We start from the raw sequence: 57671 nt of genomic DNA on the forward strand, positions 1-57671 counted from the left end.
TTGACCGCGGCATGGGCGGCCGCCCGGGCGGGGGCCCGAGTGCTGGTGGCGTGCAAGGGATTCGCAGGGGCTGATGGAGTCAGCCCCTTCGCTGGCGGGGTGGTGCTGTATCTGCTGCCGGAGGACGATGAAGAGGAGTTTCTTCGGGAACACGAATACCTTAACGAGGGGCTGATCCATGCCGAGGTTCTCCGGCGGGTGATCCGCCAGAATGCCTCCCTCTGGCAGGCGTGGGGACGGTGGGGGGCTCCGTTGGAGCGGGAGATGGATGGCTCTCCCCGCCGACGATGGCTGCGGATCGGTGGGCGCTCCCATGTTCCCCGGCTGGTTGTGGACAGCGTGGAGCTGATGCGGTTTCTCCGGCGACTGGCCTTGCGCTCGGGCGTTCGCCTGTTGGAGCAGACGTGCCTCACCGGCCTCTTAAAGGATCCGGCGGGAGCGCTGGCAGGGGCGGTCGGTTTCCGGCGACAGGATGGAGAGCTGGTGATCGTTCGCGCTCCTGCAGTGATTGTGGCCTCCGGTGGGTGCTCATGGCGGGGGGCCCATATGGGACAGCACAATGTGATGGGGGATGGCTACGCGATGGCGGCCCGCTTCGGAGCGGAGCTGGCTTCTATGGAGTTCTGCGCAAGCTATGTGGCTACCTGCTCCTTGTTCGACAGCCATGGTCAGTGTGTGCTGGCTGCTCTCGGAGGGAGGTTTCGAAACCGTCTGGGAGAGAACATCCTGATCCGCCATGGCCTGCCGGAGCCGGCCCCCACCCATCAGCTGGCGCTGGCCATGATCCTGGAACTCCTGGAAGGTCGAGGGCCCGTTCGATTCGATCTGCGGGGGATCTCCGAGGAGGAGCGTCGCGATTGGGAGGAACGGTTCCCCTTGGTAGCCCGCGGATTGCGGCGCACGGGTCGGGATGTATTCGCCGAACCGGTACCCTGGTTCCCAGGGTTCACCGGCTCGATCGGGGGAAGCGGCGGGATTCGCTGGCAGAGGCTCGGCGGGTGGACCAGCATCCCGGGTCTGTTTGTGGCGGGGGATGCGGCCATGCGCACGCCGATCACAGGGGCGGGCAGCGGCATTACTTTCTTGAATCTGGCGTGGGCAGGGGTCAGCGGTCTCTGGGCCGGCTTGTCGGCCGCCGGGTGGGTCCGAGGCCGCTCCGCGCCGGAACCTGAACGGACTGACAGGGCGATCGAGGAGGGTTTGAGGGAAACCGTAGAGCCTCTGGAGCGCCGAAAGGGACCCTCGCCCCGCTCGGTGCTCCGTCAGCTCCAACAGGTGGTGGTGGATCCCTGCGTCAGCTTTCTCCGGACCCGCGAGGGATTACAAGCGGCCCTGTCCCGGATTCGGGAGATCCGTCGGGAGGCCGAGGGGCTGCAGGCACGGGACTGGCACGATCTGGCCTGCTGTCATGAGGTTCGTCATGCCGCCCTGGTGGCGGAGGCGATGCTGGCCAGCGCTGTGGTTCGGGAGGAGAGCCGAGGCTGGCACCGCCGCCTGGATTTTCCGAACCCGGGAGGCCCCGTATGGGAGGTCTGGACAGCGGCGCGCCTGCAGGGAGAAGGAGCGGATGCGGATTTCGAGGTCTGGCTCTGGCCTCCCTCCTCGTTACGGGCGGAACCTCCGGAGGGCGCAGATGATCTGCTTCGTGGATGAGGAGCGGTGCGTGGGATGCGGCCTGTGTGTGCGGGTCTGCCCCTTGGATGTGTTCCGGATGACCCCGCGGGATGGGCGGGGGAAGCCGGTGGCCCGAGCCATCTATCCCGAGGATTGCATGAGCTGTTTCATCTGCGAGGAATACTGCCCGGTAGGCTGTCTGTATGTCAGCCCGGAGCGAAGCCCATTGCACGCGGTATGGCCTTTCCCCGCTGAGATCGAAGGGAGGGAAGAGAGATGAGCGAGATCGAGGCGCTCCTGCGTCACAATGAGGCCTACGCGGCCTCCTTCGACCAGGGTCATCTCCCCGCTGCTCCCTCCCGCCGGCTGGCCATCGTGACCTGCATGGACGCGCGCATCGATGTGCACCGGATCCTGGGCCTTCGGGAGGGCGAGGCCCACATCATCCGCAACGCCGGAGGGGTGGTCACGGAGGATGTGATCCGTTCCCTGACGATCTCCCAACGTCTGCTGGGCACGCGGGAGATTATGCTGATCCATCATACGGACTGCGGCATGCTGACGTTCCGGGATGATGATTTAAAGGATCGCATCCAGGCGGAGATCGGGATCCGGCCGCCCTTCGCCTTCGAGGCCTTCTCCGATCTGGAGGAGGATGTCCGACAATCCATCCGGCGGCTTCAGGCCAGCCCCTTTCTGCTCTATAAAGACGCCATCCGCGGCTTCATTTACGACGTGCGCACCGGCCGGCTCCGCGAAGTCCCCATGAATCCCTAACCCTTCCGGAGGTGAGTGATGGTGCTCTGGAAGCCCGACCCCAGCTTCTATCCGTCCCCTCGGCTCGCCATGCAGGCGCCCCCGGAGCGCCTGGCCTATGTGGCGACGGTGAACCCCCAGCCCGATGGGCGGCCCGATGCCCTGGCGGTGGTGGATGTGGACCCGCGTTCCCCCACCTACGGTCAGGTGATTGGAAAGGCGGAGCTGCCCTATGCTGGCGATGAGCTCCATCATTTCGGCTGGAACGCATGCAGCTCGGCGCTGTGCCCTTATGCGCCCCATCCCCACGTTCAGCGCCGATACTTGATTCTCCCTGGGTTGCGCTCGTCCCGGATCTACATTGTGGACACCCAGCCGGATCCCCGGAGCCCCCGTCTGGTGCGGGTGATCGAGCCGGAGGTGATCGCCTCCCGGACAGGCTACTCCCGCCCCCACACCGTGCATTGCGGGCCGGATGGGATCTACATCAGCGCCTTAGGGAGCCCGGAGGGGGATGGGCCAGGGGGGATCTTCGTGATCGATCATTACACCTTTGAGGTCCTGGGGCGCTGGGAGGTGGATCGAGGTCCGCAGTTCCTGGCTTACGATTTCTGGTGGCACCTGGGCTACGATGTGCTGATCACCAGCGAATGGGGAACCCCCCGCATGGTGGAGCAGGGAGTGGATGTCGAGGCTTTGCTGAACGGCCGCTATGGACATCGTTTGCACGTGTGGGATCTTCGGCGTCGTCGCCATATCCAGAGCCTGGATCTGGGGCCAGAACATCAGATGGTCCTGGAGCTGCGGCCAGCCCACGATCCGACGAAGGCCTATGGGTTTGCCGGGGTGGTTCTATCCTTAAAGGATCTGTCCGCTTCGGTATGGCTCTGGTATCGTGAGAACGGGTCCTGGGCTGTCCGCAAGGTCATCGAGATTCCAGCGGAACCGGCAGATCCGGATCTGCTCCCTCCCCTCCTCCGGGACTTCCGCGCCGTCCCGCCCCTGGTGACCGATATCAATCTCTCCCTGGACGATCGCTTTTTGTATGTTTCATGCTGGGGCACCGGGGAGTTGCGCCAATATGATGTCTCCGATCCCTTCCACCCCCGGTTGACCGGTGCCGTGCGCCTTGGGGGGATCGTGAGCCGTGCTCCTCATCCGAAAGATCCCGCGCGACCCTTGAACGGAGGCCCGCAGATGGTCGAGATCAGCCGGGATGGCCGCCGGGTCTACGTGACGAACTCCCTGTATATCCCATGGGATCCGATCTTCTACCCGGATGGCATTCGGGGATGGCTGGCGAAGCTGGATGTCGGTCCCGATGGGGGGGTGGCCGTGGATCCGGCGTTTTTCGTGGAATTTGGGGATTACCGGCCGCACCAGGTCCGGCTGGAAGGAGGGGATGCTTCCTCGGACTCCTTCTGCTATCCGTGAGGAGGCCTGGGGGAGGGAGGAGGGATGACGGACTGGATCCCGTGGGGCGGGGTGTTTCTGCTGGGAGCTTACCATGGCCTGAATCCCGCGATGGGGTGGCTGTTCGCTCTGGCTCTGGGCCTGCAGGAGCGACGGCGCCGGGCCCTCCTGCAGGCCCTGGTGCCGATCGGGATAGGTCACTTCCTGGCCGTTGGAGCGGTCGCCCTTTTGCTGACGGCCCTTCCTAACGTTCTGCCCCTTCGGTTCGTGCGCGGGGGGATCGCCCTGGTCCTGGCAGGTTTTGGGGTGTTCCGGCTGGTCCGCGCTCGCCATCCTCGATGGGTCGGTCTGCGGGTGGGATTCCGCGATCTGGTCCTGTGGTCAACGTTGATGGCCTCCAGCCATGGCGCAGGCCTCATGCTTTCTCCTTTCCTGCTCGGTCCATTCTGTGTGGTCCCCGGGCAGTATGGGAGCGGAGGGCTTGATCCTGCATGGCTGCTGAGCCTGCGACACAGCCTCCGCATGGTCGGCGCGCATACCCTGGGGTATCTGCTCACCATGGCCTTGGTCGCATGGATCGTATATGAAGGCGGCCGATGGGCTCTCCTACGACAGGCCTGGGTGAACCTGGATCTCCTCTGGGCCTTCGCCTTGATGGCTACTGCGCTTTTCTCCTTCCTTCTTTGAGAAGAAGTCCGCCCCATCCGCTCTCCATCCTGCCGCTTCCCGGGATGAGGTCCTCCATCCATCGGACGACCATCCGCGCTTTCGGAAAGGGGTGGCGGCTTCCCGGAATCCCTTTGGGGCGCGGCGTCCATCCCACGCTCCGTCGGGCTCAACCTCTCGCCCATTGACGCCCCCTCCCTTTGTGGTAAAATGAACAAAAGACCCGTGTGGGGGGAAGCATGGGGACGGGAACCCTCCTGGAGTATGTGCCGATCGGGCTGTTGCTTCTGATCGGCCTGGGGATCGGAGCGGCAGCCATGCTGGCACCGGCCCTTCTGGCCCCTCGACGGCCCAGCCGTCGCAAGCACCTTCCCTATGAGTCGGGCATGATCCCCATCGGTCCGGCGCAGCGGCGTTTTCCGGTCAAATTTTATCTTATCGCCCTTCTTTTTATTCTATTTGATATTGAAATTGTTTTCTTCTATCCATGGGCTCTGCAAGTTCGAGCCTTGAAGGTTATCGCTCTGATGGAGATGGCGATCTTTGTTCTGATCCTGCTGGTGGGATATGTCTACGCTTGGCGGAAAGGAGCCTTCGAATGGGAGCGGTGAAGGAGCCGGTGGCGGTGGTGGCGGGTCAGAAGACGGGGGAGGTGGGGGTGGCGCTCACCACGCTGGAGGAGGCGCTGGAATGGGTAGCCGCCTGGGGGCGGACCCGGGCCATGTGGCCGTTGCTGTTCGGCCTGGCGTGTTGTGCCATCGAGATGATGGCTACCCAGGCCAGCCATTACGATCTTTCCCGGTTCGGGATGGAGATCATGCGGGCCTCGCCGCGCCAGGCGGATCTGATGATCGTGGCCGGTCGGGTGAGCCGGAAGATGGCCCCAGTGGTCCGGCGGCTTTACGATCAGATGACCGAGCCGAAGTGGGTGATCGCCATGGGCGATTGTGCCTCCACCGGGGGGGTCTTCAACAATTACGCCATCGTCCAGGGAGTGGATGAGATCATCCCGGTGGATGTGTATGTCTCGGGTTGCCCGCCCCGTCCCGAGGGGTTGATCGAGGGCATCCTCTTGCTGCACGAGAAGATCCGGCGCGGTGGCCGGATCCGTTGATCGGGTAGGCTGGGATCTCGAGGATCCATCCGGTTTCCCCAGATCCTGGCCCCGGGGTTTCCTGCGGCAACAGCCGTCGCCCGAGTTGATTCTCGGAGCGGATCGGAAGGTGCCTGCCCTCCCTACGCCGCGGCGGGGGGAGGGAAGAAATCGATTCGTGGGGGGAAGGAGGAGAGCGTGTCGATTCAGGACGTGGTGGAAGCGATTCGGACCCGTTTCGGCGAGGCTCTTCAGGAGATCATTGAGTTCCGAGGGGAAACGACCCTGGTGGTCCGTCGGGAATCCCTGGTGGATCTCTGTCGTTTTCTCCGGGACGATCCTGCATGTCGATTTAATTTCCTATCTGATCTGTGCGCGGTGGATTACTGGCCGGATCGGCCCCGTTTTGCGGTCAACTATCATCTCTACTCCCTTCCCCACAACCTCCGGCTTCGAGTAAAGGTCTTTGTGGAGGAAGAGGACCCGGTGGTCCCCACGGTAACCGGGATCTGGCCCACGGCGAACTGGCACGAGCGGGAGGTTTACGATCTCTTCGGCATCCGCTTCGAAGGCCATCCGGATCTGCGCCGTATCCTGTTGCCGGAGGACTGGGAAGGGCATCCGTTGCGACGGGATCACCCCCTGGTGGTGGAGCCGGTCCAGTTCTCTTTTAACTGGCGGGAGATCGATTCCCGGAAGCCCTACGTGAAGGAATAACTTCCTTCTCTTCGGGGGCCGGCTCGGGACGCTCCCGGTGAGGGTCCGCAGCACGACTCTGAGCCCGTGAAGCTCCATTCCCCAAGGAAAGGTTAAGCGCTCATGGCGATCCGGGAAGGCGAGGTTCAGGAATTCACGCTGGAGCAGTTGAAGCATCTGGTCTCCGAACGAGCGCTTCGAGGGGAGACCATCCTTTTGAATGTCGGCCCGCAGCATCCGAGCACCCATGGCGTGTTACGCTTGCTGGTCGAGCTGGACGGCGAGACCATCGTCTCCGTCGTTCCCGATATCGGCTATCTGCACACGGGCATCGAGAAGCATTGCGAGTCGAAGACCTACACCAAGATCATCCCCCTGACGGATCGCATCGATTACCTCTCCCCGATGTCCAATAACCTGGCCTACGTGATGGCCGTGGAGAAGTTGCTGGGAGTGGAGGTTCCTCTGCGGGCCCAGTATATCCGGGTTATCCTCACGGAGCTCCAGCGCATTGCCAGCCATCTGGTCTGGCTGGGAACCCATGCCCTGGACATCGCAGCGATGAGCGTGTTTCTCTACTGTTTCCGGGAACGGGAGATGATCCTGGACATCTTCGAGATGGTCTCCGGCCAGCGGATGATGGTCTCCTATTTCCGCGTTGGCGGGCTGTGGCGCGATGTCCCCGAGGGGTTCGAGGATGCGGTGCGCGCTTTCCTGAAGCTCATGCCGTCCCGGATCAATGAATACGAGCGCCTGTTGAAGCGGAACCCACTCTGGCTTCGGCGGACGAAGGGGGTGGGGGTGATCTCGCCGGAGGAGGCCATCGCCTGGGGGATCACCGGCCCCTCCCTGCGGGGCTCCGGGGTGAACTACGATGTCCGCAAGGCCCAGCCGTATTCCTCCTATGATCACTTCGAGTTCGACATCCCGCTGGGGGAGAACGGCGACGTTTATGACCGTTTCATGGTGCGCATCGAGGAGATGCGCCAGAGCCTGCGCATCATCGACCAGGCCCTTCGACGCCTCCCGAAGGGGCCCTACATCACCCCGGATCGCAAGGTGACGCCGCCGCCGAAGGAGGAGCTGGCCTGGAGCATGGAGGCGCTGATCCATCACTTCAAGTTCTGGACGGAAGGGTTTAGCCCGCCGCCGGGCGAGGTCTATCACGCCGTGGAATCTCCGCGCGGGGAGTTCGGGGTCTACATCAACAGCGATGGCTCCCCGAAGCCCCGCCGGGTCCATTTCCGGGCGCCCTCCTTCGTCAATCTCCAGGCCCTCCCGATCATGGCGAAGGGATGCCTGGTGGCCGATCTCGTGGCCATCATCGGCAGTATCGACATCGTGCTGGGGGAAGTGGATCGCTGAGGGGGCAGGTTCGCCGGCCTATCCTCAAGTCAGGAGGTGAGGGATGCCAGAGGTGGTGATCCGCGGACGCCGCATGTTCTACGAGGAGCACGGGAGAGGGTTCCCGGTGCTGTTCGGGCACAGCTACCTGTGGGATGCCCGGATGTGGGAGCCCCAGGTGGCCGTCCTCTCGCGGGCCTACCGCTGCATCGTGCCGGAGATCTGGGCCCACGGCCGCTCAGACCCTCCGCCGCATTCGCCCTACTCGGTGGATGAGCTGGCGGAGGACATGTGGGCTTTCGCCCAGGCCCTGGGGCTCTCCCGGTTCGCGGTGGTCGGCCTCTCGGTGGGCGGGATGTGGGGGATGCGCCTGGCCCTGAACCACCCGGAGGCCGTCGCCGCCCTGGTGCTGATGGATACCGATGCAGGCGCGGAGCCGGAGGAATCCCGGCAACGGTATTTCGCCATGATGGCCGCCGTGGAGCAGGCGGGGGCGCTCCCCCCGCCCATCCTGGAGGCGCTGGTGCCCTTCTTTTTCTCGCCCGTCACGGTCCAGCGGGACCCGGAGCTCATCGCCCGGTTCAAGGCGGCCCTCGCCGCCGTCCCGCCCGAGCGCCTGCCGGGGATCCTGGCCATCGGGCGGGGGATCTTCAGCCGGACCTCGGTGCTGGAGCGGCTGGGGGAGATCCGGGCGCCGACCCTGGTGGTGGTGGGGGCCGATGATGTCTCGCGACCCCCTCATGAGGCGGAGCGGATGGCCCGGGCGATCCCCGGGGCGCGCCTGGAAGTCATCCCCGAGGCCGGGCACATCGTCAACCTGGAGCGCCCCGATGTGGTGACGCCCCTGCTGGAGGCGTTCCTGGCCCAGGCGCTGGGGGAGGGAGGGCGATGAGCGGGCAGCTCACCCATCGTTACGCCCGCCAGATCCTGGATGCGGCCCGATCCATCATCGGTCCAGAGGCATGGCGGGATGCGCTGCGGCGGGCCGGGCTGGAGCGTTATGAGGAGGCCTTACCACCCCTCAGCCCGGAGCCGGGGGTCACGTTCCAGGAGATCTCCGCGTTCTGCTACGCCATCCGGGAGCGGTTCGGCCCGGATGGGGGCTGGATGCTCCGCCGGATCGGGCATGAGGTCCTGCGTCGGGATCTCCAGGCCTATGGTTGGGTGGCGAACTTGATCCGCATGGTCTCCGGGTTCCTGCATGCACCCCGGGAGCGGGTTTACAACGCCTGGCAGCGGGCGGCCGCGGTGGTCCGCACGGAGACCGGCTCTTCGCCCCGCGTGTGGCGGGAGGGGGATCGGATTTACTGGGAGAACCCCTCCTGTCCTTACTGCGTGGATATCCGCTGTGCGGAGCCGTGCTGTGATCTCCCCGCCGGCGTGCTGGAGGCGCTGACAGCCTGGGTGCTGGAGCGGCCGACGGAGGCGGTCCACGTGATGGAGGAAGCCTGCCGCGGCCGGGGAGACCCCGCCTGCCGCTATCGGGTCGAGGTGTGAGGGGAACTCCGCGGGCGCTGGGCTCGCGCGTGCGGAAAGCAGGGTTTTCCATCCTGAATCGAGGCGGAGAGGATGCTCCGGGAGAAATACGCGCAGGAGATTGAGGCGATCCTGGCGAAATATCCGGTGAAGCGTTCGGCGATCCTCCCCCTGCTCTATCTGGTGCAGCAGGAATATGGCTACTGCACCGAGGAGGGCATCCGGGAGGTGGCGGAGATCACCGGCGTCAGCCCCACGGAGGTTCGGGAGGTGGTGGGCTTCTACACCCTTTTCTATGATCGCCCCATCGGCCGCCACCGGATCCAGATCTGTGATGATCTCCCCTGTGCGCTGCGAGGGGCGGACGAACTGGTGGCGTATGCCATCCGCCGCCTGGGGGTGCGCCCCGGCGAGACCACGCCGGATGGCCGGTTCACCCTGGAGACCGTGATGTGCATCGGAGCGTGCCATCGGGCGCCCGCCATGCAGGTGGATCTGGAGTTTGTGGAGCATGTGACCCCCGAGGTTTTCGATCGAGTGATTGAAGATCTCTCCCGGGATGGGATGTGATGGGACGCTATATCCTGTTGCGACATCGGGAGATCCCCGATCTCCATCGTCTGGAGGTCTACGTCCGCCACGGCGGCTATGAGGCGTGGCGGAAGGCCCTCACCGCTATGACCCCGGATCAGGTGATCGAGGAGGTGAAGGCCTCCGGCCTGCGGGGGCGAGGCGGGGCGGGCTTCCCCACCGGGATGAAGTGGTCCTTCGTGCCGAAAGATGTGTTCCCGAAATATGTGGTGGTCAACGCCGATGAATCCGAGCCGGGGACCTTCAAGGATCGCGAGATCATGGAGGGGAATCCCCACCAGCTGATCGAGGGGGCGCTTTTGGCTGCTTATGCGATCCAGGCGGAGCGTGTTTATATCTATATCCGTGGGGAGTACCGCTCGGTGGCCCGCCGCCTGGAAGCGGCCATCGCGGAGGCCTACGCGGCTGGCTTCATCGGCCGCAACGTCCTGGGCACGAGTTATTCCGTGGAGATGTTCGTTCACCTGGGGGCCGGGGCTTATATCTGTGGGGAGGAGACGGCGCTCCTGGAATCCCTCGAGGGGAAGATCGGCCATCCCCGGGTGCGTCCGCCGTTCCCGGCGACCTATGGCCTCTACGGCCAGCCGACGGTGGTCAACAACGTGGAGACTCTGGCCAATGTGCCTCCGATTATCCTCCACGGCGCGGCCTGGTATCGGACGATGGGAACGGAGAAAAGCCCGGGCCCCAAGATCTTCTGCCTGAGCGGCCGGGTGCGCCGGCCGGGCAACTATGAGGCGGAGCTGGGCAAGATCACCTTCCGGGATCTCATCTTTGGGGAAGAATACGGTCAGGGCCTGCTGGAGGATGGGCGGACGGTGAAGGCCATCCTCCCGGCGGGGGCCTCCGCCCCCATGCTGCCGGCCTCCGCCCTGGACACCCCCCTGGATTACGAATCCGTCCAGGCCGCTGGCTCCATGCTGGGTTCGGCTTCCATCATCGTCCTGGATGACACGGTGGACATCGTCTGGGCGGCTTACAAGATGGTGCGGTTCTTTCAGCATGAGTCCTGTGGCAAGTGCACGCCGTGCCGGGAGGGAACTTACTGGTTGCGCCGGGTCTATGAGCGGATCATCGCCGGTCGCGGACGCCCTCAGGATCCCGAGCTTCTGGAGAGCATCGCCCGTCAGATGGCGGGCAAGACCCTCTGCCCCCTGGGGGACTTCGCCACCAGCCCGGTGCTCTCCAGCCTGAAGTATTTCCGAAAGGAATACGAGGCCTATCTCCAGCGCGTGGCGAAGACACCCGCGGAGATGCCTGCCTGAGCGGCGGGAGGCCTGGAGACGCGCACGTCCAGGCCAACCCCAGCAAGGGTAAGGCGGTGGCTGGATTGCGTGGATGCCGATGGCGGGAGGGACGATGCCCCGTGCGCCTTTCTCGTGGAGCGGGGATTTAACCGAGGAGGAGATCCGGCGAATCCTCCGCGAGGGGGATCCGGAGGAGCGAGCTCGCCTGATCGGGCGGATCGTCTCGGAGGCCCCCTTCGAGGCCATCTGGCAGTATGTCACGCCGGCGGAGATCGCGGCGAACTGGCCGGTGGTCCGGCGCTACATCTGGCCGCCGGACCTGCGCGAGATCTGGGAGTGGGGTCTCCATGTCTGGGGATATGAGGTCGCTTCTGACGCCCCTCCAGAGGAGGGTGCTTAAAGCGTTCTTCGCCAGGCCCTTTGCTCACCAGTTCGTGCTCACTGGAGGGACCGCGCTGGCTGCCTTTTACCTGTTCCATCGAATCAGTGAGGATCTGGACCTGTTCACGCCGAACCCAGGGGACATGCAGGACGTGGAGCGTGGGATAAGCGACATCGCCCATCAGGAAGGGCTGGCGGTGGCGCTCGAACGACGCTCCCCTTTTTTCTGTCGTGTCTTCCTGTTCGAAGCGGAGGGCTCCTCACCCTTGAAGGTGGATCTCGCCTATGATCCTGGACCCTGGTTCGGCTCCCCGGTGGAGCGGGAAGGAATACAGGTGGATTCCCTGGAAAACATTGCGGCCAACAAGGTAACCGCTCTGATGAGCCGTGGCGAGCTGCGGGATTTCATCGATCTTTACTTCGTTTTGAAGGATACGGGTTGGACTTTCGATCATCTGCTGACCCTGGCGCGTCAGAAGGATCCGGGACTGAAGGAGTTCTATCTGGCGGGTTTCATTCATCAGCAGTTGAAGCGGATGCGGGCCCTTCCGCCTTTATACCGGCCTCTGGATCTGGAGGACTTCCGACGGTTCTATGCGGACCTGGCGGAGACATTGATGCGTCGCTCCAGGCCGGACGTCTATGGGGGCTGAGGGGAGGGGTTAGGGAGCGGCGACACCGCGTCTCTCCGCCCTGAACTCACGATGAGGAGTGAGGAATGGCAGGAACGGTGCGGATCCTGATCGATGATCGCTCCATCGAGGTGCCGGCCGGCATGCTGGTGGTGGACGCGGCCAAGCAGGCCGGGATCGATATCCCGGTGTTCTGTTACCATCCCAAGCTCGAGCCGGCCGGGATGTGCCGGATGTGTCTGGTGGAGGTGGGGACGATCCAGGTGGATCCGAACACCCGGCAGCCCCTCCGGGATGAGGAGGGACGGCCGGTGGTGCGCTGGATGCCCCGCCTTCAGACCGCCTGCACCACCCGGGTCGCCGAGGGCATGGTGGTGCGGACGAACACCCTCCAGGTTCGGGAGGCCCAGCGGGCGGTCCTGGAGTTCCTGCTGACCAGCCATCCTCTGGATTGCCCGATCTGCGACAAGGGCGGGGAATGCCCCCTCCAGAATCTCACGATGCGCTATGGCCCCGCCGAATCCCGCTTCGACTACTGGGATAAGATGCACCAGGAGAAGCGGGTCCCCCTGGGGGATCTCATCATCCTGGATCGGGAGCGGTGTATCCTCTGCGGCCGCTGTATCCGTTTCCAGGAGGAGATCGCTGATGATCCGGTGCTGGGGTTCTCCGATCGCGGGCGGGGCATGGAGATCATCACCTTCTCCGATCCGCCCTTCGCCAGTTACTTCTCCGGTAACACCACGGATATCTGTCCGGTGGGCGCCCTGACCACCACGGATTTCCGATTCCGGGCCCGGCCCTGGGAGATGACGCCGATCCCTAGCATCTGCCCCCACTGCCCGGTGGGCTGCAACATCACCCTGGACATACGGCCCTCGGCCCGCAAGGGTGGATGGGATATCCTGCGGGTGATGCCGCGCCAGCATGAGGAGGTCAATGAGATCTGGATCTGCGATAAGGGGCGCTTTGTGCATCACTTCGCCACGGCGGAAGATCGCCTCCGGCAGCCCCTGATCCGGCGGGACGGTGAGCTGGTCCCGGTTTCCTGGGAGGAGGCGCTGGATCGCGTGGCGGAGGCCATGCGGCAGGCCGGATCTCGGGCCGCCGGCATCATCGGGGATCGTCTTCCCAACGAGGATCTTTACTTGTTTCGCAAATTGTTCGAGGAGGCCCTGGGATCCCCCTGGGTGACTATGGATCCCCCGGTCTTCGGAGGGGAGTGGGTCGCCCGTTACGGGGTGGGGGTCGGCACGGACTTCGGACGGATGGGGCCGGGGAGCCTGATCGTGGTGATGGCGGGCGATCTGGAGGAGGAGGCTCCGGTCTGGTTCCTGCGCGTCCGGGGGGCGGTGCGCCGGGGCGCCCGGCTGATCGTGGCGGGGGGCAAGCCCCAGAAGGCCGAACGTTATGCGGATCCGATCCTCCGATACCGCTTCGGGACGGAAGTCCTGGTCCTGGTCGGGGTGTTGCAGGTGTTGCTGGAGGAGAACCGGGTGGCCCCTGAGGCTCTTCCCCGATTGGAGGGCCTGGAGGCCCTAAGGAAGGCCGTAGCGGATTACCCGCTGGACGAGATCAGCGATCGGACGGGGGTCCCGGTGGAGCCGCTGAAGGCGTTCGCCCGGGCGATCGCCGAGGCCCGGGAGGTGGTTTTCATATTCGGCCGGGAAGGCGTGATGGATGGCGAGGCGTTCGCGGGAATGGCAGCGAACGTGCTCGCCCTCACCGGCCATGTGGGCCGTCCGAACAACGGCCTGCTTCCCCTCTGGCCCCACGCCAACACGCAGGGAGCCCTCGATTTCATCGGCGTCCGCCCGCTCCCGGAGGAGGTCCCGGCCCTTTATGTGGTCGGGGCGGATCCGGTGGGGGATGGACGAGTGATGCCGCGGACGGGTTTCCTGGTGGTCCAGGATCTCTTCCTCACAGAAACCGCCCGGATGGCCGACGTGGTGTTGCCGGCCCAGTCATGGGCGGAGCGGGACGGCACGTTCACCAGTGGGGACCGTCGGGTGCAGCGGTTCTATAAGGCGATCCCAGCGGTTGGCGAGGCCCGGGGGGACTGGGAGATCTTCGTCGCCCTGGCCCTCCGCCTGGGCCAGCGATGGCGGTATCTCTCCCCCGAAGCGGTCATGGATGAGATCGCGCGGACGATCCCGCGCTATGCCGGGATGGATTATGGGGCGCTGGCCTGGACCCGGCCGCAGTGGCCGCCGGTAGGCACCGCGCGGGATCTCTACTTCGGTGGAACGGCCCGGCCGAACACGGCCGGGCTGGGCCGTGCCTGGGCGTCGGAAGCGGAGGACCCCGAGGCCCGATGGCCGCTGTTCTGGAAGGCCCTTGAGGTCCCCTCTGAAGAGGTGATGCTGGCGGTTCCGACCCGCCGGCTCTATCACGAGGGAACGCTGATCGCCCGCACGCCCCATTTGCGGAGCTGGGTGGTTCCGTGGATGGCGCGCATGCATCCGGAGACCGCCCGGCGGTTACAGCTGGAGGCGGGCCGGATGGCCATAATCCAGGCGAACAGCCGGATGCTCCGTCTGCCGGTGGAGGTGGACCCGGCTGTTCCGCCCCAGGTCATCCTGCTTCCGGCGAGCCTGGCCCCTCGCGCCGGCGCCGTGCAGGCCCTTCCGGTGGAGTTCCGGGTGGAGGTTGGGGATGGTGCCCTTCCTCGTTGAGGCGGTCATCAAGAGCACGATCCTGGTTCTGCTGCTGCTGACCGGCTTCGCCTATCTCACCCTGGCGGAGCGCAAGCTGGTGGCCGATTTCCAGGCCCGGATCGGGCCGAACCGGGCGGGCCCTTACGGGTTGCTCCAGCCGCTGGCCGATGCGGTGAAGCTGTGCTTCAAAGAGGATTTCATCCCGGCATATGCTGATCGCATCCTCTTTGTGCTGGCGCCGCTGATCACCCTGATCCCCGCCATCCTGATTTTCGCCGTGATCCCCTTCGGCCCGGAGCTGACCCTGTTGGGGCATCGGACCCGTCTCCAGTTGACGGATGTTAACGTGGGGGTTCTCTATATTGTAGCCGTCACGTCGATCAGCGTGTATGGGATCACCCTGGCCGGATGGGCCTCGAACAATAAATACGCGCTGCTGGGAGGCATCCGGGCCTCGGCCCAGATGATCAGCTACGAGCTGGCGATGGGGCTGGCGATCGTGAGCGTGGTGCTGACCACGGGGACTCTCCAGGTGAGCGGGATCGTGGAAGCGCAGCGCAACGGGTGGTTGCTCTTCCTCCAGCCGCTGGCGGCGATCATCTTCTTCATCACCGGGCTGGCTGAGATCAAACGGGCGCCCTTCGATCTGGTGGAAGCGGAACAGGAGCTGACAGCCGGGTATCTGACAGAATACAGCAGCATGAAGTTCGCCCTCTTCTTCATGGCCGAATACGTGAAAATGATCGGCTTCAGTGCCCTGATGACCACCTTCTTTCTGGGCGGATACCTGGGCCCCTTTGTGGACCAGTATCCCGCCCTGGGGGTGGTTTACTTCACCCTGAAGGTCGCCCTTCTCATCTTCTTGATGATCTGGATCCGGGCCACGCTCCCCCGGATCCGGTATGATCAGCTGATGGCCCTGGGATGGAAGGTGCTGTTGCCGCTCTCTCTGGCGAATGTGATGGGGACCGCGGTGGTGGTGGCCTTAACGGCCTGAGATCGCTGAGGTCGGGACAGGCCCCTGCGGCTTGCTCACCGAGGGGGGTGCCGATCGGTTCGCGGAGAGAGGCGATTCCGCCTCCCGGGTAGGAGCTGAACAGCGTAAATCCTTTTCCAAAACCTCTCGCGCTGGGAGCGAGGTGATCCGATGGTCACGGAATTGTTCCGGGGATTGTGGACGACCTTTCAGGAATTCATCCAGACCAACCTGCGAGGCCCGGTGACGTATCCCTACCCGGAAGTGAAGCGGCCCCTGCGGGTGCGCTTCAAGGGGGTGCACGAGCTGCGTCGCTACAGCAATGGGCTGGAACGCTGCATCGGGTGCGCCCTGTGCGCCGCCGCCTGCCCGGCGGACGCCATTTACGTGGAGGCGGGGGAGAACACGGATGAGGAACGTTACTCCCCGGGCGAGCGGTACGCGAAGGTCTACGAGATCAACCTGTTGCGTTGCATCTTCTGCGGCTACTGTGAGGACGCCTGTCCGACCAACGCGATCGTCCTGACCGATAAGATCCCGCCGGCAGGCTATACGCGGGAGTCCTTTATCGTCACCAAGGCGCAGCTGCTGGTGCCGCCCCCGCCGGGCGTGCCGGGCACCCCCCAGCGGACCACGGATCCGGCCCTGCGCACCCGCTCCATCTGGGAGGAGGGGCTGGTGAACGAGCCGGTTTAGGGTCAGCAGCTGCCTGCAAACTCCAGATCGGAGGTCCTCTTGGGCGAGCTGGTCATATTTTATCTGCTGGCCGGGATCGCCATCGCCACGGCCCTGGCGATGGTGATCACCCGGAACGCGGTGCACAGCGCGCTGTTCCTGGTGCTGAACCTGGTGGTGGTGGCGGTTTTCTATCTTCTGCTGGGCGCCCCCTTTGTGGCGATGGTTCAGATCGCCGTTTACGCCGGGGCGGTGATGGTGCTTTTCCTGTTCGTAATCATGATGCTGGGGGCGGAGCGGGTGGGGGGGACGACCGGCCTCCGCTGGCAGGCCCCGCTGGCGGGGGGTCTGGGAGCCGCGCTGATCGGAGGGGCGCTGTTCGCTTTTCTCCAGACGCCGGCAGGCCTGGCGCCCGCTGGGAGCCTTCCGGCCCCCTTGGGGGATCCCGCAACCATCGGCGAGCGGCTGCTCACGACCTATGTGCTTCCTTTCGAAATCACGTCGATCCTCCTGCTCATCGCCATGGTAGGCGTAGTGGTGCTGGCCCGGGATTCCCGATCGGAGGGGAAATGATGGTCACATTGACCCATTATCTGGCCCTCAGCGCCATCCTCTTCGGGATCGGCGCTGTCGGTTTTCTAATTCGCCGGAACGCGTTGATCGTTTTTATGTGCGTGGAGCTGATGTTGAACGCGGCGGGCCTGGCCTTCGTGGCCGCCTCCCGCTACCGTGGCCTCCTGGAAGGACAGCTCACGGTCTTTTTTGTATTAACCGTGGCCGCCGCGGAAGTGGCGGTGGGCCTCGCCCTGATGGTCGCCATCTTCCGCACCAAGAAGACCACGAACGTGGATGAGCTCAGCAGCTTGCGAGGCTGAGACGGCCTGAGCCTGGAGGATATTTCCTGGAAAGTTTGGGCAGGACGCCGGCGGTGCCCTGCTTGACTCTTTGGAGATCGAACCAGCCGTGAGGAGCCCGGAATGGAAGCCCTGTTCGCATGGTCCTGGCTGATCATCGCTTTTCCATTGCTCGGATTTCTGATCAACCTGGTTTCCACGGGTCAGACCCGGGAGCGGACGGTGGGGGTGGTGGCCTCGATGGCCGCGGCGGCGTCCTTCGGGATGTCGGTTCTGGTCTTCGCGGCCCTGCTGGCCCGTCCGCCGGAGGCCCGGCTGGTGGAAGTCCGCCTCTACCGCTGGGCGATCGTTCCCCCACTGACGGCGGAGGTGGGATTACGGATCGATCCCCTCTCCACGGCCATGGCGCTGATCGTCACCCTGGTGGGGACGCTGATCCACGTTTACTCCATCGGCTACATGGCGGGCGATCCCCATATCCGTCGCTTCTTCATGTTCCTGAACCTGTTCCTGGCCTCCATGCTCCTCCTGGTCCTGGCCGACAACTTCCTCGTTCTTTTCGTGGGCTGGGAGCTGGTGGGGCTCTGCTCCTATCTCCTGATCGGCTTCTGGTTCGAGGTCCCCTATAACGCCTGGGCAGGCCGCAAAGCCTTCATTGTGAACCGCATCGGGGATTTCGGCTTCACCCTGGGCCTGTTGCTGCTCTTCTGGACCTTCGGCACGTTCCGCTATGGGCCGATTTTTGAGGCGGCGGAACATGGGGCGGTGGAGAAGGGGGTGATCGCTCTCATCGCCCTGCTTCTGTTTGCGGGGGTGACGGGCAAAAGCGCCCAGATCCCGCTCTACGTCTGGCTGCCTGATGCGATGGCCGGCCCCACGCCGGTCTCCGCGCTGATCCATGCAGCGACCATGGTCACGGCAGGGGTTTACCTGATCGCCCGTGCCCATCCCCTTTTCGCGGCGGCACCCCTCATCCAGGGGGTGGTGACGTTGATGGGTGCGGTGACGGCGTTGTGGGCCGCCCTGATCGCCATCGGCCAGTTCGACATCAAGCGGGTGCTGGCCTTCTCCACGATCTCCCAGCTGGGCTACATGGTGGCGGCCGCCGGAGCCGGAGCCGTCGGGGCCGCGATCTTCCATCTGGGCACTCACGCCTTCTTTAAAGCCCTGCTCTTCCTGGGGGCAGGCTCCGTCATCCATGCCCTGGAGCATGCTCATCGCCATCATGGCGGGTCCTCGCCCTTTGATCCCAATGACATGCGCCGGATGGGGGGATTGGCCCGACGGATGCCCCTCACCTTCTGGACGTATGGGATCGGGGCGGCGGCGCTGGCGGGGCTCCCTCCGCTGGCCGGGTTCTGGAGCAAGGATGAGATCCTGGTCTCCCTGAGGGGCATAGGGGGATGGGCGACGTTCGCCTATGGGCTGCTGCTGGCGGCTGCTTTCCTTACGGCGTTCTATATGACCCGCCAGGTGGCCATGGTTTTCGCGGGCGCCCCCCGAAGCCATGCGGCCGCTCATGCCCACGAGAGCCCGTCGGTGATGACCGTGCCCCTGGCGATTTTCGCTTTCTTCTCCGTGGTGGCTGGCTGGATCAATGCCCCGGGGTTCGGGGCCCTCAGCGCCTGGCTGGAGCCTGAGCATCCACCGGTTTTCCATCCGGAACCGGCGCTGTTGGGCACCCTGATCGCCCTGGCCGGGATCGGAGCGGCGTGGGCGATTTACCGTCCTCCGGCATGGCCGGAGGGAGTGGAGGACCCATTGCGCCCTGTGCTTCGGGGTTTCTTCCCGGCGTTGAACCGGAAGCTCTATGTCGATGAGCTCTATGATTTCCTCTTCGTTCGTTCTTTCGAAAGGGTGGCGAGGTGGGTAGCGGAGGTGGTGGAGCCGCGTGGGATCGACGGGGCGGTCAACGGCCTGGCCCGCCTGGTGCAATCGGCGGCCGGAAGGGTGCGCCGCTGGAGCAGCGGCTACGTGCGCCAGTATGGCCTATCGGTGCTGATCGGCGCGGTTCTTCTGGTGTTCTACATTCTCTGGGCGTTGCGATAAGGAGCCGGAACCGATGGCGAGCTTCCCCATCTTGACGTGGATGCTGCTCCTGCCCCTCATCGGGGCCTTCGTGATCCTGGGAGTCCCTCGGGAGCGTGTGGGGACCATCCGCTGGGTTGCCCTGGGAACCAGCCTGGGAGTCCTGGCCCTGGGGCTGGGGCTTCTATCCGGGTTCGACCCGGCCCAACCTGGCCCCCAGTTCGTTCATCACTGGGACTGGGCGCCATCCATCGGGGCGGCTTATCGGGTGGGGGTGGATGGGATCAGCCTGTGGCTGGTGCTGCTCACCGCGCTGATCTTCCCCCTTGCCCTGATGGCCTCGTGGGCCATCGAGGAGCGGGTGAAGGAATACATGGCGCTGATGCTGTTGCTGGAGACGGGGGTGCTGGGGGTGTTCCTCGCCCTGGATCTCCTGCTGTTTTATATCTTCTGGGAATTCACCCTGGTCCCCATGACCCTGCTGATTGGGATCTGGGGCGGCCCACGACGGATCTACGCGGCGATCAAGTTCTTCCTGTATACGATGGCCGGGTCTGTGTTCATGTTGGTGGCGATTGTGGCCATGTGGCTCCTCTCGCGCCCGCTCACAGGGACAGGGACCTTCGATCCGGTGTGGATGGCCTCGCATTTGAGCCCGCTGCTCTCCCCGGCCGCCCAGCGCTGGTTGTTTCTGGCCTTCGGGCTGGCCTTCGCCATCAAGGTGCCGATGTGGCCTTTCCATTCATGGCTGCCGGATGCCCACGTGGAGGCCCCGACGGCGGGCTCCGTGATCCTGGCCGCCCTCCTGTTGAAGATGGGAGCTTATGGGTTCCTGCGGTTCAACTTCTCGCTGTTCCCGGTGGCCGCTCAGGAGCTGGCTGTCCCTGTGGCTCTCCTCGCCGTGGTGGCGATCCTGTATGGGGCGCTGGCTTCTTATGCCCAGGACGATTTCAAGCGCCTGGTGGCCTTCTCCAGCGTCTCTCATATGGGATTTGTCATGCTGGGGCTCTCGGCGCTGAACCCGCTCGGTGTGCAGGCGGCGCTCCTCCAGATGGTCAACCACGGCCTGAGCACCGGTGGGTTGTTCCTGCTGGTAGGGATGCTGTATGAGCGGACCCACACCCGGGATTTCCGGGAGCTGGGCGGGTTGTGGAAGGTCCTCCCGATATATGGAGGCATCCTCATCGTGGTAGGGCTCTCCTCAATGGGATTGCCCGGGTTGAACGGCTTCGTGGGGGAGTTCCTGATCCTGCTGGGGGCCTTTGGATCCGGAGCGCTGGGCCCGGCTGCCCGCGGGTTGACGGCGGCAGCGGCCCTGGGGGTCGTGCTGGCGGCGATTTACATTCTGACGATGCTGATGCGCGTGCTCCATGGCCCGTTGCCGGACCGGTGGCGGGGATTGCCGGATCTGAGCGGCCGGGAGCTGGCGATCATGGCGCCGTTGCTGGCCCTGATCTTGCTGATCGGCCTCTATCCCATGCCGTTCTTCGCCGCGATGCAGGCTTCGATCCGGCAGGGCATGGAGGCCTTTGCCCAGGCGGCGCTCGCCGCGCGTTAACCCTGCAACGATCCCGCTTTCGTGTTGGGTGCACCCTAAAATCAATCGGGAGAACATGAGCGGATGACAGGATGGCCGTTGCTGCCGACGCTGGTTTTGACTGCAGGCGCGCTGGGATTGTTGCTCGTCGAGGCGTTCCGGCGTCCGGGATCGGCCGCTGGAATGGCCTGGGGGGCGCTGGGGATCACCGCGCTAACGCTGGGGGTTGTCGCCGCGCTGGCCGGCCGCGGGGAGGTTGAGGGCCTGTATCGGATGGTGCACTGGGATCCCAAGGCCTTCTGGTTGAGCCTGACCATCCTGATCGGCACCGGGCTTGCCATCCTGCTCTCGCGGCATTATCTGGCGGATCGGGGGATCGAGCGGGGAGAGTATTATGTGTTTCTCCTGCTGGCCGCTGCCGGGATGCTGCTGATGGCTGTGGCTGCGGATCTGCTGATCATATTCCTCGCTCTGGAGTGGCTCTCCTTCCCCTTGTATGTGCTGGCCGGCTTCGCCCGCCCCCAGCTGGAATCCGAGGAGGCGGCCCTCAAGTATTTTCTGCTGGGCGCCTTTGCCTCGGCGTTCCTGGTGTTCGGAATCGCGTTGATCTTCGCCGGGACGGGCCTGACCAATCTGAGGGACCTGGCGGCCTGGTGGAAGCGCCCGGATCCGGGGGCGCAACCGCTGGTCTGGATCGGCGGCGCCATGTTGCTGGTGGCCCTGGGATTCAAGGTGGCCGCGGTGCCCTTCCATCTCTGGACCCCGGATGTCTATGAGGGGGCCCCGACGCCGGTCACCGGCTTTATGGCAGCGGCCACCAAGACCGCCGCTGTGGCGGCCCTGATCCGGGTGTTCCTGGTCGGGCTGGGGCCTGCCGTGGCCCTGTGGAGTGGCCCGGTGGCCCTGATGGCTGCAGCGACCATGCTGGTGGGCAACGGGGTCGCTCTGATGCAGTCGAACTTCAAGCGGATGATGGCATACTCCAGCATCGCTCATGCGGGCTATCTGCTCATGGGGTTATTGGGAGATCCGGGCCTGGCCGTGCCTGGCGTGATGTTCTATCTTCTGGCTTACACCCTGGCCACCATGGGGGCCTTCGCGGTGGCGGTGGGAATGGTCGGCCCCGAAGGGGAAGATCAATCCTTCCGAGCCTATGCAGGGGTCGCCCGGAGGTCGCCGGGGATGGGAACGGCGATGGCCCTCTTCATGCTGTCCCTCATCGGGGTGCCTCCCACTGCGGGTTTCTTCGCCAAGCTCCTGCTGTTCGCGGCGGCCTGGCAGGCCGGATGGATCGCCCTGGTGATCGTGGGCGTTGTCACAACCGTGATCTCCGCGTATTTCTATCTGCGCGTGGTGGTCGCGATGTGGATGGGTCCAGAGGAGCCGGCGTGCCTTCCGAGGCCCTATCCCTGGGTCCGCCTCTCCGTTTCCCTCGCCGGGGTAGGAACCCTTCTGCTGGGCGTTCTGTGGCTGATGCTCGGCGGGCTTTCGTTATGAAAACGCGCGCTGCCGCTGCAGATCCCTCCCGGAGGACCAGGAAGGAGATCATCTGGATCAGGGGCAACGGGACACCCTCTGGTCTTACGTCGGCCACCAGGGTGAAAAAAGGCGACTCCGAAGCCGAGGAAAAGGGAACGTTCTGGCGGGCGACGATGATCGAGCCGAGGATGCGCCTGCGCGTTGCCCGCGGGATGGGCAAGAGGGAAACCGAGGCCGCCATTGAGGTGTTTCGAACGCTGAAACGGCGCAGACCTTCACTCCGTCCCCTATCATCACCACAACGTGGGACATCCTCGCCTTCGACACCCACGCGGCCCCCAACCAGCCGGTCCCTGGCCTTCAGGGCACGTTCTGGAGCGCCCGCTTCACCGGCTGGCTTCTCCTCCCCTCTCCGGACGCCTATCGCTCTGAACTGGGGGGTCCGGGGTGGACGCCGGAGCCCCTTGGGGGAATTCGCCTGGGAGGAGGCGGGGATGACTCCTGTGCCCACGCCGGGAGGGTTTGATGATCGGATTCGGCCCGGGGGCGCCGGCCCGTTCACCCCTTCGCCTCTGCCCACAGGCACGCCCCCCTATTGACAAGTTGGAGGGAAAGGCCTATAGTTATACGCAAAATGGACGGTTTCGAAAGACGGTGAACGGGAGGAGTAGGCCTCGGGCCGGCGCCCAGAGAGGCGGGGGAAGGTGGGAGCCCGCTGCGCACGCCGGGGCTGAATGGGCCCGGGAGTCGCCGGACGAACCGGGCGGACCCCGCCCGCAGTAGTCCTGGCCGGAGTCGCCACCGTTATCTGGGCGGAGGGGATCGGATGGGAAGCCATCCTGTCCCCGCGAAAGAGTGAGGCTGGCCAGCGTCTGCACCCTCGTCTCACGGACGGGGGTGTTCTGTTTCCAGAATCGGGACGTTGACCCGCCTCATGAGGGTGGCACCACGGGGCCACAACGGCGCCCGTCCCTCCGTGAGGGACGGGCGCTTTTTTTATAGGTCCGGTGGGGAGAAGGAGACGGATCGATCGGCTTTGCCTTCTCAGGGGGGTCGCATGTCGAAAGAAGGCGCTTTCAGGGGCTCCATGCGGGTGATCCGCTGGACGATGCCTGCCGATCTGTGGACGCCCATCCGCCTGTATCAGGCGCTTCGTCCGCAGGGGCCATCTTTTCTGTTCGAGAGCGTGGAGGGCGGCGCTTACCTGGCCCGATATTCGTTCATCGGCCTCATGCCCCGAGTGATCTATCGGGTGGATGGGGATCGGATGGAGGAGATCGGGACGCAGGGGGCTCGCGTCTATGATCTGCGCCGGATCCATCCCTTCGCTGTCTGGCGGGAGGCCCTGGCCGATATGGCCCCGGAGCGCGACGCACAACCATGGCCCCGCTTCATCGGCGGGCTGGCCGGTTACCTGGGGTATGAGATGGCCGCCTTCTTCGATCGAGCGCCCCGGACGCCCCGCATGGACCTGGCCTTCCCGGACGCCGTCCTGATGCAGGTGGAAACCTTGCTGGTCTTCGACCACGTGACCCAGACCCTCTCGCTCTTCAGCCTGGTGAAGCCCGGGGAGGAGCGACAGGCCGAAGATCGCCTGACAGAGCTTCAGCGACGCCTGGAGGATCCTCCCCAGCCGGATTCCGCGCGCCCTCGTTCAGGGAACGAGGTGGCTTCCTGGCAGGCGCACACGGACGCGGAGCGCTTCGGCGCGATGGTGCGGGCAGCGAAGGAATACATCGCTGCGGGAGATGCCTTTCAGATCGTCCTGGCCCGGCGCTGGAGTCGGCCGATCGGGGTCTCGCCCTTCGCCATCTACCGGGCGTTGCGCCGCCTGAACCCTTCCCCTTACTTGTTTTTCCTCCACCTTCCGGGCCTGGGACGGAACGGCGAGGATCTGACGTTGATCGGCGCATCGCCGGAGATGCTCGTGCGGGTGGAGGAGGGCGAGGCGACGATCCGCCCGATCGCCGGAACGCGCCCCCGGGGTCGAACCGTGGAGGAGGATCAGCGACTGGAAGCTGAGCTCCGGGCGGACCCCAAGGAGCAGGCGGAGCACGTGATGCTGGTGGATCTCGGCCGCAACGATCTCGGGCGGGTCTGCGCTTACGGAACGGTGCGGGTGGAGGAGTTCATGGCCGTGGAGCGCTATTCCCACGTGATGCACCTGGTGTCCACGGTCCGCGGGCGGTTGCGCTCCGATTGCGATGCCTTCGATGCCCTGGCCGCCGCCTTCCCTGCGGGAACCGTCTCGGGGGCTCCCAAGGTGCGGGCGATGGAGATCATCGCGGAGCTGGAGGGAGCCGCGCGAGGGCCTTACGCCGGCGGCGTGGGGTATTTCGACCCCCGGGGGAACGCCGACTGGTGCATCACCATCCGCACCGTGATGGTGCAGGGGGACACGGCGATCGTGCAGGCGGGGGCCGGGATCGTGGCCGATTCGATCCCCGAACGGGAGGAGGAGGAAACCCGAAACAAGGCGCGGGCGATGCAACGAGCTGTCGACGAGGCCCATGAGCCAAAGGACGGGAGGACGGAGCGATCCTCCGTCGAGGAACTGTGAACAGGTGGATCGGCAGAGAAAGGAGGAGGAAATGCTCCTGGTCATCGATAACTATGATTCGTTCACCTATAACCTGGTTCAGATCCTGGGCCAGTTGCTTCTGGAAATCGGGCGTGCGGACATGCCGCTCCGGGTGATCCGGAACGATGCGATGGATGTCGAGGAGGTGGCCGAGCTGCGCCCTTCTGCGATCGTGATCTCACCGGGTCCGGGGCGCCCGGAGGATGCGGGCGTGACGATACCGGTGATCCGCGCCCTGAGCGGCCGGGTCCCCATCCTGGGGGTTTGTCTGGGACATCAAGCGATCGCCGTTGCCTTTGGCGGACAGGTGGTCCGCGCCGGGAGGTTGATGCACGGCAAGGCTTCGCCGATCCTGCACGATGGGCGGGATCTCTTCGCCGGGCTCCCGAACCCCTTTATGGCCGGCCGTTATCATTCCTTGCTGGTCGCAGAGCCGCTCCCCGAGGCCCTGGAGGTGGCCGCTCGCACGCCGGAGGGGGAGATCATGGCTCTCCGGCATCGCACGCATCCCACATTCGGTGTGCAGTTCCATCCGGAGTCCGTCCTCATGCCCGAGGGATTGCGCCTGTTACGGAATTTCCTCGCCATTGGGGGATACGGCGATGTCCCTTACAGGGATCGCAGGGATGGTGCGGCCTGATCCGACAACCGTAGGGGGGATTGGGCCGTGAGCGATCCGACGAAGCCCCGAAGCGGCCGGATGCCGATCGCAGTTCCGCCAAACATCGGGTTCGCTGGGGAGGTGGAAGATGATCCGGGAGGCGATTGCCAAGCTGGTCAAACAGGAGAACCTGACGGCGGAGGAAGCCCAGGCGGCGATGGAAGCGATCATGACTGGGGAAGCCACCCCGGCCCAGATCGGCGCGTTCCTGATCGCCTTGCGGATGAAGGGAGAGACGATCCCCGAGATCGTCGGATGCGCCCAGGCGATGCGCCGGGCGATGCAGCGGGTGCCCTATGAAGGCCTTGCGGTCGATACGTGTGGCACAGGGGGAGATGGCGCCCGGACTTTCAACCTCTCCACCGCCGCCGCTTTTGTGGTGGCGGGGGCCGGTGTGCCGGTGGCCAAACACGGTAATCGCGCGGTCTCCAGCCCCAGCGGCAGCGCGGATCTCCTGGCGGCTCTGGGCGCCGAGCTGACCCTGACCCCGCAGCATGCGGCCCGGGCGTTGCAGGAAATCGGATTCGCCTTCCTGTTTGCTCCCGCCTTTCACCCGGCGATGAAGCACGCCATCGGCCCCCGTCGGGAGATCGGCGTCCGAACCATCTTCAACATCCTGGGGCCGCTGTGCAATCCGGCGGAGGTGCCTTACCAGGTGATGGGCGTGTTCGATCCTCACCTGCTGGAGCCCCTGGCGGAGGTGCTGGGCGCCCTGGGGAGCCGGCATGCCTTGGTGATCTGCGGCGTGGGCAACGTCGATGAGGTGACGCCCTCCGGCCCCACCCGGGTGGCAGAATATGCCAACGGGCAGGTCCGCACCTGGATCTTCGATCCCGCGGATTATGGGATCCCTCGAGCGCCTCTGGAGGCCCTCCGCGGGGCCACTCCGGAGGAGAACGCCCGGCGGTTGCGGGCCCTGTTCCAGGGCCAGGAGAACGGGCCGCTCCGCATCGCGGTCCTGCTCAACGCTGCCTTCGCCTTGCGGGCCGCGGATCAGGTCGAGGATATCCGCGAAGGCCTGGCGCGGGCGGAGCAGGCGCTGGTGAGCGGAAGGGCTCTGGCGGTTCTGGAGGAATATGTCGCATATACGCGAAGGCTCGCATTGGAGCATTGAGATGTCCGAGCTGGAAAGGATCCTGGCCTGGAAGCGAGAGGAACTGGCCGAGCGGATGCGGAGGCGGCCGCTGGCGACCGTGCGGGCGGAGGCGGAAGCGGCCCCGCCCGCCCGGGATTTCGCCGCGGTCCTCCTCCGGCGCGGGGATCGACCGGCGCTGATCGCGGAGATCAAGCGGGCCTCTCCCTCGCGGGGACCTATTGCCCCCACCGTTGATCCGGTGGCCCTGGCCCGGGTTTACATCCAGGCCGGGGCTTCGGCCCTCTCGGTGCTCACGGACCCGCGGTTCTTCCACGGGGAACTGGCCCACCTGCAGGCGATCCGTCGGGCGTTCTCTGAAGTTCCCATTCTGCGCAAGGACTTCACCCTGGACCCCTATCACGTGTATGAGGCCCGGGCAGCGGGGGCGGATGCGGTGCTCCTGATCGTGGCCGCACTGGAGCCTGCGCAGCTGATCGATCTGATCGCGCTGTCGGCGTCCCTGGGGATGACGGCCCTCGTGGAAGTCCATCGGGAGGAGGAGCTGGAACAGGCTCTGAAAGCCGGGGCCCGGGTGGTCGGGATCAATCATCGCGATCTGCGCACCCTTCAGGTGGATCGAACCGTATCCGCCCGGTTGCGCCCCCGGATCCCCTCCGAGGTCCGGACCGTTGCCGAGAGCGGGCTGCGGTCCCCGGAGGATGTGCGGGAGATGGCTGCCCTGGGCTACGATGCCGTGCTGATCGGGGAAGCGCTGGTGGAGGCGGGCGTGAGTCCGAACGGTTTCGATTTCGAAGCGGTGGCCCGGCGTGTTCGATGGCTGATCGAAGGGGGAAGCGCGCCCTTGCCTTCCTCCGCAAGCCGTTGTCCTGCGAACCGAGGGAGCCACGGATGGGGTTTGTGAAGATCTGCGGGATCACCGGTCTGGAGGATGCGCGGATGGCGATCGAGGCGGGGGCGGATGCCCTGGGCTTCGTGCTGTATCCGAAAAGCCCCCGCTTCATCCCTCCCGAGCGGGCGGCTGCGATCGCCGCGGTTGTCCGCCGCGAAGCTCCCCATATCCGGCTGGTGGGGGTGTTCGTCAACGAACCGATCTCCCGGGTGCGATGGCTGATGGCGCGCATCGGTCTGGATTGGGCCCAGCTCCATGGGGAGGAGACCCCGGAGATCGTGGCCGCCCTGGCCGATCGCGCGTATAAGGTCCTGCGCCTGCGGATCCGATCTTCCGATGGGATCCCGATGGATCTCCCGGATCCGGAACGTTACCGGAGCCGGCTGCCCGACGGGCCGACGCTGGGGGTGGACGCCTGGCATCCGACCGCGTATGGGGGAACCGGTCAGCGGGCGGACTGGGCGGTCGCGGCGGCATGGGCGCGGACCCATCGGTTGCTCCTCAGCGGGGGGCTGACCCCCGAGAATGTCGTGGACGCGATTGTCCAGGTCCGCCCGTGGGGAGTGGATGTATCATCCGGCGTGGAACGGGAACCCGGGCGGAAGGATCCGGAGAAAGTGGGAGCCTTTGTCGCCCGCGCCCGCAAGGCCTTTCAGGAGGTGCTCCCCGATGGCGGATCACGCTTTGCGGAATGAGGCGGCGGACTGCCCGATCGGGACGTGGGGGAGCGATCCGACCTCCTCCGGTCCAGACCGCGCAGATCCAAGCCGGGTTCCTTACTTAACTTAACTTAATCCAGCGCGGAGGTGAGGGCGGATGGCTGTCGCAGCAAGCGTGCGGATTCCATGGGTTCCTCCCCCTGTTCAGGAGCGCCGGGGTTATTTCGGGCCTTACGGCGGACGATATGTTCCGGAGACTCTGATTCCTGCCCTTGAGGAACTGGAGTTGGCATTCCGCGAGGCCGTGGAGGATCCGGAGTTCCAGAGGGAGTTTGAAGGCCTTCTGCGCACCTATGTCGGCCGGCCCACGCCCCTGACGGAGGCCCGACGGCTCGGCGAGGCCGTGGGCGCGCGGATCTTCCTCAAACGGGAGGATCTGGCGCACACAGGGGCTCATAAGATCAACAACGCCCTGGGCCAGGCCCTGCTGGCGAAGCGCCTGGGCAAGCGGCGGGTGGTGGCGGAGACCGGGGCAGGCCAGCACGGAGTGGCCACAGCCACGGCCTGTGCCCTCCTCGGCCTGGAGTGCGTGATCTACATGGGAACAGCCGATATGGCCCGCCAGCGGCCGAACGTGTTCCGGATGCAATTGCTCGGCGCGGAGGTGCGCCCGGTGGATGTCGGTTCGCGGACGCTGAAGGATGCCATCAACGAAGCCATCCGGGACTGGGTGACCAACGTGCACATCACCCATTATCTGCTGGGCTCCGCCACGGGGCCCCATCCGTATCCCCTGATCGTCCGCACCTTTCAATCGGTGATCGGCGTCGAAGCCCGTGCGCAGATGCTGAATCAGTTCGGGCGGCTGCCCGATGTGGCGGTGGCATGCGTGGGCGGGGGGAGCAACGCCATCGGCCTCTTCGCCGCTTTCCTCGAGGATCCGGTGGAGCTGGTGGGGGTGGAAGCGGGCGGCGAGGGGATCCCCACGGGCCGCCATGCCGCCCGCTTCGCCGACGGCGACCGGGGCCGCGTGGGGGTTCTCCACGGAGCTCGCACCTACGTGTTGCAGGATCCGTGGGGGCAGATCCTGGATACCCACTCGATCTCCGCCGGCCTGGATTACCCGGCGGTCGGCCCAGAGCATGCCTGGTTGCGGGATCGAAATCGGGTCCGTTACACGGCGGTCACCGATGCGGAGGCGCTGGACGCCTTTCAGGCGCTGGCGCGGCTGGAGGGGATCCTCCCCGCCCTGGAATCCGCCCACGCGGTGGCGGAGGCCATGCGCCTCGCCCGGGCGCGGCCGGGCCGCTGGATCCTGGTGAACCTCTCCGGGCGGGGGGATAAGGACCTGGAGACGGTGGCGGGGGCGCTGGGAAATGGGGAGGTGATGGGGAAGCCCGGACGCTCGGGGTGAAGCCCGCAAAGGGGAGGGACGGACATGAACGGAATCGAAGCGGTGCGGGAAGCGTTCCGCCGGGCCCGGGCGCAGGGACGTCCGGCGCTGATCTTTTACTGGCCGGTGGGCTACCCGGACCTTGAGGCCTCGATTCGGATCGTGGCTGCTCTGGCGGACGCCGGTGCCGATCTCATCGAGCTGGGCCTGCCGTTCTCCGACCCCCTGGCCGATGGCCCGGTGATCCAGCGGGCCACACAGCGCGCCCTGGAGCGCGGGGTGCGCACCCCTCACATCCTGGAGGCGGCCGCCCGGCTGCGGGCCATGGGAGTCCAGCGGCCCCTGTGCCTGATGACCTATATCAACCCGGTCATGGCTTGGGGGATCCCACGTTTCCTGACGGAGGCGGCTCAGGCGGGGATCCACGGGCTGATCGTGCCGGATCTCCCCCTTGAGGAGGCGGAGGAGCTCCAGGTCGCGGCCGGCGCGGCGGGTCTGGCCTGGGTGCCCCTGGCGGCGCCCACCACGCCGGATGAGCGGCTGGCCCGGATCGCGGCGACCGCCACGGGCTTCCTCTATCTGGTTTCCGTGACGGGGATCACGGGGGCGCGGGATCGTTTGCCGGTCGATGTGGTCGCTCATCTGCGACGGGCTCGCCGGGCTGCGGACGGCGTGCCGGTCGCCCTGGGCTTCGGGATCTCCCGACCGGAGCATGTCCGGGCGCTGGCCCCGGAGGCCGATGGGTTGGTTGTCGGCAGTGCGCTCATCCAGCATGCGGAGGCTTCCGGCTTCGCTCCGGAAGCCCTCCGAACTTTCGCACGGGCGCTCCGGGAAGCCGCCGGGCCTCTCTGAACTTTTTGGAGTGCGGCACCTCGGTGCCGCTTTCCATCTCACAGCCATCCCCGCCGCCGGAAAAAGAAGGCCAGCCCTGCGCTGACCCCGGCCATCATGAGGAGCGCCATCGGATATCCCCATGGCCATTCCAGCTCCGGCATATACCGGAAGTTCATCCCGTAGATCCCGGCGATCAGGGCGTTCGCCATCAGGATGATCGAGGCGATGGTCAGGACTTTCACGATCTCGTTCAGCCGGTTGGACTGAATGGAGAGATAGCTCTCCAGAGCGCCGGAGAGCATATCCCGATACAGATCGATGCTCTCCGTCAATCGCACCAGACGGTCATATAGATCCTGAAAATAGGCCATGTCCTCCGGCCGGAAGATCGGTCGCTCCTGTCGGAGCAGGAGGTTGATCACCTCCCGTTCCGGGGCCACCACGCGGCGTAACTCCAGCAGCGCTTTCCGCATCTGGAAAACCGCCTCGACCAGGCGCCTATCGGATCCCGCGAACAATCGCTCCTCAATCGCCTCCACTTCCTCCGCGATCCGATCCAGGACCGGGAAGTAGCGATCCACGATGGCGTCCAGGAGATCGTAAACGAGGCTCCCAGAGGCGATGGGGTGGGGGAATTCTGGATCACCCCAGCGGGCCATAATCGCCTCTACCTCGGGGATCCGTTGCGGGCGCACCGTGACCAGGTAGCGGGGGCCGATGAAGAGATGAACCGGCCGGAGCATCAGCCCCTTGTTCGGATCGTAGTCCACCGCATAGAAGACCACGAAATAATGATCCGGGTAAACATCCAGCTTTGGCCGCTCCCGGGCCCGGAAGGCATCCTCCAGCGCCAGCGGATGGAAACCCAGCGCCTCCCGGAGCAGCTGCCGATCGGTCTCCGCCGGCGGGCAGAGATCGAGCCACAGGAATCCATCAGCCCGCGCGATGGCTCCCCGGAGCGATTCCAGCGTCACCGGATCCATTCGCTGGGGACCTGGCCAGAGGAAGGCGATCGCCATGGGGGTGCCGCTACACCGATATACGCCGGGATGCGTTGCCGATCACTTCCGCGATAGCCTGCAGCGCACGACCGATATCGGTGTCGTCGATCCAGTAATGGGTCACCGCCCGGAAGCGCCGGGGGCCCCAGCGCAGGATCCGAACCCGATGGTCCGCCAGCGCGCTCAGGAACGCCTCATCCGCCAGCGGAAGACGGGGGTCCAGCTCGAAGATCACGATGTTGGTTTGCACCCGATGGGCCTCGATCCGGATCCCGGGGATCTCCGCCAGTCCCTCGGCGAACCATCGGGCCCGCCGGTGGTCCTCGGCCAGCCGATCCACCATCGTCTCCAGGGCCACCAGCCCGGCGGCGGCGAGCACGCCGGCCTGTCGCATCCCTCCTCCAACCATTTTGCGGATCCGACGGGCTTCCCGGATGAAATCCCGGGGGCCGCAGATCAGGGAGCCCACAGGGGCGCACAGCCCCTTGCTGAGGCAAAACGTCACGGTGTCCGCATGGCGGGCCAGTTCCACCGCGGGGACGCCCAGGGCGACAGCGGCGTTGAAGATCCGCGCGCCATCCACGTGCACCGTCAGGCCGTGGCGATCGGCCAGGGCGCGGACCCGGGCCATATATTCCGGCGTCAGCGCGGCGCCCATGCATCGGTTGTGGGTGTTCTCCAGGGCGATCAGCCGCGTGCGGGGATGATGCACATCCTCTGTCCGGATGGCCGCCTCGATGTCTTCCAGGCGCAGGGTGCCGTCGGGCTGGTTGGGGATCGGGCGGGGATGAATGCCCCCCAGGGCGGCCATCCCCCCGACCTCGGAGAGGAAAGTGTGGGCCTGGTCGCCCACGATCACCTCATCCCCCCGGCCGCAGTGGGTGAGGAGGGAGACCAGGTTGGCCATGGTGCCGCTGGCCACAAAGAGAGCGGCCTCCTTCCCCATCCGTTCGGCGGCGGCTTCCTCCAGGCGCCGCACCGTGGGATCCTCCTCGAACACATCATCCCCCACCTCCGCCCGGGCCATGGCCTCCCGCATGGCCGGTGTGGGATGGGTGACGGTATCGCTGCGTAAATCGATCCAACCGTTCAGCATCGCAGGGCTCCGGGAACGGATCGCCTCATCCGGATGCAGAGGGCCGGGCAGCCCTCGAAGATGGCCTCCGACTCCCAACCTCGTTGATCCTTCCCCTGCCGATGGCATGGATTTTACAGAGATTCACCACAATTCACCTCCCGCAGCTGCAGATAGCTGCCGATCCCTCGATCGGTCGGCGCCCGCACCGGCTCATCCCAGCAGGGGGCCTCGAGGATTGCGCCTGGCGTGATTTCCATAGCCGCTCTCCGGTCGCGCGATCGAGCAGGCTGGAGAACGACAGACGTGCGTCGGCCACCCGGTTAAAAGGCATGAGGCCGCGAGGCTGCCCCCTTGCCGCCTCTGTTCCCAGTTTATGGCGGAGGGCCGTCGCAGGAAAAGAGGGCTAATCGGGAGGGGGGGTGGCGGAAAGACGCAGCCGGCTCTTTCGGATCCACGGATAGCGATCGATGATGTGCTGGCGCATATAGCGCCCCTTCGAGTCCGCCCGCAGGAGTTCCTCGAAGACCTCCCGAGGGACCCCGAAATAGAGATACACGCCTTTGTTGAAGGCGACCTCCAGGATGCCCCGCTCCGCGTCGTAACGAACCGCGCTGATCATACTGGAATCCACGCCGATCCATCCCGAGGGGAGATGCTTCGCCTCCGGGGAGAGCCCTATAGCTTCCAGAAGCGGACGCCATTTCCGCAGCGGGGCGATGGTGAGCACTCCTTCCTCCCCCCGGATCTCCATTCGGATGGATCCCTCAGGCATCCCCTTCCAGCGCAAGCGCAGGGCATCGGTTTCCGGATCGTATTCCACCCATCCCCAGGTTTCCATCCAACCCTCCTGCCTTTTCATGGTTCAGGAGCTACACGGCCGGTCTCTTTCGAAGGCTGGCCTGGCCGCTTTTCTTGAAAGCGCTCACACGCCCCTGATCCCGCGTCGCACCTTCTCCTGCACTTCCCGGTAAAAATCCACCACCCGGCGGGCGATCTCATCCCAGTCATACTGTTGGGCCCGACGGCGGCCCGCTTCCCCCATCGATACGCGAAGGGCTGGATCCCGCAGCACCTGTAAGAGGGCGTCCGCCAGCGCCTCCGGATCCTCCGGGGGGACCAGAAAGCCCTGGACGCCGTTTTCGACCACCTCGTTGTAGCCCGGGATGTCGGTGGCCACAACCGGGACGCCGGCAGCCATCGCCTCCAGGAGCACGATGCCGAAGCTCTCCATGCCGATGGAGGGCGCGCAGAACACCGTGGCCGCTCGATAATAACGGGGCAGCTCCTCATCGGGGACATAGCCGATGAAGCGGACGTTGCGCAGACGCAGGGCCCAGGCCTGGGCGACGTAAGGGGCCTTCTCCGCCCGTCCGAAGGCCCCCACCACCAGCAGGCGGGCCTCCGGGCACCGGGCCTGCACCCGGGCGAAGGCCTCTAGAAGATACCGCAACCCCTTGCGCCGCTCCAGCCGACCCACGAAGAGGATCGTCGGACGGCCGTCCGCGAACGGTTCCGGGGGGCGGAGCGCCGGGTCTGCAAAGCGCGCATAATCGATGCCATTAGGGATCACCACATAGTCCGCTGGGAAGTAGCGCATATGGTATTGCCGGGCGGCCTCGGAGACAGCGATGCATCCATCCAGCCGTTTGAAAAACCGTCGCAGCAGCGGTTTCCCGTAGTAATAAGTCCGGCTGACCTCCCGATAGGCATGAAAGGTGCCCACCGCGATGGCCTCCGGCACCAGATCCCGGTGCCGCAGCACGGCGAGAGGGAGCGCCGGGGCCAGGGGTTCGTGGAGGTGAAGCACATCGTAGGCGCCGGATTGAAGGATCGCTTTGATCCGGCGGTAGAGGCGTGGGGAGAGGGTGATCCGGGCGATGGAGCCGGCGAAAGGAAAAGCAATCACGGAGGCCGAGGCGTTGATGAATCCGTCCCCACTGATTCGCCCGTCCGAGGCGGGGGCAATGATATGGGCCTCATGGCCCAGGCGCTGCAGGCTCTGGGCCAGATGGGCGATGTGATTGTTCACCCCACCGGGCACCGCGAAATCGTAAGGGGATACCAGGGCGATGCGCATCGGTGAGAAGCCCTCGCCGGACCTTAAGGTTTTGAGGCTCGGGGGTTACGCCCCTGGCCTCCTCCTGAAGGCTTCTAAGGCCATCCTGTCTCCCGGAATGGGAGCGCCACTGCTCATGAGCGCCCGAAGGCGATCCTCCAGATCGGCGTGGTCAGCACCCACTGGTCCGGGGCCTCCCGAAGGACCCGGGCGAAGATGTCCAGGACCTGAGCGACCAGCTCCTCCCGGTCCTGCGCGGACTTCCCGGCTGGGTGAAGGGGGGGCCAGATCTGCAGGCGAACCCCCGCTCCCTCCCGCCGGGCGAAGGCGGGGAGCACCGGGACCCCCCGGCGGATGGCCAGTTCGGCGTATCCGTCGGGCAGCCACGCGGGTTCCCCTAAAAAAGAATACACCCGACCGCTCCCCGTGGTATCCCGATCTATCGCCAGCGCGATGATCCCCCCCTGCTGCAGGGTTCGGAATACTTCCCGCAACGCTCCATCGGCGGGGATCAGTCGGAGCCCATAGGCGCTGCGCAGGCGGCAGAGATACCGGAACATGGCCGGAGGACGCACCGGCTCCGCAACCGCCAGGGCCGGGAGCCCGCTGGCCCCCAGGAATTGCAGGCCCCATTCCACGTGGCCGTAATGAGCGCTGACGGCGATCGCTCCTCTTCCGGCTTTCTGGATCTCTTCCAGGTATTCCCATCCTTCAATCTGGATGTGGGGGAACCACCGGGAGGGATGGCGGCGAGGGGCTTGAAAGAGGTCCACATAATTTTGCCAGAGCAGCCGGAAGGCCTTCCGGGCCGCCTGGTGGGCCGTGGGATCCTCCGGTGAAGCCCCCAGGACATGGGCCAGGTTGTCCCGCAGCCCGGCGGCGGAGGGAAGGCGGGGATACCAGAAGTCCGCCAGGCGGATCGCCAGATCATGAGCGGTTCGGGGCGGCAGCGCCTGGGCCACCGCCCCGAGACCCCGGAAAAGTCCATAAACCATCCAGGCGAGGGCTTCAGACCCCACGTCCGGCAATGAAATCCTCCACCATCTGCCGCGCGATGTGATCCGGGAATTGCCGGGGCGGCGACTTCATAAAGTAGGCGGAGGGGCCGATCAGGGCGCCCTTCAGCCCCCGGTCCAGAGCGATCTTCGCGCAGCGCACCGCATCGATCACCACCCCGGCCGAATTCGGGCTGTCCCACACCTCCAGCTTCGCCTCCAGGTGGATCGGCGCCCCGCCGAAGGTGGTCCCCTCGATTCGAATGTAGCACCACTTGCGGTCCTGAAGCCAGGGCACATAGTCGCTGGGGCCGATATGGATGTTCTCCGGCGGCAGCTCGTAAGGGATCAGGCTGGTCACCGCGCTGGTCTTGGAGATCTTCTTGGATTCCAGGCGCTCCCGCTCGAGCATGTTTAGGAAATCTGTGTTCCCCCCGAAGTTCAACTGATAGGTCCGCTCGACTTTCACGCCCCGCTCAATGAACAACTGCATGAGCACCCGGTGCAGGATCGTGGCGCCCACCTGGGATTTCACATCGTCCCCGATGACGGGGAGGCCGGCCTCCTCGAACCGTTGCTGCCAGTAGGGCTCTCGGGCGATGAAGACCGGGATCCCGTTCACGAAAGCGCAACCGGCATCCAGCACCTGTTCCACATACCATTTGGTGGCCTCTTCGCTGCCCACGGGGAGGAAATTCACCACCACATCGGTGCCCGTATCCCTCAGGATCCGCACGATGTTGTCCGTAGGGCCGGGGGCCTTGCGGATGATGCCTGAGAGATACCGGCCGATCCCATCATGGGTCATGCCCCGGTAAACCTTCACCCCCAGTTTCGGGACATCGGCGAACTTCAGGGTGTTGTTGGGCGGGGTGAAGATGGCCTCGGCCAGGTCCTTGCCGACCTTGTTTACGTCGATATCAAAGGCGGCCGTGAACTCGATGTCCCGCACGTGATAGGGGCCCAGCCGCACGTGCATCAGGCCAGGGACAACGGCGTCGTCGGGGACATCGCGGTAATACCACACGCCCTGCACCAGGGCGGAAGCGCAGTTCCCCACGCCGATGATGGCGACACGGACTTTGCGGTCGGCCACGGTTGAACCTCCTGTCCGAATGGTTTTTCCTTCCCTCCGGGACCTCGGGGGTCGCAGAGGGGGGATGTCTGTCCCGCCTTCGCGATCCATGCCCGATGGCGCCAGCCGGGCTCATCCCCTGGGTGTTTCGGGCTTTGATTCATTATTATGGATAGGGTTGCCTGCCCCGGTCCGTGGGCCGCCGGCCATCCGGATCCCTGGCGGGGCTTTCTCCCTCTCCTCCCGGCGGCCCTTCGGGCCATGGGGATCCAGAGAGAGGATGACCTCGATCTCGTCGACGGGAATGCGAGTGAGCATCGGCGGCGGTGCGGCCACAGCCGGTGAGGCGTTCGCCCGGGTTCGCCTCAGAGCGGATGGTTAAGGCCGGATCCTGCGGATCGCCCAGCGGATCCAGGAAACGCCCACACATTGAAGGGCCAGCCCATAGATCCCGGCGCCGAGCAGAACGGCCAGCAACAGCCCGGGCCACCCGTGATCGGTCGCCCACGGCACCATCGGCCCCAGGGCCAGACTCATGGCCAGCGTGGCCACGCCAGCCTGCCCCACCGTCCGTCCCCATTGTCCAGCGTCCAATCCCTCCAGCCGCCGGGCCAGCAACCCCAGCAGGAGGATCCCTTCCAGGGTGGTCGCCACCGTGTTGGCCAGGGCGACCCCGCCGTGACCCAGGGGGCCGATCCAGGCCAGGCTGAGGGCGATGTTCAGCGCCATCGCGCCCACCCCCACCCCTACCGGAGTGCGGGTGTCATGGAGCGCATAGAATGCCCGGGCCAGCAACTCCACGCCGGCGTGGGCCGGCAGGCCCATCGCATAAAACTGGAGGGCCTGGGCAGTCCATTCCGTGGAGGTCCCGCTGAAGGCCCCCCGCTGGAAGAGGACCGCAATCAGGGGCCGGCGCAACAGGATCATCCCCGCGGCGATCGGGAAAGTGATCCCCAGCAGGACCGCCAGGGTCTCCCCCAGGGTCCGGCGGAGCGCTCCGCGCTCTTCCCGAGCGGCCAGCGTGGAGAGCGTCGGGAAGGCGGCGGTGGCCATCGCCTGCGCCAGCACGATCTGGGGTTGCAACATCAGCTGCCAGGCGAGATTCAGAGCCGCCAGATATCCAGGGCCCAGGCCGGAGACCAGGCGGGTGTTGACCAGGAAGTTGACCTGGATCGCGGCCAGGCCCAGCATCCGGGGGATCATCAGGGCGATCACCTCCCGGACATCCGGGTCGCGCCATCCCAGGCGAGGCTGGTAACGTCCATGGACCTGCCACCAGCCCGGCGCCTGGATGAGGAGGTGGAAAAAAGCCCCCAGGACAACCCCCCAGGCCAGCCCGTGCACGCCTCCCCGGGGCGCCAGACACAGGACACCCGCGATGATCCCCAGGTTATACATGATCGGGGCCAGGGCGGTCCAGAGGAACCGCTGATGGGCCTGGAGGATCCCCATCAGGATCCCGCTGATGCCAAACACGGTGGGCGTGATCAGCATAATCCGCATCAGGGAGGCCGTGAGCTGTTGCTGGGGAGGGGGAACCTGGGGGGCCAGAAGAAGCTTCACCAGCCAGGGAGCGGCCAGGCTGGCCAGGATGGAGGATCCTCCCACCCCGAGGGCCACCGTGGTCAGGACTGCGCTGGCGAGCCGCCAGGCGGGTGTTTCCTCCCCTCGAGCCAGATGCGTGGCGAAGACCGGCAGGAAGGCGGAGATCAACGCGCCCCCGGCCATTAAGGTGAACAACAGGTCGGGGATCCGAAAAGCAGCCCAATACGCATCCAGCTCCGGGCTGGTGCCGAAAGCCCCGTAGATCAGGATCTGGCGGAGCAGGCCGAGCAGGCCGTTGACCAGATACGCGGCCATCAACAATGTGGCAGCTCGGGCGATCGTGCGAAGCGGGCTCACCGATGTCTTCCCCCCGCCTTGCGGCTGGCATTCCGGGGGATGGGACGGGCGGTGAAGCCCCTCGTCCTGCCCCCGAACGGGTTCATCCCGGATGGCTGCCCGCGGAGCGTTCCAGCCAGATGGTGACCGGTCCGTCATTGTGGATCTCCACCAGCATATGGGCCCCGAAAACTCCCATCTGGACCGGGATGCCTTCCGCCCGCAGGGACTCGGCGAAGCGTTCAATGAGAGGCCGGGCGTGCTCGGGCGGGGCGGCATGGATCAAGCTGGGGCGCCGCCCCTCGTAAGGATCCGCATACAGCGTGAACTGAGAGACCACCAGGGCTTCTCCTCCCACCTCTTTTAATGAGCGGTTCATCTTTCCGGCTTCATCCTCGAAGATCCGAAGGTGGGCCACTTTCTTCGCCAGCCAGTCCGCCTCCACCGGGGTGTCCGTATGGGTAACCCCCACCAGCAACACCACCCCGGGCCCGATGCGGGCCACGGTTTCTCCCCCCACGTGAACGGCCCCATAGCGAACCCGCTGGATCAGGACGCGCATCGTGTCCTTCTCTCCGGCTAACGTCGTCCGAAGGGAAAGGCCCCCACGCTGGCCAGGGCGATCAGGATCAGGGCCAGGGAGAGGGTGTAAGCGATCAGCATCCCGCGGGCGCGGATCGGATTCTCCCGTTCCCGGAAGGCGGCCGCCGCATGGGCGGCCCCGGCCGCCAGCAGGCCCCAGACCGGATGGATCACCTGGATCGGGGTCAGCGGCCCGCCCCCGAGACGCTGGGCCAGCCAGAGCAGAATTCCCAGAGCGACCTGGACGTCCAGGATCACTGGATAAAACCGAATGGATCGCTTCCACAGAGCAGAAGGGTCAATCCCTCGAGCTTCCTGAATTAATCCATAGAGCGCGCCCAGGACAGCCAGAAGAACAGCCCAGCGCCAAAGGCTGTGAAGGATAAGCAGCCCGCTCATGGCCATTCCTCCAGGATTCGCGGAATCCTTTCCCTTTCACCTTATCATCACTTCTCCGATGATGGGCCTGACCTCTCCCCCGTCCCGGATAAACAAGGGAGGAGGGACCCCTTCGGCTGTCCCTCCTCCCTGGGGCGATCCTTCCCCATCGGCTTACATCACCTCGACGGTCATCTCCTCGTGGACGATCTCGGCGAAACGGTCCAGGTCCAGGATATTCAGGCGCATCTGCTCCGGGCCTTCCCCTTCATCCGGGGGCTCCAGGATGATGTCCGCCACGTCCTCCAGCAGAGCCCGTTTGGTGGCGATCCCCAGACGCCCGCGCAGCTGTTCTGGCGTGAGCTCTGGATAGTAGGCGGCCAGGGTGTCGAAATCGATCGCCGCCACGGCCAGATCTTCCAGGAAAAGCTGCTTGGCGATGACATCGGCCGCGTAGCGCTCCAGCGGGTTGGTCCGCCGACGTCCCCGGCGTCCTTTCTGGAGAGATTCTTCAGCCATTGCGGTTTTCCTCACGGGGAATCCTGCTACCGAGTATATGCGATCCACGGCGGTCCGACAAATCCACCCCTCCGCACGCCGGATTCTCCTCCCTGCCAGCAGTGTGGAGGATGCCAGGGGTTCCGGGATGCCCTCTTCCCACACATTGCTCCCCACCGGAAACCCTGCCTTCCCAACCCATCTTTGAAGACCCCTCTTGACAGATCCGCTTGACCTCGATAAAATAAAAGCGCTTTACAAAAGCGCTTCATCGAACATGTGGGAAGAGCCCCCCGTTGGGAGTCAGCGATCTATCGGGTGATCCTCAGCGAGCGCGAAGGCGGGTGTTCCGGCCGGGAGTCTCCTGCAGGCGGGGAAGGGCATGCCCACGATTTATGACATCGCGCGGGAAGCGGGCGTTTCCATCACCACGGTCTCCAACATCCTGAACAATAAAGGCCGGTTCAAGCCGGAGACCGTGGCGCGGGTGTTGGAGGCGGTCGAGCGCCTCAAATACCGCCCGAATTTCGCCGCCAAGAGCCTGGCGGCCCGTCGGACGAACACGGTGGCCCTTTCCGCCCTGCTCACCTCGGAGTCCTTCGATCCCCTGAACCTCCAGTATTTCGGCGCCATCGCCCAGGCCGTTAGCCGCTCCGGCTTTAATTTCCTCCTTCAGATCAGTCAAGATCTGGAGTCCTTCGAGCGTTTTGCCGCCACCGGGATCTGCGACGGCTGGCTGCTGATGATGGTCCGCCGTCAGGATGAGCGCGTCGCCCTTTTGAAGGAGCTGGGCGTTCCCTTCGTCTCGATCGGGCGGCCCGATGAGATAGAAGGGGTGGATGTGGTGGATACGGATTTTGTCCAGACGGCGCGGCTGGCGCTGGAGCATTTGCTTGCCCTGGGGCACCGGCGGATCGCCTATCTGGCGGAGCCGCTGGAGTTCGGCTATTCGGCGATCCGTCTGCGGGCGTATCTGGCTTATCTCAAGGAATATGGCCTGGAGGGGAACGCCGACCTGGTGGTGGAGACCGATGGGACCGAGGCCGGGACGGTGCGGGCGTTGGAGGCGCTCTGGTCCAAAGGGCGTGCCATCACGGCGATCATCACCCATGATATCCCGGCGCTCACGGTGCTGCGCACGCTCCGGGAGTGGGGGCTTCGGGTCCCGGCGGACATCTCGGTGATCGGATGTTCGGACTCCCCGCTGGCCGCGCTGGCGGATCCTCCGTTAACGACGATCAATCTGTATGTAGACCGGATCGCGGAGGCGGCGGCGGAGGCCCTGGCCCGTCGGCTGCAGGAGCCAGAGGCGCCGCCGGCTCATATCCTGATCCCCGCGCAGCTCATCGTGCGGGAGTCCACCGGCCCGGCGCCGGGTTGAGCCATCGGCGAACACCCAATCGATAACTCAGTGAGGAAGGAGCCATGGATCAACGGCAGCGCATCGCCGTATGGGCATTGGTTTTGATTCTGAGCTTGGCCCTCCCCCTCCGCGGGCAACGGGCGCGAGCGGCCACCAACGACAACAATGTAGAATGGCTCGGTCTGGGCCACAATAGCCGTAGCTCCTTCTATCGCAACCCGGTGGGGGCGATCCCGACGGGCCAGCGGGTTCATCTGCGCCTCCGTGTGTATCGCTACGATATTACAGGGGCGGTGGTCCGCATCTGGAACAGCGCGGCAGGCCGGGAGGAGCTTTACCCTATGGCATGGGAGACCAATGACGCGACCTATGATTACTGGGGTGTGGATCTACCGGCCTATACCGCTCCGACGGTCCTCTGGTACCACTTCCGGATCTACGATGGCTCTGCGGTGGCGTATTACGCCGACGATGGCGCGCGGGATGGCGGCTGGGGAGCGGCTTACGGTAATGAGGCCGACGCCCAGGCCAATGATTACAACATCACGATTTATGACCCCAATTTCACGACTCCGGACTGGTTGAAGAACGCAGTAATTTACCAGATCTTTCCGGATCGGTTCTACAATGGTGATTCATCGAACGATCCCAAGACCACGGAAAAAGTCTATGGGGATTCGGTGCTCTTCCACACGAACTGGTTTGATCTTCCGGAGAATCCGCCCCGGGGCCGGGACTTCTATGGGGGAGATTTGGCGGGGATCCTGGCCAAAGTGGATCAGTTGCGGGATCTCGGGGTCACTGCCATCTATCTGAACCCGATCTTTACGTCGCCCTCGAACCACAAATACGATATTACAAATTACTTCCAAATTGATCCTCACTTTGGAACGCTAACCACTTTTCAGAATCTGGTCAGCGCTTTACATAATCGAGGGATACGTTTAATTCTGGATGGGGTGTTCAATCACACCAGCGTGGCTCATCCCTTCTTCCAGGATGTTGTGCAACGGGGATCGGCTTCTCCCTACTGGTCGTGGTATACCGTTTATCGTTATCCGATCCGGTGGTTTGATGACCGGAACCGAAACCACCTCTGGGATCCTGGGGAGCCGCAGGTGAACTGGGACAGCCCGCTGCAGGGCATCCTGGGTTCTCCCGATTATGCCAGCTGGTGGGGCTTCGCCACACTCCCGGAATGGACGGAGGTTCAGGCGGTTCGAGATTACGTGTATGGATCGTCGGGGGCCGTGGCGCGCTATTGGCTCCAACAGGGGGCTGATGGATGGCGGCTGGACGTGGCGGATGAAGTCAGCCACTCCTTCTGGCAGGGCTTCCGGACGGCCGTGAAGGCAACCCGAGCCGATGCCCCGGTGATCGGGGAAGTTTGGGGGGATGCCAGCGAGTATCTCACGGGCCGGGAGATGGACAGTGTGATGAACTATCGGCTGAAGTTCGCGGTGACGGATTTCATTGCCCGGCGCTCCATTGGACCTACTGCCTTCCATCAGCGGCTCCTGGCTATCTGGGAGGATTATCCGCCCCAGGCATGGTATGCTCTCATGAACCTGCTGGATTCCCATGACACCGCTCGCTTTCTGTATGATGCGGGCGGCGACAAGGCGCGCCTACGGCTGGCCTATCTCTTCTTGATGACCTATCCGGGCGCCCCCACCATCTACTATGGAGACGAGGTGGGCCTGACAGGAGCCAATGATCCGGATAACCGGCGCACGTATCCGTGGGGTCAGGAGGATCAAGCGCTCCGCGCCGATGTGAAGCGGTTGATTCGCATCCGATCCCTTTATGCGGCGTTGCGGACCGGTGGGATCGCCCATGGGGCGATCCTGGATGAGGCGAGCGGCACGTATGGTTATCGCCGCTGGGATAGCTCCTTCAAGCTCCTGGTTGGCCTTAACAATAGCGACTCCAGTCGAATCCTTTCCTTCCCCGTCTCCGGGTATCTGGCCGATGGAACGCGGGTCACTGATCTCTGGAACGGGGGGCAGTATGCAGTCAGCGGAGGACGGGTGGGGGTCTCTGTCCCTCCGAAGGGTGGAGCGATCCTGGTCGCCGGCGCCTCGAGCGATGTGAAGGTGACGTTCACCGTTCAGGGCTATGTGACCTACTATGGCCAGAACATCTTTGTGGTCGGTGATGCGCCGGAGCTTGGGTTCTGGGATCCGGCCAAAGCGCGGCCGCTCTCATGGGTGAACTCGAACACATGGTCTGGGGATGTCTATTTCACCAATTACAGCAAGTGCGGGACGCTCCAATACAAATACATTGTCAAGAACCCGAATGGCTCCGTAATCTGGGAAGGCGGTACGAACCATATCCGCACGTTGCCATGCTCCGGTTCTGCGGCCTTTACCGATCAATGGCAACCGTAGCCGATCCCAGGGGCGCTATACAGAGCCCCTGAGACGGGAAGATCTTAAAAAGGAGGTGCAAGATGGTTCCGCGGCGTTGGTTTCTCTGGATCATCAGTCTGCTGGTGATCGGGTCGCTGCTGGGGGCCTGTGCGACGCCTACGCCAGTGCCTCCGACCGCGACCCAGGCCGCTCCGGCGGCTTCTCCCACCGCTCCGGCAGCCGCCACGCCCACGACGGCTCCCTCTCCGACACCTGCTCCCAAGACCAAGCTGACGATCTGGCACGCCTATCACACGGGAGGATCGGAGGAGCAGGCCCTGACGCAGATCCTGAAGAACTATCAGCAGAAGAACCCGAACGTGGAGGTGCAGGTTCTGGCCATCCCCTTCGATCAGATTTTCACCAAGTGGGAGACCGAGGTCGCGGCCGGGGGTGGCCCAGACATGTTCACAGCACCCAACGACCAGCTGGGTAAAGAGGTGCGGGCGGGCCTCATTGCTCCCCTGGACGATCTGCTGAAGGGCAAGCTCGAGAACGTGGCGCCCATCGGGATCCAGGGGATGCAGGTTGGGGGCAAGATCTACGGCGTGCCAGGCATCGTGAAAGCGGTCGCCCTTTATTACAACAAGTCCACGGTGCCTGAGCCTCCGAAGACCACCGACGATTTGCTGAAGCTGGTCAAGGCGGGCAAGAAACTGGTGCTCTACGCCGGCGGAGCGGCGGCCTATTTCCACTTTGGCTGGTATTCGGCCTTCGGAGGCCAGCTGGCGGATCCGCAGGGCCGCTGCATTGCTGATAAAGGAGGCGTGGCGGAAGCGTTGCAGTTCCTGCTGGATCTCAAGGCGGCCGGTGCTCAGTTCGAATCGGATCTCTCGAAGGGGGCCACTTTGTTCCGTCAGGGCAAAGCCGATATGATCGTGGACGGCCCCTGGATGCTCGGGGATTATAAGAAGGATCTGGGCGACAAGCTGGGCGTCGTCCCCCTCCCGGCAGGTCCGAAGGGGCCGGCCAAGCCGCTGACGGGTGTGGACGGCTGGTATATCAATCCGAACAGCAAGAACAAGGAGGCCGCGGTCGCCCTGGCCCTTTATATCTTCGGGCCCGAGGGCCTCAAGATCTATGCCGACGTGGCCGGCGGTCCACCCGTCCGCACGGATGTGCAGGTGGCGGATCCGCTGGTCAACACCTTCGCGGAGGCTGCCGCAGCGGGCTTCCCGCGTCCTCAGGAAGCATGGTTTGATAATTACTGGGGCCCCTTCGGGGATATGTTCACCGCTGTCCTGGAAGGGAAGGCCAAGCCCGCCGATGCAGTGGCCAAGGCTTGTGCGGATATGAATAAGGCGAACAAGTTCTCCCCGTAAGCAGGCGATGCCCAGGGGGCGCGAGCGGAGGTTGCTCGCGCCCCCTGCTATGAATCGGGAGGGGAAAATGGCCCCGATCGGTCTGTCCTTTCCAAGTGTCGCTTGGATCCGGTCCCGTCGCTGGCTCTCTGCATATTTATACTTGCTTCCGGCCCTCCTCATCATGGGGGTGATCACGTTCTATCCGATGGCCTATCAGGTCTACATGTCCTTTACGGATTATGGTCTGAAAAACCTTCGCATCGACGCTCCTCCTCCGAACTGGGTGGGGCTGGAAAATTACGTTCGCATCCTGCGGGGGGAGATCGGGCTTTCCTATTTCAACTTCTGGCGGACCCTGGCGTTCAATCTGTTCTGGACGTTCTCGAACGTTGCCATCCATGTGGTTCTGGGGGTCCTTATTGCCGTCGCCCTGAACACGGAGGGGCTGTGGGGCAAACGATTCTACCGGGCCCTGTTTGTCCTGCCCATTGTCATCCCCCAAATCATCGTGGCGAACGTGTTCCGGAACATGTTCGATCCGGATTATGGGGCGATCAATCAGGGCCTGGCGCTGATCGGCGGACTGCTCGGGTTTCCTCGAGAAGCTTTCCATATCCGATGGATCGATCAGGTAGATCCGCCGATCCCATGGCTGCTTCCGGGCCTGCCGCTGCCACTGGCGTATTACGCTCTTTTGATCACAAATGTGTGGCTGGGGTGGCCGTTCATGACCATCGTGGCGACAGGGGCTCTACAGAGCATTCCGAAAGACCTCTACGAAGCTGCCGATTTAGACGGGGCGACGCCCTGGCAGAAGCTTCGATACATCACGCTTCCTTTGCTGCGACCGGCCATGGTCCCGGCTGCGGTCTATGGGATCGTGGTCACCTTCAATCTCTTCAGCCTGATCTATTTCCTGTCCGGCGGTGGCCCTCTGCGGCAGACTGAGATCCTCATCACCATTGCCTTCCGGCTGGTCAACGAGCAGCGTCTCTACGGCGTGGCGGCTGCTTTCTGCGTTTATATCTTCTTCATCCTCCTGGCGATCACCCTGGTGACCAACGCGATCACTCGAGCGACGGAGAGTTACGATGTCTAGTCTGGCGGTTCGCGTGCGATTGCAAGGCTGGTGGCGAGAGCGGCGGATGGCGCAGGCCTATCGTTCGCCGGGTCGGCGTCTCCCGTTACGATATCAGCTGGCCCTGCAGGCGGTGTTGCTGCTGATCGCCTTCACGGTCCTCTACCCGATCCTGTGGGTCGTCAGCTTATCTCTCGATCCCCGGGATATCTCTCGTCCGACGGAATTGCGGTTGATCCCGCCCGGGGCCTCGCTGGAGGCCTACCGGAAAGTCTTGCGGCAGCCCACCCCGAATCCGGTGAGCTGGCCCGAGCTCGCCTTCAACAGCTTCCGGCTGTCCGTCGGCACGGGGCTGGCTTCCGTGATTGTAGGGGTGTTCGCGGCTTATGCGTTTTCTCGCATGCGGTTCCACGGCCGGCGGATCTTCATGATCGCTATCCTGGCCGTCTTAATGCTGCCTCCGATTGCCACCCTTCCCGCCCTCTTTGTGCTGTTGAATAAGGTGCAGATCACAGTGGGGGAAATGACCTTCAATCTCCGCAACTCCCTTTGGGGGGTAGGGCTGGCTGTTCTATCCAGCCTCTTGCCCTTCGCGATCTGGAACCTCAAGGGGTATATTGACACGATCCCTCGGGACCTCGAGGAGGCAGCGTTGATCGATGGGTGCACGCCGGTTCAGGCTTTCGTGCGCATCACCCTTCCCCTGACCATGCCGGCTCTGGCGGTGACCGGCTTCCTGGGCTTCATGAGCACATGGACCGAGTTCGCGATCTCGTGGCAGTTTTTGACCAATCCCAAGGATTTCACGCTGATGATGGCGCTTTACAACATGGTGGGTCAGTATGCGGATAGCACACCATGGTCGATGTTCTCCGCGATGGCTATCCTGGTCGCCCTGCCTGTCTCTGCGGTTTACTTCTGGATCCAGCGCTACATCGTCAGCGGATTAACCCTGGGCTGGCGTTAAGGGGCCAACGATGCGCTGCGGGGGCTCTTCCTCCTTACGCCGTTGTCTCGTGGTTTCTGTGTTCCTGGCCCTCCTCGCGACGGGACGCATCCCTCCATCGACCCGGGCAGATGCAGGGATCGCGCTGGATGGGCTTCGGGAGCCTGCTTACGGCATGCCCATCGCCACGGATCCCCCTGGGGACCTGGCCAGCCCGGGGCCGCGGGATTGGGTGGGAACCCAGTGGGCGGATCTCACGGCCCTCTATGTGACCCACGATGCTCAATATCTTTATGTGTATGCAGACCTGCCCGCGTATCAGAAAAGCACTTCCTCCGGGCAGATCGGGCTGCTGATCGATGTGGGCGGAACGCCTCAGGGAGGAACTCAGGATCCCTGGGGCAATGCCATCGCTTTCGCTCATCCCTGGAAGCCCGACTTCGTGGTCCGTGGGAACATCCCGGGCGCCTCCCCCTCCGATAACGGTTGGACAGAACTGCTGCGATGGGACGGATCTGCGTGGCAGGGCTATGGCGTCAACTGGGGAGGCATTCCTCCAGGCGGCCAGACAGGTACCCGCATTGCCTACGCTGACGGCCGTGGGGTGGAGTTTCGCATCCCCCTCTCCGAGATCGGGGCCTCGTTAGGGATGACCCTCCATCTGCAACTTTTCACCACCCAGGGTGGGAGCACCAAGGGCGCTTATGATACCGTTCCCCCGGATAGCCAATCCACGGGATGGGATGCCTCTACTACGCTCTCCCAATGGATCACATACACCCTGGGCGCCGTGCCCGATTGCGATGTCTGGTGGGCAGAGGTGCGCCACGATACCTTCGATCCAGCCTATCGGCAACCCCACGGCGCTATCCCGGCGGGGACTCCTATCCGGCTACGGCTGCGCACTGCTCACAACGATCTCACCCGAGTGCGGCTTCGGGTGTGGGATGATCGAACAGACACGGAGACCTTCTATACGATGGGCCTGGAAGCCCAAGGGACAGTCTACGATACCTGGACTGTCACCTTGCCGGTCACAGCCACCGCCCAGCCTACGATTCTTTACTACGTTTTCGAACTGACCGATGATGGGGGCGGCGCATGCCCCTTCAATCGCACCCCCGATACGGACTGGTATGCCGATGACGATCCCCAATTCTATGGGGGCGGAACCGGTCAAATGTATGACGACTTCAACCAGGTGGTCTGGAAGAGCTTCCAGATCACTGTTTACGACCCTGCCTTCGCGGTCCCTGAATGGCTTCAGCGGGCCGTCGTCTACCAGATCTTCCCCGATCGCTTCCGCGACGGGGATCCGTCCAACGATCCCTTACCGGGTCGCTTCTACTACAATCGTCCGGGCGGAACTCTCTTTCGGTCCGGGAGCTCAGCCTGGAACACGCGGATCTGTGATCCGCGGGACAGCGCGGGACCATGCCCGGACGCCTATGGCGAGAACTTCTATGGGGGCGACCTGCGGGGGATCCTCCAGAAGATCCGGGAGGGATACTTCGATGCGCTGGGGGTGACTGTCCTCTATCTGAACCCCATTTTCCGCTCTCCGTCCAATCACAAATACGATACGGTGGATTACTTCCACATTGACCCGGATTTCGGGACGCTGGAGGACTTCCAGGCGCTGGTGCAGGAAGCCGCAGCCCACGGGATCCGCATCATCCTGGATGGGGTCTTCAACCACGTCTCCTCGGACAGCCCTTACTTTGACCGCTACAGCCGTTATGACGCTGCCGGGAATCTCACCTCCCCGAACGGGCCTGGCCTCGATGACAACTCCGGGGCATGTGAGAGCCCCGCTTCCCCTTATCGGGCATGGTTCTTCTTCCCGGACATCGGGCATCCGCCGATGAGCGCGGGTGACCGCTGTGATGCGAATGACGCGGATGACCCGGCCGGGCCATGGACGATGACCTACGAGACCTGGCAGGGTTATGGTTCTCTTCCAAAACTCAACACCGCTCACCCATCGGTCCGGGCCCTTTTCTACACCCAGGGGACTGCCTCCGTGGGCCCCTATTGGATCCAACAAGGGGCTTCAGGCTGGCGCCTGGATGTGGCCGGCGATGTGGATCCTGGCCTCACCATATCCCCGACCAACGGGTTCTGGTCCGGGTTCCGGGCAGCGATCCGATCCGTGCGACCGGATGCGGTGATGATCGGGGAGGAGTGGGGGGATGCCTCACCATGGTTGCTGGGCTCCCAGTGGGACAGCGCCATGAATTACCGGTTCCGATCGGCTGTCCTGGGCTGGCTGGCCACGGGTTGCGCCGGGAACGGATGCTCCGGCGGGACGGTCTTTCAGGATAACGATGATAACCCGGGGAGCGTCAGCGGTCCGATCGCCCCTCTAACTCCTTCTCAGTTCCATGCCCGGCTGATGTCCATCTGGGAGGATTATCCCCCGCCGGCATGGAAGGCCATGCTGAACCTGTTGGGCTCCCACGATACCAACCGCCTGCGCTTCTTGCTCCGCAAGGTCAACGGGGACGACGACGCCAAGGCCCGGCATCGGATGCAGGAGGCCTGGCTGTTTGCCTTCACCTATGCGGGGGCTCCTACGCTCTACTATGGAGACGAGGTGGGCCTTTCTCAGGATGGCGTCTGGGATGGGAGCACCTGGCAGGACGATCCCTACAACCGGGCTCCCTATCCATGGCCGGATACGCCAGGGGATTTCCAGGCGGACCTCTCGCTGTGGGCCTTCGTGCAGCGGATGGCCAGCATCCGCCATGCGGTCCGTGCCCTCCAGGATGGCGATGTCCTTCACGGGCTGATCATAGATGACGCGAACCGCCTCTACGGGTTTGCCCGAATTTGGGGTTCTCAGGCGGTTGTCGTCTTGCTGAACCGAGACACCGTCACCCATACGATCACGCTTTCCGGCGTGGATACCTCGCCCATCGGATGGACGAACGGGACGGTCTTACAGGAAGTTCTCTCAGGCGTCACCATTCCGGTGTCCAATGGACAGGTGACTATTCCTGTGCCCCCGGAGTGGGGAGCCGTTGTGCTGCAGCCCGAGCAGGCGGACACCCCGGCTGCCCCAACCGTCCTTGCTGACCCTCAATCGGACGGTGTGGCCCTCCGCTGGCGTCCGATCCGACAGGACACCCAGGGTGGGGCTGAGGTTGTGACCAGGTATGAGGTCTTCCAAAGCCCCTCTGTAGAGGGTCCATGGACAAGCGTGGGGATGACCTCAACAGCCCCCTTCGGGGAGCCTGATGGCTATCTCCATTTCTTCATCCCTCATGTATCTTGGTCTTCTTTCTTCAAGGTACGCGCTTACAACGCCCTTGGACGCTATGGAGAGTCGGCGCCGGTGCAGCTGGCGGCGGATGTGGGGGTGGGGCTGGGGGCTGAGCCTGTTCCGGCCGTGGCGGGGGGTGTGGTGACGGTGACGCTGGCGATCACCAATGGGGGTCCGTCGCAGGCGGCGGGGGTGGTGGTGAGCGTGACGTTGCCTGCGGCGCTGACGCCGCAGGTTCTTCCGGGGGATTGCGGTGGGACCAATCCGGTGGTGTGTGGGGTGGGGGATCTGGCGGCAGGGGCGACGCGGACTTATGGGCTTCGGCTGGGGGTGGATCCTGCGGCCACGGGCAGCGTGGCGGTCACGGCCACGGTGGGGGCTCAAACGCCGGATCCGGGTCTGGGGAATAACACGGCGGTGCTTGGGATTCCGCTCACCACGGCGGCGGATGTGGGGGTGGCTCAGACCCTGACTGCCCAGTGGGTGGGGAACGGCTGGCGGATCACTCAGACGATTACATGGACCCAGGCAGGCCCTTCACGGGCTGCCTCTGCGGTTCTCACGGACACGTTCCCGATCGAAGTGACGCTGGAGGGCGACCCGCCGGCCGGGTGCACCCGCCAGGGAAGCGCTCTGCGCTGCACCCAATCGCCGATGGCTCCCGGGGCAACCCGTATCCTGTCGATTCGGTTCTTCCGACCTGCCACCCCGATCTTCTTGGGGATCTGGCGAGTGGAAGGAGGGGCGAGCGAGCCGGACCCGGAGCCGTCGAACAACATCTCGGAGGCCTCGCTGATGCTACGCCGCTACATGCTCTTCCTCCCGTTCATCGCCCGATTCTCAACGCCTTAGATCCAGGATCCAAGGGGCTCCATGGGCTCCAATGGAAAGGGGCGCTTCGTGTTTCTTCTGGGGCTGATGGCCCTCGCCTGTCAGCCTGTTTCACGGCCATCTCCCACCGCCCCTCTTTCCCCTTTCCCAAGCCCAAAGGCGACAGCCGCGCCTGACCCATCGTGGTTCCGGGACGCTGTGCTGTATCTCATCTTCGTCCGTTCCTTCGCCGATCATGATGGGGACGGCATCGGGGACCTCCGGGGAATCATCGACCGACTGGATTACCTGCAGGGATTAGGGGTCACCGCGATCTGGTTGATGCCCATCTATCCTTCCCCTTCTGATCACGGCTATGACGTGATGGAGCACTTCGACGTCCGTCCGGAATATGGGACGATCACGGACCTTCGGGCCCTCGTCGAGGCTGCCCATGCCCGGGGAATGCGGGTGCTCCTGGATTTCGTCCCCTCTCATCTCTCCAGTCAGCACCCTCTTTTCCGCGATGCCTTCGGCCGGCCGGACTCCCCTTATAGCGGCTGGTTTCTCTGGCTCAACGAGGCCCACACTCAGTATCTCGCCTTTGACGGCGTGACCAGCATGCCGCGATTCAACCACCGCAACCCGGAGGTAGTGCGCTACCTCACCCGTGTCGCCCGCTTCTGGCTGGAGCAGGGTGTGGACGGCTTTCGGGTCGACAACGCCACCTTCCCCCCCAAGGCGTTCTTCAGTGAGCTGCGCACTGCAGTCCGAGCCATCCGTCCGGATGCCCTGCTTCTGGGGGAGGTATGGCAGCGGGACGTCCCGGCTCTGAGCGAATATTTTGATCGCTTCGATGCCCTTTTCGATTTCCCTCTTTACCATGTGCTGATGGGGAGCCCGGACCGCAACGGCGACGGTTTGCTGGCCGGCCAGGGCCCTCCGGCCCTTCTCTCCGACCTCTTTGAAGAGGAGGCCGCGCGCTTCCCACCCACGGGGATGGCCGTGCGCTTCCTCTCCAACCACGACACCAACCGGCTGGCCACGAAGCTGGGGGGAGATCCAGATCGCCTGCGGCTGGCAGCTGCCCTGTGGAGCGCTCTGCCAGGGCCGCTCCAGCTCTACTATGGGGAGGAGATCGGCATGCGGGGGCAGAAGGGGGGTCCGCCAGCATGGGACAACTACCGCCGGGAGCCGATGGACTGGTATGCTGCGGGAGAGGGACCCGGGCAGACCACCTGGTTCCGACCCCCCGACCGTTGGAACCGTCCGGACGATGGGATCTCGGTAGAGGAGGAGGAGAAGGACCCCGCCTCGCTGCTGAACACCTACCGCCGACTCCTTCGCCTGCGGGCGACGACGCCGGCGCTGCGGGAAGGGGATTTCGCACTGCTCCCCCTGGAGGCACCGGCGCCGGGGCCGTGGGGGTTCGTGCGACGAGCGGGGGATCAGACGGTGGTCGCTATTTTCAACTTCGCCCAAGAACCCCTTCCGGCAACGATCCTCGCCTTCCCCTTCACGGCCCCGGCCCTGCGGGATCTGTGGAGCGGGCAGGTCTTCCCCAGTGCCCAGGCCGGACAGCCCTATACCGTGACGCTGCCCGGTGCGGGTGCCATGCTCTTAGCCGCCCCCTGAGCCCTTATCGCCCCACAGGCTCCTGGGCCCGGTCCGGTGGGCACAGGAAGGGTGACCCCTCCCGCCCTGCGTGATAGGCGTAGCGGGTTCCTCCGATTTCGAGGACAATCCGATAGCCAGGGGTGAGAACCTGGGCATACATCCGTCCGCGCTCTGGGCATCCCAGGCTGCTATCGGGCCAGGTCACCGCCTGTGCCTCAACCACCCGGATCTCCTCCTCCTGCACGCCTATGCGGGCAGCCAGGTCTTTCCGGGCCTGCTCGATTCGCACCTCCAGTTCAGGTTCCATAGGGGATTCTCCTGAAGTGCCCCGTGCGGGTGTGGGTCGATGCGGCGCGGGAAGGGGAGAGAATCCTTCCAGCGGGGAAACCGCGGGGCGCGCTGGCGCGCACGCCCCGAGCACCCCCATGAGCACTCCCGCGATCCAGATCCAATGCCCTTGTCCCATCCTCATAGAACACCTCCTGGGAGCATGCAGGAATGGCTCGCCCTTAGGAGCCGACGGCTTCTCTTAAGGAGACGTTTCCCAGGAGGCGAGGGTTCCCTTTCGCCAGGCTCAGTCGTCATCCCGCGTGAGGCGGAGATACTTCTCGGCCAGGTCCGCGAACTCCTCCTTCTCTCCACGCGCCAGTTCCTCCAGGAACGAGGCGTCATAATCACGGGTCCGCACCACCACCGGCATGGGCACCGCGTGGCCCAGCAGCAGGGCCTGCTGTTTGGTCTCCAGGCGGGCCAGCACCTCGCGCAGCCGGGAGGCGCCGGAGATCCCGGAAAGGGCGGCGCGCACATCTTCCTCATGGTCCAGCAGGCACAGCACCCGCGTGCCGATCTGGGAGAGCACCTCGCTGTCGATCTGGCTGGGCCGCTGGTCGACAATCAGCAAGGTGACGTTATACTTGCGCAATTCCCGGGCGATGGTCCCGAACACGGTGTGCTCCGCGATGCCGGGCTGCAGGAACTTGTGCGCCTCCTCGACGACGATCACCAGATGCGGCGGCTCCCGGCTGGAATCCCCCAGGGCGGCCTCCTTGCGGCGGACGTATTCCGCGTGGATGCGACGGGTCAGGTAGTTGGCCACCAGCACGTAGGCCGCCATATCGTTCCCATAGCGCCCGAATTCGAGCACCACGCTCTGACCCTCGAGAACCCGGGAGAGGATCGCCTGGGCAGCGTCCTCAGAGGCCTGGGGGACCAGAAACCGGAACCGATGAAAGAGGCCCAGCTTGCGCTGGAGGGCGCCCAGGGTGCTGCTGGTGATCAGATCCCGCTCCACCAGATCCGCCAGGGGATCGGTCTCCGTTTCCTCTTCGTTTTCGTTCTCCCCGGCGAACTCTCGATCCTCCTCCAGCAGGATCCGCAGCCAGTCCCGGCCCAGCCGGCGCCGCAGCATGTAAAGGGCGCCGATCTGGACCTCGCTCAGGCCGATGACGCCGCGCAGGAGCTCGACATCCTCCGGTTCGATCTGGTCATAGCCGATGCGAACGACGAGGTCATACCGGCTGCTCCGTCGCCGGGAGGACTCCTCGTCCAGGGTGGCGATGGCCACCCGGGAAAAGCACCCGGGCAATTGCTTCAGGCCCGGGACATGGCCTCCCTCCCCCGGGGCGCTCCATCCGTATTCGTTGTGCATGTCGAAGATCAGGGCCACAGAGGTATTATGGTAGATCACCCCGGCCAGCAACAGCCGGGTAAGGAAAGTCTTCCCTGTCCCGCTCTTCCCGAACACGCCACTCGAGCGCTCGACGAAACGATCCAGGTTGAGGGGGATCCGCACCCCCGGCATATCCAGGGGCTCCCCGATCACGAAATACCGCTCCTCCCGTCCCTTCACCCGGGGCCGGAAGATGGCGTGGACTTCTTCCTCAGTGGCCTCGTAGACCGGAGAGAAATGCGCGGGAACGGTTTTAACGGGCCGCGGAAGGGGATCGTTCTCCTCCAGAACCAGCATCGGCTGGACGTGGATCTGGCCGAAGACCCCAATGCCGGCCACCATCTCCCGGATCAGCGGGTCCTCCGGATCCGGAGGCATGCGGGCGAGGTCCGGGTTGACGCTGTCCAGCCGGATATCGGTGATCATCCCGAAGAAGCGCCGCCGGTATCCGTAGATCACCACGTAGCGGCCCACCGCCAGACCCTCGATGGCGATGCGAGGATCCAGCTTGACCACTAATCCCTCGGCGAGGGAACCGCCGATCACCCGCCCCAGCCGGCGCGCCTCCATCGCGGGCGGAGCGGACCATGTTCCCCGCGTCGCTGCTCGTTCCGAAGCCATAAAGAGCCTCCCGTCATCGGATGATGGGCCTTCCGCAGCGGGCCTTTTCCTGTGGGCTTTCGGGATCGCGCGATCCCCGGAGGAGTCAGGTCTGCCTCTCCGGCTCAACCGGGCGCTTCTACCGCCATCCGGATCCGGCGCAGCACCTGCCCCAGGCGCGTGGGCTCGTCGGCCAGCAGCCGCACCAGTTCCTGACCAACCTGGATCAGGAAGTCCCGCTGATGGGGTCCAGGCCGGATAGCGGCGGCGGCCCGGACGACCGCTGCGAGCACATCATCGGAGGCCTCGCGGGCCTCCACCAGGGTGCGGATGAAATCCGGCTGCTCGGTGAATCGCTGGATCTGGGCGGGCAGACAGGTGTAAACCGGTTCCAGCAGGGCCGGGGGCTGATGGGGGATGCCATAATATGTAAAGCGGTCCCGCATGTAACCCAGCGTGAGCACCCCGATCTGAACCGGGATGTTGCGGTTCTCGATCATGTCCTGCTGGATCTCCTGCGGCGGGACGTCCTGGAGCGCGACCATGCGGGTGAGCTCATCCCCCTCCAGGATCAGATCGTAGATGATGCCGATGATGGTCGTCTCCCCCCGGGCGGTCTGGACGAAGGACCCGAAGGCCGGGATATCCTCAGCGGTCAACCGACAGCCCACCAGAAAAGTGCGGGCGCTGGATTCGATCACCCGCCCGATGAAGGCGGGCCCTGCGGATGGATTCGAACGACCCTGTGGGATGGCCATCTCTGGCTCCAGCTTCAAAGTCTGGGGCGTTGCGCCGTTGGTCTCCTCCGTTTCATGGGATGAGGAAACGAAACGCCGCGCATTATCCGCCCAGCCACTCCTTTTGACGGGCCTTGGCGGAGATCGAGACGTGAAGGCCGCGCCGGAGGAGGGCCTCCTGGATCATCCCTTCCAGTTGCTTTCGCTCGTCCGGGCGGATGCGGGCCAGCTCATGGGCCCGGGTGAGCAGATACGGATACGGGGCTTCCGCCAGGATGCGACACTGGTCCCAGATCGCCCGATGGAGCCGATCCAGGCGGGCCCGATCCCGGGCCACCCACTCCGGGATTTCCACGCGGGCGAGATGGGGGCGGCCTTCCGTCCCCACATTGAGATAGAAGAACAGAAGGCGGTGCCCTTCGCGATCCAGGTGATCGTTGATCGGCCATGTTGGGGCGAAGAGGGCCGAGCGCTCGCCAGGCTTCAGCAGCTCGGCAAAGAGGGCCCGATCTCGCAACTGTCCAAACGGGTAGTCGGCAACCTTCTCCCGGGAGATCTCATCCGGATCCAGGAGCCCCAGGGCCAGCAAGCGCAGCACCGCGTGGCCCGTGGGCCGATCCACGTATCCCGCGATGGCACCCCCCGTCTCCTTTGCGGATTCCAGGGCTCCAATGGCGCGTCGGAAGAGCTCTCGATATCGTTCCGCCGAGACCGCCGCGAAGGGTTCGCCCCGGGCCAGGGCCCAGGGAAGCAGCAGGCCGTCCGCCAGCCCCACCGGCGGGCCGAAGGCGTCATCGGCCCGCCGGGCCATCGCCGCCGCCAGCTGCTCCAGCTCTTGGATGTCTCGCTCGGCCTCCAGGTCGTTCAGGGCGCGCATCTCCCCGTCCTCGGTGAAAAGCTCTTCCTCTCGATACCAGAACACGAGATGGTGCCATGTGTGAGGGGGGGCGCCCGAGCCGTGGCGCATCTCGATCAAACCGATGTTCAGAACAAAATAGGGAATGGTCCCGTGGCGATCCGGATAGATCTGAGAGCCGTCGGCCGCGATGACCCGCGCCTGGGGCTGTTCGGCGGGGAGAGGGAATCGGGCGGCGAGAGGCTCCCCCCAGGGGATCGCCCCGCGCCATCCAACCCGCATGGCCTCCCGAGCCATCCGCTGCAGGCGCTCCAGATCGTCAGAGAATCGATGGAGCAGGCTCAGGGCGTATCGGAGCGTCGGAGGATGCATCCGCAAGCGATCCCGGGCGTAATCCGCCATCTCCTGCACGTGCCGTCTTACCTCCCGCCAGTCCAGCATCGTAAACCCCCTCGCGCAGGGAGAACGCTTCCCCGGCCCCCACCGGGCCAGGCTTTCATTATCATTATAGTCATGAACTCGGACCTCGCGCGGCATGCTTCGGCAAGGCTTATGTCGTTCCGATGGGGAAGACGTTCGCATCCCTCCAAAGAGAGGAGAAGCAGCCGGACCATCCGTCCCGCCGCCCTGGCTTTCCTCGCTCTCCTGCTTGCGTCGGTTTCCCCTTTGACGGATCCGGCTGGGCTGGGTATAATAAAGGTGCTTCTGCCGCTTCCAGCATCGACCTCGAAAATCACCCATGCGCATCGGAGTTAGGGGTTGCGCGACTTGCTACCCGGACATCTCTCCTGATGGATGATGAAAGGGCCCCTCGCCTTCTTTCCGGCGTTTCCCGGGTTACGTTATTAAGGAAAGAGCGATGCGCACAGGCCGGGGAGCGGTTCAGGGCCGTTTTCCCTGAGGTCCGGAGGGTTCCATTCGGGATGGGTCACAAGGGGCGTGAGGAGGGGTATGCCGGATCTCCCCGGGGGCTGGAGGATGAGATCGGTCCATGGGGGTTTTGAGGATTTTTCTCTTCTCCTCGCATCCTGTTCCCCCAGGGAATGGGAGCTCCGGCCACCGAAAGCGCCTCCATGCCGTGGCTCTCCGGATCTGATCCTCCAGCGGGCGCGATGTCGGGGCGGTAGTCTATCCTCACAATGAGTGGAACGGCCATGGAACAGGCACAGGTTCAGGTTCCTATCCTGGATTTCGATTACATTCATCTGGAATCCAAAACCCTGGATGAGCTCCGGGAACT

General features: G+C 64.5%; 53 protein-coding genes (2 of these 53 running past the window's edge). 38 read left to right on the plus strand and 15 right to left on the minus strand.

What is annotated here, in order from left to right:
• The 30 genes from VAE54_RS13635 to trpA form a co-directional block, all read left to right on the plus strand.
• Positions 1–1653, plus strand: the 3' portion of a protein-coding gene (locus tag VAE54_RS13635; protein ID WP_322802524.1) for an FAD-binding protein. 72 nt of this gene lie to the left of the window's left edge; the window shows 1653 of its 1725 coding nt (coding positions 73–1725); its start codon lies off the left edge, out of view; it ends in the stop codon at positions 1651–1653.
• Positions 1634–1894: a 4Fe-4S dicluster domain-containing protein gene (locus VAE54_RS13640; RefSeq protein ID WP_322802525.1), complete on the plus strand. Its 261-nt coding sequence runs from the start codon at positions 1634–1636 to the stop codon at positions 1892–1894. Before VAE54_RS13635 ends, VAE54_RS13640 begins: the two co-directional genes overlap by 20 nt.
• On the plus strand, positions 1891–2391 hold the full coding sequence (locus tag VAE54_RS13645; protein ID WP_322802526.1) for a carbonic anhydrase: 501 nt from the start codon (positions 1891–1893) through the stop codon (positions 2389–2391). Before VAE54_RS13640 ends, VAE54_RS13645 begins: the two co-directional genes overlap by 4 nt.
• An 18-nt stretch (positions 2392–2409) precedes the next feature.
• A complete protein-coding gene (locus tag VAE54_RS13650) occupies positions 2410–3804 on the plus strand; it encodes a selenium-binding family protein (RefSeq protein WP_322802527.1) in 1395 nt (464 codons plus the stop codon).
• Between the two features lie 24 nt (positions 3805–3828).
• Positions 3829–4470, plus strand: a complete 642-nt coding sequence (locus tag VAE54_RS13655) for a hypothetical protein (RefSeq protein ID WP_322802528.1) — start codon at positions 3829–3831, stop codon at positions 4468–4470.
• Positions 4471–4688: 218 nt separating this feature from the next.
• A complete protein-coding gene (locus VAE54_RS13660; protein ID WP_322802529.1) occupies positions 4689–5060 on the plus strand; it encodes an NADH-quinone oxidoreductase subunit A in 372 nt (123 codons plus the stop codon).
• Positions 5048–5563, plus strand: coding sequence for an NADH-quinone oxidoreductase subunit B family protein (locus VAE54_RS13665; RefSeq protein ID WP_322802530.1), 516 nt, complete (start codon positions 5048–5050; stop codon positions 5561–5563). Before VAE54_RS13660 ends, VAE54_RS13665 begins: the two co-directional genes overlap by 13 nt.
• Positions 5564–5740: 177 nt before the next feature.
• Entirely contained in the window at positions 5741–6259 is a 519-nt protein-coding gene (locus tag VAE54_RS13670; RefSeq protein WP_322802531.1) for an NADH-quinone oxidoreductase subunit C, read from the plus strand.
• A 102-nt stretch (positions 6260–6361) separates the two neighbouring features.
• Complete coding sequence (nuoD, locus tag VAE54_RS13675) at positions 6362–7603, plus strand: NADH dehydrogenase (quinone) subunit D (RefSeq protein WP_322802532.1); 1242 nt, start codon at positions 6362–6364, stop codon at positions 7601–7603.
• Between the two features lie 43 nt (positions 7604–7646).
• On the plus strand, positions 7647–8474 hold the full coding sequence (locus VAE54_RS13680; protein ID WP_322802533.1) for an alpha/beta fold hydrolase: 828 nt from the start codon (positions 7647–7649) through the stop codon (positions 8472–8474).
• Positions 8471–9079, plus strand: a complete 609-nt coding sequence (locus VAE54_RS13685) for a hypothetical protein (RefSeq protein WP_322802534.1) — start codon at positions 8471–8473, stop codon at positions 9077–9079. The genes VAE54_RS13680 and VAE54_RS13685 overlap by 4 nt, the downstream gene beginning before the upstream one ends.
• Positions 9080–9151: 72 nt before the next feature.
• Positions 9152–9628 (plus strand): NADH-quinone oxidoreductase subunit NuoE, encoded by a 477-nt coding sequence (gene nuoE / locus VAE54_RS13690; RefSeq protein WP_322802535.1) that lies wholly within the window; start codon positions 9152–9154, stop codon positions 9626–9628.
• Entirely contained in the window at positions 9628–10914 is a 1287-nt protein-coding gene (nuoF, locus tag VAE54_RS13695; RefSeq protein ID WP_322802536.1) for an NADH-quinone oxidoreductase subunit NuoF, read from the plus strand. The genes nuoE and nuoF overlap by 1 nt, the downstream gene beginning before the upstream one ends.
• Positions 10915–11008: 94 nt before the next feature.
• Complete coding sequence (locus tag VAE54_RS13700; protein ID WP_322802537.1) at positions 11009–11296, plus strand: hypothetical protein; 288 nt, start codon at positions 11009–11011, stop codon at positions 11294–11296.
• Entirely contained in the window at positions 11289–11930 is a 642-nt protein-coding gene (locus VAE54_RS13705; RefSeq protein ID WP_322802538.1) for a nucleotidyl transferase AbiEii/AbiGii toxin family protein, read from the plus strand. The genes VAE54_RS13700 and VAE54_RS13705 overlap by 8 nt, the downstream gene beginning before the upstream one ends.
• Before the next feature lie 65 nt (positions 11931–11995).
• Positions 11996–14584 carry an NADH-quinone oxidoreductase subunit NuoG gene (gene nuoG / locus VAE54_RS13710; protein WP_322802539.1) on the plus strand — a complete coding sequence of 863 codons (2589 nt, stop codon included), beginning with the start codon at positions 11996–11998 and terminating at the stop codon, positions 14582–14584.
• Positions 14565–15563, plus strand: coding sequence for an NADH-quinone oxidoreductase subunit NuoH (gene nuoH, locus VAE54_RS13715; RefSeq protein WP_322802540.1), 999 nt, complete (start codon positions 14565–14567; stop codon positions 15561–15563). The genes nuoG and nuoH overlap by 20 nt, the downstream gene beginning before the upstream one ends.
• A gap of 150 nt (positions 15564–15713) precedes the next feature.
• Positions 15714–16238 (plus strand): NADH-quinone oxidoreductase subunit NuoI, encoded by a 525-nt coding sequence (gene nuoI / locus VAE54_RS13720; protein WP_322802541.1) that lies wholly within the window; start codon positions 15714–15716, stop codon positions 16236–16238.
• Between the two features lie 39 nt (positions 16239–16277).
• Positions 16278–16790: an NADH-quinone oxidoreductase subunit J gene (locus VAE54_RS13725; RefSeq protein ID WP_322802542.1), complete on the plus strand. Its 513-nt coding sequence runs from the start codon at positions 16278–16280 to the stop codon at positions 16788–16790.
• Positions 16790–17092, plus strand: a complete 303-nt coding sequence (nuoK, locus tag VAE54_RS13730; protein ID WP_322802543.1) for an NADH-quinone oxidoreductase subunit NuoK — start codon at positions 16790–16792, stop codon at positions 17090–17092. Before VAE54_RS13725 ends, nuoK begins: the two co-directional genes overlap by 1 nt.
• Positions 17093–17194: 102 nt before the next feature.
• Positions 17195–19120: an NADH-quinone oxidoreductase subunit L gene (nuoL, locus tag VAE54_RS13735; RefSeq protein WP_322802544.1), complete on the plus strand. Its 1926-nt coding sequence runs from the start codon at positions 17195–17197 to the stop codon at positions 19118–19120.
• A 13-nt stretch (positions 19121–19133) separates the two neighbouring features.
• Positions 19134–20657, plus strand: coding sequence for an NADH-quinone oxidoreductase subunit M (locus VAE54_RS13740; RefSeq protein ID WP_322802545.1), 1524 nt, complete (start codon positions 19134–19136; stop codon positions 20655–20657).
• 63 nt (positions 20658–20720) lie between these two features.
• A complete protein-coding gene (locus VAE54_RS13745; protein WP_322802546.1) occupies positions 20721–22133 on the plus strand; it encodes an NADH-quinone oxidoreductase subunit N in 1413 nt (470 codons plus the stop codon).
• Between the two features lie 1039 nt (positions 22134–23172).
• Positions 23173–24675, plus strand: coding sequence for an anthranilate synthase component I (gene trpE / locus VAE54_RS13750; protein WP_322802547.1), 1503 nt, complete (start codon positions 23173–23175; stop codon positions 24673–24675).
• 31 nt (positions 24676–24706) lie between these two features.
• Positions 24707–25336, plus strand: a complete 630-nt coding sequence (locus VAE54_RS13755; protein ID WP_322802548.1) for an aminodeoxychorismate/anthranilate synthase component II — start codon at positions 24707–24709, stop codon at positions 25334–25336.
• Positions 25337–25445: 109 nt separating this feature from the next.
• Positions 25446–26471, plus strand: a complete 1026-nt coding sequence (gene trpD, locus VAE54_RS13760; protein ID WP_322802549.1) for an anthranilate phosphoribosyltransferase — start codon at positions 25446–25448, stop codon at positions 26469–26471.
• Position 26472: 1 nt separating this feature from the next.
• A complete protein-coding gene (gene trpC / locus VAE54_RS13765; RefSeq protein ID WP_322802550.1) occupies positions 26473–27354 on the plus strand; it encodes an indole-3-glycerol phosphate synthase TrpC in 882 nt (293 codons plus the stop codon).
• Complete coding sequence (locus VAE54_RS13770) at positions 27342–28037, plus strand: phosphoribosylanthranilate isomerase (RefSeq protein WP_322802551.1); 696 nt, start codon at positions 27342–27344, stop codon at positions 28035–28037. Before trpC ends, VAE54_RS13770 begins: the two co-directional genes overlap by 13 nt.
• Positions 28038–28158: 121 nt before the next feature.
• Positions 28159–29415 (plus strand): tryptophan synthase subunit beta, encoded by a 1257-nt coding sequence (trpB, locus tag VAE54_RS13775; protein WP_322802552.1) that lies wholly within the window; start codon positions 28159–28161, stop codon positions 29413–29415.
• Positions 29416–29439: 24 nt separating this feature from the next.
• Positions 29440–30246 carry a tryptophan synthase subunit alpha gene (gene trpA, locus VAE54_RS13780; RefSeq protein WP_322802553.1) on the plus strand — a complete coding sequence of 269 codons (807 nt, stop codon included), beginning with the start codon at positions 29440–29442 and terminating at the stop codon, positions 30244–30246.
• A 38-nt stretch (positions 30247–30284) separates the two neighbouring features.
• On the opposite strand, the gene corA is transcribed toward trpA, so the two are convergent.
• From corA to VAE54_RS13835, 11 genes are all read right to left on the minus strand, one after another.
• Entirely contained in the window at positions 30285–31247 is a 963-nt protein-coding gene (gene corA / locus VAE54_RS13785; protein ID WP_322802554.1) for a magnesium/cobalt transporter CorA, read from the minus strand.
• A 10-nt stretch (positions 31248–31257) separates the two neighbouring features.
• The gene (gene ltaE / locus VAE54_RS13790) at positions 31258–32325 is read right to left on the minus strand and encodes a low-specificity L-threonine aldolase (RefSeq protein ID WP_322802555.1); all 1068 of its coding nucleotides are present in this window, start codon (positions 32323–32325) and stop codon (positions 31258–31260) included.
• A 113-nt stretch (positions 32326–32438) separates the two neighbouring features.
• Positions 32439–32564: a hypothetical protein gene (locus VAE54_RS13795; protein ID WP_322802556.1), complete on the minus strand. Its 126-nt coding sequence runs from the start codon at positions 32562–32564 to the stop codon at positions 32439–32441.
• Between the two features lie 146 nt (positions 32565–32710).
• Positions 32711–33145 carry a KTSC domain-containing protein gene (locus tag VAE54_RS13800; RefSeq protein WP_322802557.1) on the minus strand — a complete coding sequence of 145 codons (435 nt, stop codon included), beginning with the start codon at positions 33143–33145 and terminating at the stop codon, positions 32711–32713.
• 84 nt (positions 33146–33229) lie between these two features.
• Positions 33230–34384 carry a glycosyltransferase family 4 protein gene (locus VAE54_RS13805; protein WP_322802558.1) on the minus strand — a complete coding sequence of 385 codons (1155 nt, stop codon included), beginning with the start codon at positions 34382–34384 and terminating at the stop codon, positions 33230–33232.
• Positions 34385–34497: 113 nt separating this feature from the next.
• Complete coding sequence (locus tag VAE54_RS13810) at positions 34498–35382, minus strand: lysophospholipid acyltransferase family protein (RefSeq protein WP_322802595.1); 885 nt, start codon at positions 35380–35382, stop codon at positions 34498–34500.
• Positions 35372–36454, minus strand: coding sequence for an inositol-3-phosphate synthase (locus VAE54_RS13815; protein ID WP_322802559.1), 1083 nt, complete (start codon positions 36452–36454; stop codon positions 35372–35374). The genes VAE54_RS13810 and VAE54_RS13815 overlap by 11 nt, the downstream gene beginning before the upstream one ends.
• A 357-nt stretch (positions 36455–36811) precedes the next feature.
• Complete coding sequence (gene murJ, locus VAE54_RS13820; protein ID WP_322802560.1) at positions 36812–38335, minus strand: murein biosynthesis integral membrane protein MurJ; 1524 nt, start codon at positions 38333–38335, stop codon at positions 36812–36814.
• Between the two features lie 82 nt (positions 38336–38417).
• Entirely contained in the window at positions 38418–38876 is a 459-nt protein-coding gene (gene dtd / locus VAE54_RS13825; protein WP_322802561.1) for a D-aminoacyl-tRNA deacylase, read from the minus strand.
• Between the two features lie 17 nt (positions 38877–38893).
• Positions 38894–39295, minus strand: a complete 402-nt coding sequence (locus VAE54_RS13830) for a hypothetical protein (protein WP_322802562.1) — start codon at positions 39293–39295, stop codon at positions 38894–38896.
• Positions 39296–39448: 153 nt separating this feature from the next.
• Entirely contained in the window at positions 39449–39793 is a 345-nt protein-coding gene (locus VAE54_RS13835) for a hypothetical protein (RefSeq protein WP_322802563.1), read from the minus strand.
• 361 nt (positions 39794–40154) lie between these two features.
• On the opposite strand from VAE54_RS13835, the gene VAE54_RS13840 reads away from it, so the two are divergent.
• From VAE54_RS13840 to VAE54_RS13870, 7 genes are all read left to right on the plus strand, one after another.
• The gene (locus VAE54_RS13840; RefSeq protein WP_322802564.1) at positions 40155–41153 is read left to right on the plus strand and encodes a LacI family DNA-binding transcriptional regulator; all 999 of its coding nucleotides are present in this window, start codon (positions 40155–40157) and stop codon (positions 41151–41153) included.
• A gap of 44 nt (positions 41154–41197) precedes the next feature.
• Positions 41198–43528, plus strand: coding sequence for an alpha-amylase family glycosyl hydrolase (locus tag VAE54_RS13845; RefSeq protein WP_322802565.1), 2331 nt, complete (start codon positions 41198–41200; stop codon positions 43526–43528).
• A gap of 62 nt (positions 43529–43590) precedes the next feature.
• Positions 43591–44871, plus strand: a complete 1281-nt coding sequence (locus VAE54_RS13850; RefSeq protein ID WP_322802566.1) for a sugar ABC transporter substrate-binding protein — start codon at positions 43591–43593, stop codon at positions 44869–44871.
• Positions 44872–44938: 67 nt separating this feature from the next.
• Entirely contained in the window at positions 44939–45952 is a 1014-nt protein-coding gene (locus VAE54_RS13855) for a sugar ABC transporter permease (protein ID WP_322802567.1), read from the plus strand.
• Positions 45945–46898, plus strand: a complete 954-nt coding sequence (locus VAE54_RS13860) for a sugar ABC transporter permease (protein WP_322802568.1) — start codon at positions 45945–45947, stop codon at positions 46896–46898. The genes VAE54_RS13855 and VAE54_RS13860 overlap by 8 nt, the downstream gene beginning before the upstream one ends.
• A 10-nt stretch (positions 46899–46908) precedes the next feature.
• A complete protein-coding gene (locus VAE54_RS13865) occupies positions 46909–50994 on the plus strand; it encodes an alpha-amylase family glycosyl hydrolase (protein WP_322802569.1) in 4086 nt (1361 codons plus the stop codon).
• Positions 50995–51042: 48 nt separating this feature from the next.
• The gene (locus VAE54_RS13870) at positions 51043–52587 is read left to right on the plus strand and encodes an alpha-amylase family glycosyl hydrolase (RefSeq protein ID WP_322802570.1); all 1545 of its coding nucleotides are present in this window, start codon (positions 51043–51045) and stop codon (positions 52585–52587) included.
• A 4-nt stretch (positions 52588–52591) separates the two neighbouring features.
• On the opposite strand, the gene VAE54_RS13875 is transcribed toward VAE54_RS13870, so the two are convergent.
• From VAE54_RS13875 to VAE54_RS13890, 4 genes are all read right to left on the minus strand, one after another.
• On the minus strand, positions 52592–52876 hold the full coding sequence (locus VAE54_RS13875) for a hypothetical protein (RefSeq protein ID WP_322802571.1): 285 nt from the start codon (positions 52874–52876) through the stop codon (positions 52592–52594).
• Between the two features lie 267 nt (positions 52877–53143).
• Positions 53144–54859 (minus strand): ATP-binding protein, encoded by a 1716-nt coding sequence (locus VAE54_RS13880; RefSeq protein WP_322802572.1) that lies wholly within the window; start codon positions 54857–54859, stop codon positions 53144–53146.
• Positions 54860–54963: 104 nt separating this feature from the next.
• Complete coding sequence (locus VAE54_RS13885) at positions 54964–55596, minus strand: hypothetical protein (protein WP_322802573.1); 633 nt, start codon at positions 55594–55596, stop codon at positions 54964–54966.
• An 82-nt stretch (positions 55597–55678) separates the two neighbouring features.
• Positions 55679–56872, minus strand: coding sequence for a DNA double-strand break repair nuclease NurA (locus VAE54_RS13890; protein ID WP_322802574.1), 1194 nt, complete (start codon positions 56870–56872; stop codon positions 55679–55681).
• A gap of 713 nt (positions 56873–57585) precedes the next feature.
• On the opposite strand from VAE54_RS13890, the gene rho reads away from it, so the two are divergent.
• Positions 57586–57671 carry the beginning of a transcription termination factor Rho gene (gene rho / locus VAE54_RS13895; RefSeq protein WP_322802575.1) on the plus strand. The gene runs 1249 nt beyond the window's last position, so only the first 86 of its 1335 coding nucleotides appear in the window; the start codon lies at positions 57586–57588; its stop codon lies off the right edge, out of view.

Source organism: Thermoflexus sp. (assembly GCF_034432235.1).
Lineage (GTDB): Bacteria > Chloroflexota > Anaerolineae > Thermoflexales > Thermoflexaceae > Thermoflexus.

What these genes read in the sequence shown, in the direction of transcription:
- VAE54_RS13745 (WP_322802546.1), top strand. Translation starts at nt 20,721, where the DNA reads ATGACAGGATGGCCGTTGCTGCCGACGCTGGTTTTGACTGCAGGCGCG.
- VAE54_RS13880 (WP_322802572.1), bottom strand. Translation starts at nt 54,859, where the DNA reads ATGGCTTCGGAACGAGCAGCGACGCGGGGAACATGGTCCGCTCCGCCC.
- VAE54_RS13850 (WP_322802566.1), top strand. Translation starts at nt 43,591, where the DNA reads ATGGTTCCGCGGCGTTGGTTTCTCTGGATCATCAGTCTGCTGGTGATC.
- ltaE (WP_322802555.1), bottom strand. Translation starts at nt 32,325, where the DNA reads ATGCTGAACGGTTGGATCGATTTACGCAGCGATACCGTCACCCATCCC.
- VAE54_RS13740 (WP_322802545.1), top strand. Translation starts at nt 19,134, where the DNA reads ATGGCGAGCTTCCCCATCTTGACGTGGATGCTGCTCCTGCCCCTCATC.
- VAE54_RS13770 (WP_322802551.1), top strand. Translation starts at nt 27,342, where the DNA reads ATGGGGTTTGTGAAGATCTGCGGGATCACCGGTCTGGAGGATGCGCGG.
- VAE54_RS13860 (WP_322802568.1), top strand. Translation starts at nt 45,945, where the DNA reads ATGTCTAGTCTGGCGGTTCGCGTGCGATTGCAAGGCTGGTGGCGAGAG.
- VAE54_RS13865 (WP_322802569.1), top strand. Translation starts at nt 46,909, where the DNA reads ATGCGCTGCGGGGGCTCTTCCTCCTTACGCCGTTGTCTCGTGGTTTCT.
- VAE54_RS13800 (WP_322802557.1), bottom strand. Translation starts at nt 33,145, where the DNA reads ATGGAAACCTGGGGATGGGTGGAATACGATCCGGAAACCGATGCCCTG.
- VAE54_RS13640 (WP_322802525.1), top strand. Translation starts at nt 1,634, where the DNA reads ATGATCTGCTTCGTGGATGAGGAGCGGTGCGTGGGATGCGGCCTGTGT.
- trpB (WP_322802552.1), top strand. Translation starts at nt 28,159, where the DNA reads ATGGCTGTCGCAGCAAGCGTGCGGATTCCATGGGTTCCTCCCCCTGTT.
- VAE54_RS13660 (WP_322802529.1), top strand. Translation starts at nt 4,689, where the DNA reads ATGGGGACGGGAACCCTCCTGGAGTATGTGCCGATCGGGCTGTTGCTT.
- VAE54_RS13685 (WP_322802534.1), top strand. Translation starts at nt 8,471, where the DNA reads ATGAGCGGGCAGCTCACCCATCGTTACGCCCGCCAGATCCTGGATGCG.
- nuoI (WP_322802541.1), top strand. Translation starts at nt 15,714, where the DNA reads ATGGTCACGGAATTGTTCCGGGGATTGTGGACGACCTTTCAGGAATTC.
- nuoK (WP_322802543.1), top strand. Translation starts at nt 16,790, where the DNA reads ATGGTCACATTGACCCATTATCTGGCCCTCAGCGCCATCCTCTTCGGG.
- VAE54_RS13885 (WP_322802573.1), bottom strand. Translation starts at nt 55,596, where the DNA reads ATGGCCATCCCACAGGGTCGTTCGAATCCATCCGCAGGGCCCGCCTTC.
- VAE54_RS13840 (WP_322802564.1), top strand. Translation starts at nt 40,155, where the DNA reads ATGCCCACGATTTATGACATCGCGCGGGAAGCGGGCGTTTCCATCACC.
- trpE (WP_322802547.1), top strand. Translation starts at nt 23,173, where the DNA reads ATGTCGAAAGAAGGCGCTTTCAGGGGCTCCATGCGGGTGATCCGCTGG.
- trpD (WP_322802549.1), top strand. Translation starts at nt 25,446, where the DNA reads ATGATCCGGGAGGCGATTGCCAAGCTGGTCAAACAGGAGAACCTGACG.
- dtd (WP_322802561.1), bottom strand. Translation starts at nt 38,876, where the DNA reads ATGCGCGTCCTGATCCAGCGGGTTCGCTATGGGGCCGTTCACGTGGGG.
- nuoG (WP_322802539.1), top strand. Translation starts at nt 11,996, where the DNA reads ATGGCAGGAACGGTGCGGATCCTGATCGATGATCGCTCCATCGAGGTG.
- VAE54_RS13795 (WP_322802556.1), bottom strand. Translation starts at nt 32,564, where the DNA reads ATGGAAATCACGCCAGGCGCAATCCTCGAGGCCCCCTGCTGGGATGAG.
- trpA (WP_322802553.1), top strand. Translation starts at nt 29,440, where the DNA reads ATGAACGGAATCGAAGCGGTGCGGGAAGCGTTCCGCCGGGCCCGGGCG.
- VAE54_RS13655 (WP_322802528.1), top strand. Translation starts at nt 3,829, where the DNA reads ATGACGGACTGGATCCCGTGGGGCGGGGTGTTTCTGCTGGGAGCTTAC.
- nuoE (WP_322802535.1), top strand. Translation starts at nt 9,152, where the DNA reads ATGCTCCGGGAGAAATACGCGCAGGAGATTGAGGCGATCCTGGCGAAA.
- nuoD (WP_322802532.1), top strand. Translation starts at nt 6,362, where the DNA reads ATGGCGATCCGGGAAGGCGAGGTTCAGGAATTCACGCTGGAGCAGTTG.
- VAE54_RS13835 (WP_322802563.1), bottom strand. Translation starts at nt 39,793, where the DNA reads ATGGCTGAAGAATCTCTCCAGAAAGGACGCCGGGGACGTCGGCGGACC.
- VAE54_RS13700 (WP_322802537.1), top strand. Translation starts at nt 11,009, where the DNA reads ATGCCCCGTGCGCCTTTCTCGTGGAGCGGGGATTTAACCGAGGAGGAG.
- VAE54_RS13805 (WP_322802558.1), bottom strand. Translation starts at nt 34,384, where the DNA reads ATGCGCATCGCCCTGGTATCCCCTTACGATTTCGCGGTGCCCGGTGGG.
- nuoL (WP_322802544.1), top strand. Translation starts at nt 17,195, where the DNA reads ATGGAAGCCCTGTTCGCATGGTCCTGGCTGATCATCGCTTTTCCATTG.
- VAE54_RS13755 (WP_322802548.1), top strand. Translation starts at nt 24,707, where the DNA reads ATGCTCCTGGTCATCGATAACTATGATTCGTTCACCTATAACCTGGTT.
- nuoH (WP_322802540.1), top strand. Translation starts at nt 14,565, where the DNA reads ATGGTGCCCTTCCTCGTTGAGGCGGTCATCAAGAGCACGATCCTGGTT.
- VAE54_RS13645 (WP_322802526.1), top strand. Translation starts at nt 1,891, where the DNA reads ATGAGCGAGATCGAGGCGCTCCTGCGTCACAATGAGGCCTACGCGGCC.
- nuoF (WP_322802536.1), top strand. Translation starts at nt 9,628, where the DNA reads ATGGGACGCTATATCCTGTTGCGACATCGGGAGATCCCCGATCTCCAT.
- VAE54_RS13855 (WP_322802567.1), top strand. Translation starts at nt 44,939, where the DNA reads ATGGCCCCGATCGGTCTGTCCTTTCCAAGTGTCGCTTGGATCCGGTCC.
- VAE54_RS13830 (WP_322802562.1), bottom strand. Translation starts at nt 39,295, where the DNA reads ATGAGCGGGCTGCTTATCCTTCACAGCCTTTGGCGCTGGGCTGTTCTT.
- VAE54_RS13845 (WP_322802565.1), top strand. Translation starts at nt 41,198, where the DNA reads ATGGATCAACGGCAGCGCATCGCCGTATGGGCATTGGTTTTGATTCTG.
- trpC (WP_322802550.1), top strand. Translation starts at nt 26,473, where the DNA reads ATGTCCGAGCTGGAAAGGATCCTGGCCTGGAAGCGAGAGGAACTGGCC.
- VAE54_RS13680 (WP_322802533.1), top strand. Translation starts at nt 7,647, where the DNA reads ATGCCAGAGGTGGTGATCCGCGGACGCCGCATGTTCTACGAGGAGCAC.
- corA (WP_322802554.1), bottom strand. Translation starts at nt 31,247, where the DNA reads ATGGCGATCGCCTTCCTCTGGCCAGGTCCCCAGCGAATGGATCCGGTG.
- VAE54_RS13890 (WP_322802574.1), bottom strand. Translation starts at nt 56,872, where the DNA reads ATGCTGGACTGGCGGGAGGTAAGACGGCACGTGCAGGAGATGGCGGAT.
- VAE54_RS13665 (WP_322802530.1), top strand. Translation starts at nt 5,048, where the DNA reads ATGGGAGCGGTGAAGGAGCCGGTGGCGGTGGTGGCGGGTCAGAAGACG.
- VAE54_RS13650 (WP_322802527.1), top strand. Translation starts at nt 2,410, where the DNA reads ATGGTGCTCTGGAAGCCCGACCCCAGCTTCTATCCGTCCCCTCGGCTC.
- VAE54_RS13875 (WP_322802571.1), bottom strand. Translation starts at nt 52,876, where the DNA reads ATGGAACCTGAACTGGAGGTGCGAATCGAGCAGGCCCGGAAAGACCTG.